At 63.6% G+C, this 57,671-nt stretch carries 48 protein-coding genes, 1 tRNA gene and 3 pseudogenes (2 of these 52 only partly in view); 20 read left to right on the forward strand and 32 right to left on the reverse strand.

Going from position 1 to position 57,671, the window contains the following annotated elements; translation table 11 throughout:
* Both X773_RS61070 and X773_RS61075 read right to left on the reverse strand, forming a co-directional pair.
* On the reverse strand, positions 1-812 hold the beginning of the coding sequence (locus X773_RS61070) for an efflux RND transporter permease subunit (protein WP_023678152.1). It extends 2,275 nt beyond the left edge of the window; 812 of the gene's 3,087 nt are visible here — the first part of the coding sequence; the start codon lies at positions 810-812; its stop codon lies off the left edge, out of view.
* The gene (locus X773_RS61075; protein ID WP_031212073.1) at positions 809-2,086 is read right to left on the reverse strand and encodes an efflux RND transporter periplasmic adaptor subunit; all 1,278 of its coding nucleotides are present in this window, start codon (positions 2,084-2,086) and stop codon (positions 809-811) included. Before X773_RS61075 ends, X773_RS61070 begins: the two co-directional genes overlap by 4 nt.
* A gap of 131 nt (positions 2,087-2,217) precedes the next feature.
* Here X773_RS61075 and X773_RS61080 point away from each other — a divergent pair, with 131 nt between their 5' ends.
* The 6 genes and pseudogenes from X773_RS61080 to X773_RS61105 all read left to right on the forward strand — a co-directional run bounded on the left by X773_RS61080 (position 2,218) and on the right by X773_RS61105 (position 8,985).
* Entirely contained in the window at positions 2,218-2,754 is a 537-nt protein-coding gene (locus X773_RS61080; protein ID WP_023678154.1) for a TetR/AcrR family transcriptional regulator, read from the forward strand.
* A 138-nt stretch (positions 2,755-2,892) separates the two neighbouring features.
* Positions 2,893-4,496, forward strand: a pseudogene (locus tag X773_RS61085) (inorganic phosphate transporter).
* An 86-nt stretch (positions 4,497-4,582) separates the two neighbouring features.
* Complete coding sequence (locus X773_RS61090; RefSeq protein ID WP_023678155.1) at positions 4,583-5,608, forward strand: transporter; 1,026 nt, start codon at positions 4,583-4,585, stop codon at positions 5,606-5,608.
* Positions 5,609-5,774: 166 nt separating this feature from the next.
* On the forward strand, positions 5,775-6,419 hold the full coding sequence (locus X773_RS61095; RefSeq protein ID WP_023678156.1) for a carbonic anhydrase: 645 nt from the start codon (positions 5,775-5,777) through the stop codon (positions 6,417-6,419).
* 13 nt (positions 6,420-6,432) lie between these two features.
* Positions 6,433-6,840, forward strand: coding sequence for a nuclear transport factor 2 family protein (locus X773_RS61100; protein WP_198023581.1), 408 nt, complete (start codon positions 6,433-6,435; stop codon positions 6,838-6,840).
* A 90-nt stretch (positions 6,841-6,930) separates the two neighbouring features.
* Positions 6,931-8,985, forward strand: coding sequence for a M3 family metallopeptidase (locus tag X773_RS61105; protein ID WP_023678158.1), 2,055 nt, complete (start codon positions 6,931-6,933; stop codon positions 8,983-8,985).
* Between the two features lie 379 nt (positions 8,986-9,364).
* Here X773_RS61105 and X773_RS73725 read toward each other — a convergent pair whose 3' ends face one another.
* From X773_RS73725 to X773_RS61125, 4 genes are all read right to left on the reverse strand, one after another.
* Complete coding sequence (locus X773_RS73725) at positions 9,365-10,705, reverse strand: hypothetical protein (protein WP_084641302.1); 1,341 nt, start codon at positions 10,703-10,705, stop codon at positions 9,365-9,367.
* A 224-nt stretch (positions 10,706-10,929) separates the two neighbouring features.
* Positions 10,930-14,142, reverse strand: coding sequence for a BTAD domain-containing putative transcriptional regulator (locus tag X773_RS61115; protein ID WP_084641306.1), 3,213 nt, complete (start codon positions 14,140-14,142; stop codon positions 10,930-10,932).
* A 120-nt stretch (positions 14,143-14,262) separates the two neighbouring features.
* Complete coding sequence (locus tag X773_RS61120) at positions 14,263-14,721, reverse strand: hypothetical protein (RefSeq protein ID WP_023678161.1); 459 nt, start codon at positions 14,719-14,721, stop codon at positions 14,263-14,265.
* 238 nt (positions 14,722-14,959) lie between these two features.
* Positions 14,960-15,035, reverse strand: a tRNA-Ala gene (locus X773_RS61125).
* 164 nt (positions 15,036-15,199) lie between these two features.
* Here X773_RS61125 and X773_RS61130 point away from each other — a divergent pair.
* From X773_RS61130 to X773_RS61140, 3 genes are read left to right on the forward strand one after another with little or no spacing between them, the layout of a single operon-like run.
* Positions 15,200-15,490 carry a YggT family protein gene (locus X773_RS61130; protein ID WP_023678162.1) on the forward strand — a complete coding sequence of 97 codons (291 nt, stop codon included), beginning with the start codon at positions 15,200-15,202 and terminating at the stop codon, positions 15,488-15,490.
* A gap of 13 nt (positions 15,491-15,503) precedes the next feature.
* Entirely contained in the window at positions 15,504-15,824 is a 321-nt protein-coding gene (locus tag X773_RS61135) for a DUF167 family protein (RefSeq protein WP_023678163.1), read from the forward strand.
* Positions 15,821-16,711 (forward strand): haloacid dehalogenase type II, encoded by an 891-nt coding sequence (locus X773_RS61140; RefSeq protein WP_245274747.1) that lies wholly within the window; start codon positions 15,821-15,823, stop codon positions 16,709-16,711. The genes X773_RS61135 and X773_RS61140 overlap by 4 nt, the downstream gene beginning before the upstream one ends.
* 16 nt (positions 16,712-16,727) lie before the next feature.
* Here X773_RS61140 and X773_RS61145 read toward each other — a convergent pair whose 3' ends face one another.
* The 7 genes from X773_RS61145 to X773_RS61175 form a co-directional block, all read right to left on the reverse strand.
* The gene (locus tag X773_RS61145) at positions 16,728-17,696 is read right to left on the reverse strand and encodes an ABC transporter ATP-binding protein (RefSeq protein ID WP_023678165.1); all 969 of its coding nucleotides are present in this window, start codon (positions 17,694-17,696) and stop codon (positions 16,728-16,730) included.
* Positions 17,696-18,706 (reverse strand): ABC transporter ATP-binding protein, encoded by a 1,011-nt coding sequence (locus X773_RS61150; RefSeq protein ID WP_023678166.1) that lies wholly within the window; start codon positions 18,704-18,706, stop codon positions 17,696-17,698. Before X773_RS61150 ends, X773_RS61145 begins: the two co-directional genes overlap by 1 nt.
* Positions 18,703-19,620, reverse strand: coding sequence for a dihydrodipicolinate synthase family protein (locus tag X773_RS61155; protein ID WP_023678167.1), 918 nt, complete (start codon positions 19,618-19,620; stop codon positions 18,703-18,705). The genes X773_RS61150 and X773_RS61155 overlap by 4 nt, the downstream gene beginning before the upstream one ends.
* Positions 19,621-19,638: 18 nt before the next feature.
* Positions 19,639-20,541, reverse strand: a complete 903-nt coding sequence (locus tag X773_RS61160; protein WP_084641329.1) for an ABC transporter permease — start codon at positions 20,539-20,541, stop codon at positions 19,639-19,641.
* Entirely contained in the window at positions 20,541-21,500 is a 960-nt protein-coding gene (locus X773_RS61165) for an ABC transporter permease (protein ID WP_023678169.1), read from the reverse strand. Before X773_RS61165 ends, X773_RS61160 begins: the two co-directional genes overlap by 1 nt.
* A 66-nt stretch (positions 21,501-21,566) precedes the next feature.
* The gene (locus tag X773_RS61170; protein WP_023678170.1) at positions 21,567-23,147 is read right to left on the reverse strand and encodes an ABC transporter substrate-binding protein; all 1,581 of its coding nucleotides are present in this window, start codon (positions 23,145-23,147) and stop codon (positions 21,567-21,569) included.
* Between the two features lie 32 nt (positions 23,148-23,179).
* Positions 23,180-23,893, reverse strand: a complete 714-nt coding sequence (locus tag X773_RS61175; protein ID WP_031212077.1) for a FadR/GntR family transcriptional regulator — start codon at positions 23,891-23,893, stop codon at positions 23,180-23,182.
* Between the two features lie 97 nt (positions 23,894-23,990).
* Between X773_RS61175 and X773_RS61180 the strand changes: the two genes are divergently transcribed.
* From X773_RS61180 to X773_RS61190, 3 genes are read left to right on the forward strand one after another with little or no spacing between them, the layout of a single operon-like run.
* Positions 23,991-24,962: a Gfo/Idh/MocA family oxidoreductase gene (locus X773_RS61180; protein ID WP_031212079.1), complete on the forward strand. Its 972-nt coding sequence runs from the start codon at positions 23,991-23,993 to the stop codon at positions 24,960-24,962.
* Positions 24,959-25,954 carry a Gfo/Idh/MocA family oxidoreductase gene (locus X773_RS61185; protein WP_023678173.1) on the forward strand — a complete coding sequence of 332 codons (996 nt, stop codon included), beginning with the start codon at positions 24,959-24,961 and terminating at the stop codon, positions 25,952-25,954. The genes X773_RS61180 and X773_RS61185 overlap by 4 nt, the downstream gene beginning before the upstream one ends.
* Positions 25,944-26,894 carry a dihydrodipicolinate synthase family protein gene (locus X773_RS61190; RefSeq protein ID WP_280952108.1) on the forward strand — a complete coding sequence of 317 codons (951 nt, stop codon included), beginning with the start codon at positions 25,944-25,946 and terminating at the stop codon, positions 26,892-26,894. Before X773_RS61185 ends, X773_RS61190 begins: the two co-directional genes overlap by 11 nt.
* Positions 26,895-26,928: 34 nt before the next feature.
* Here the strand turns inward: X773_RS61190 and X773_RS61195 are convergent, their stop codons facing one another.
* Both X773_RS61195 and X773_RS74675 read right to left on the reverse strand, forming a co-directional pair.
* Positions 26,929-27,876, reverse strand: a complete 948-nt coding sequence (locus X773_RS61195) for an LLM class flavin-dependent oxidoreductase (RefSeq protein WP_023678175.1) — start codon at positions 27,874-27,876, stop codon at positions 26,929-26,931.
* A 130-nt stretch (positions 27,877-28,006) separates the two neighbouring features.
* On the reverse strand, positions 28,007-28,162 hold the full coding sequence (locus tag X773_RS74675) for a hypothetical protein (RefSeq protein ID WP_023678176.1): 156 nt from the start codon (positions 28,160-28,162) through the stop codon (positions 28,007-28,009).
* Between the two features lie 264 nt (positions 28,163-28,426).
* On the opposite strand from X773_RS74675, the pseudogene X773_RS61200 reads away from it, so the two are divergent.
* Positions 28,427-29,264: pseudogene (locus X773_RS61200) on the forward strand (SDR family NAD(P)-dependent oxidoreductase).
* Between the two features lie 14 nt (positions 29,265-29,278).
* Here X773_RS61200 and X773_RS61205 read toward each other — a convergent pair.
* The 10 genes from X773_RS61205 to X773_RS61255 form a co-directional block, all read right to left on the reverse strand.
* Positions 29,279-30,223, reverse strand: a complete 945-nt coding sequence (locus tag X773_RS61205; RefSeq protein WP_023678177.1) for an ABC transporter permease — start codon at positions 30,221-30,223, stop codon at positions 29,279-29,281.
* Positions 30,220-31,275 carry an ABC transporter permease gene (locus X773_RS61210; protein ID WP_023678178.1) on the reverse strand — a complete coding sequence of 352 codons (1,056 nt, stop codon included), beginning with the start codon at positions 31,273-31,275 and terminating at the stop codon, positions 30,220-30,222. The genes X773_RS61205 and X773_RS61210 overlap by 4 nt, the downstream gene beginning before the upstream one ends.
* Positions 31,275-32,765, reverse strand: coding sequence for an ABC transporter ATP-binding protein (locus X773_RS61215; RefSeq protein ID WP_051406163.1), 1,491 nt, complete (start codon positions 32,763-32,765; stop codon positions 31,275-31,277). The genes X773_RS61210 and X773_RS61215 overlap by 1 nt, the downstream gene beginning before the upstream one ends.
* Before the next feature lie 272 nt (positions 32,766-33,037).
* A complete protein-coding gene (locus X773_RS61220) occupies positions 33,038-34,069 on the reverse strand; it encodes a BMP family protein (RefSeq protein ID WP_023678180.1) in 1,032 nt (343 codons plus the stop codon).
* A 530-nt stretch (positions 34,070-34,599) separates the two neighbouring features.
* Positions 34,600-35,805 (reverse strand): 3-oxoadipyl-CoA thiolase, encoded by a 1,206-nt coding sequence (gene pcaF / locus X773_RS61230; RefSeq protein ID WP_023678182.1) that lies wholly within the window; start codon positions 35,803-35,805, stop codon positions 34,600-34,602.
* A gap of 142 nt (positions 35,806-35,947) precedes the next feature.
* Entirely contained in the window at positions 35,948-36,709 is a 762-nt protein-coding gene (locus X773_RS61235) for a glucose 1-dehydrogenase (RefSeq protein WP_023678183.1), read from the reverse strand.
* Between the two features lie 13 nt (positions 36,710-36,722).
* Complete coding sequence (locus X773_RS61240; protein ID WP_023678184.1) at positions 36,723-37,535, reverse strand: ABC transporter permease; 813 nt, start codon at positions 37,533-37,535, stop codon at positions 36,723-36,725.
* Complete coding sequence (locus tag X773_RS61245; RefSeq protein ID WP_023678185.1) at positions 37,535-38,398, reverse strand: ABC transporter permease; 864 nt, start codon at positions 38,396-38,398, stop codon at positions 37,535-37,537. The genes X773_RS61240 and X773_RS61245 overlap by 1 nt, the downstream gene beginning before the upstream one ends.
* A 77-nt stretch (positions 38,399-38,475) precedes the next feature.
* The gene (locus tag X773_RS61250; RefSeq protein ID WP_023678186.1) at positions 38,476-39,639 is read right to left on the reverse strand and encodes a spermidine/putrescine ABC transporter substrate-binding protein; all 1,164 of its coding nucleotides are present in this window, start codon (positions 39,637-39,639) and stop codon (positions 38,476-38,478) included.
* Positions 39,620-40,750: an ABC transporter ATP-binding protein gene (locus X773_RS61255; protein WP_023678187.1), complete on the reverse strand. Its 1,131-nt coding sequence runs from the start codon at positions 40,748-40,750 to the stop codon at positions 39,620-39,622. The genes X773_RS61250 and X773_RS61255 overlap by 20 nt, the downstream gene beginning before the upstream one ends.
* Positions 40,751-40,864: 114 nt before the next feature.
* On the opposite strand from X773_RS61255, the gene X773_RS61260 reads away from it, so the two are divergent.
* Positions 40,865-41,677 (forward strand): LuxR C-terminal-related transcriptional regulator, encoded by an 813-nt coding sequence (locus tag X773_RS61260; protein WP_023678188.1) that lies wholly within the window; start codon positions 40,865-40,867, stop codon positions 41,675-41,677.
* An 8-nt stretch (positions 41,678-41,685) separates the two neighbouring features.
* Here X773_RS61260 and X773_RS61265 read toward each other — a convergent pair.
* The 5 genes and pseudogenes from X773_RS61265 to X773_RS61285 all read right to left on the reverse strand — a co-directional run bounded on the left by X773_RS61265 (position 41,686) and on the right by X773_RS61285 (position 48,391).
* Positions 41,686-43,762: pseudogene (locus tag X773_RS61265) on the reverse strand (3-hydroxyacyl-CoA dehydrogenase NAD-binding domain-containing protein).
* Positions 43,763-43,883: 121 nt separating this feature from the next.
* A complete protein-coding gene (locus X773_RS61270) occupies positions 43,884-44,831 on the reverse strand; it encodes an ABC transporter permease (protein ID WP_023678189.1) in 948 nt (315 codons plus the stop codon).
* Positions 44,832-44,833: 2 nt separating this feature from the next.
* On the reverse strand, positions 44,834-45,808 hold the full coding sequence (locus X773_RS61275) for an ABC transporter permease (RefSeq protein WP_023678190.1): 975 nt from the start codon (positions 45,806-45,808) through the stop codon (positions 44,834-44,836).
* Position 45,809: 1 nt separating this feature from the next.
* Positions 45,810-47,303, reverse strand: a complete 1,494-nt coding sequence (locus X773_RS61280) for a sugar ABC transporter ATP-binding protein (protein ID WP_023678191.1) — start codon at positions 47,301-47,303, stop codon at positions 45,810-45,812.
* Between the two features lie 74 nt (positions 47,304-47,377).
* Complete coding sequence (locus X773_RS61285) at positions 47,378-48,391, reverse strand: ABC transporter substrate-binding protein (protein ID WP_023678192.1); 1,014 nt, start codon at positions 48,389-48,391, stop codon at positions 47,378-47,380.
* A 218-nt stretch (positions 48,392-48,609) separates the two neighbouring features.
* Between X773_RS61285 and X773_RS61290 the strand changes: the two genes are divergently transcribed.
* The 6 genes from X773_RS61290 to X773_RS61315 all read left to right on the forward strand — a co-directional run bounded on the left by X773_RS61290 (position 48,610) and on the right by X773_RS61315 (position 56,589).
* Entirely contained in the window at positions 48,610-51,021 is a 2,412-nt protein-coding gene (locus X773_RS61290; protein WP_023678193.1) for a glucan 1,4-alpha-glucosidase, read from the forward strand.
* A 100-nt stretch (positions 51,022-51,121) separates the two neighbouring features.
* Entirely contained in the window at positions 51,122-52,138 is a 1,017-nt protein-coding gene (gene gnd / locus X773_RS61295; protein WP_023678194.1) for a phosphogluconate dehydrogenase (NAD(+)-dependent, decarboxylating), read from the forward strand.
* A gap of 22 nt (positions 52,139-52,160) precedes the next feature.
* Entirely contained in the window at positions 52,161-53,537 is a 1,377-nt protein-coding gene (gene zwf, locus X773_RS61300; protein WP_023678195.1) for a glucose-6-phosphate dehydrogenase, read from the forward strand.
* 19 nt (positions 53,538-53,556) lie between these two features.
* The gene (locus tag X773_RS61305) at positions 53,557-54,261 is read left to right on the forward strand and encodes an ROK family protein (RefSeq protein ID WP_023678196.1); all 705 of its coding nucleotides are present in this window, start codon (positions 53,557-53,559) and stop codon (positions 54,259-54,261) included.
* A gap of 164 nt (positions 54,262-54,425) precedes the next feature.
* Positions 54,426-54,890, forward strand: a complete 465-nt coding sequence (locus tag X773_RS61310; RefSeq protein ID WP_023678197.1) for a MucR family transcriptional regulator — start codon at positions 54,426-54,428, stop codon at positions 54,888-54,890.
* 457 nt (positions 54,891-55,347) lie between these two features.
* Positions 55,348-56,589, forward strand: a complete 1,242-nt coding sequence (locus X773_RS61315) for an MFS transporter (protein WP_023678198.1) — start codon at positions 55,348-55,350, stop codon at positions 56,587-56,589.
* Here the strand turns inward: X773_RS61315 and X773_RS61320 are convergent, their stop codons facing one another.
* Both X773_RS61320 and X773_RS61325 read right to left on the reverse strand, forming a co-directional pair.
* Positions 56,590-57,306: a glutamine amidotransferase gene (locus X773_RS61320; RefSeq protein WP_023678199.1), complete on the reverse strand. Its 717-nt coding sequence runs from the start codon at positions 57,304-57,306 to the stop codon at positions 56,590-56,592. It lies immediately after the preceding gene.
* Positions 57,307-57,324: 18 nt separating this feature from the next.
* Positions 57,325-57,671, reverse strand: the 3' portion of a protein-coding gene (locus tag X773_RS61325; RefSeq protein WP_023678200.1) for a TerB family tellurite resistance protein. 133 nt of this gene lie beyond the right edge of the window; only the last 347 of its 480 coding nucleotides appear in the window; its start codon lies off the right edge, out of view — the gene reads right to left on this strand; it ends in the stop codon at positions 57,325-57,327.

The raw sequence follows: 57,671 nt of genomic DNA on the forward strand, positions 1-57,671 counted from the left end.
CTGGTGTCGGTGTTCGCCGCGGCGAGTTCGACGCGGGCCACGTCGCGCAGTCTCACCACATTGCCGTCCTTCGACCGGAGTGGAAGGGCGGCGAAAGCCTCCGGCGTCTGCAGCGTCGAGCGAACGGTGATCGAAGAAACCACATATTCGTTTTCGGTGTCGCCGGGCGCGGAAAGGAAATTCGATTCGTTGATGGCGGCCAGCACTTCCGCCGCCGTCACGCCGCGCGCCGCCAGTTTGATCGGGTCGATCCAGACCCGCATCGAATATTCGGCTGCACCGAAGATCTGCACGTCGGCGACGCCTTCGACCGTCGAGATACGCGGCCGCACGACGCGCTCGATATATTCGGTGAGCTGTTCCGGCGTCATGTTCGGGTTCTGCATCGAGATGTACATCATCGCGAACTGCTGGCCGGTGCCCTTGACGATCACCGGGTCCTTGGTTTCGTCCGGCAGATCGCCGCGAACGCTCTGCACCTTCGACAAGACTTCGTTCAGCGCGACGTCGGGGTCGGAGCCGAGCTTCATCTGCACTGTCACGGTGCTGGATGACGGCCGGCTCGCCGATGTCACATAATCGATGTTTTCGGTCGACGCGACGGCACGCGCGATCGGCGCGGAAATGAACCCCTGGATCAGGTCGGCGCTGGCGCCGGGATAGGCAGTGGTGATGGTGATGGCCGTTTCTTCAACCTCTGGATACTGCCGGATCGAAAGGTTGAAGATGCCTTGGAAACCCAGAAGCAGGATCATGCAGGCAAGCACGGTCGAAAGGACCGGGCGGCGGATGAAGAGGTCGGAAAAGCTCACTGCTGGGCTGCCTGCTGGTTCCCTGGCTTGCTCGGATCGATCGTGTTGTCGACGGCAACGGACATGCCGTTGGAGAGCCGGTTCTGGCCGGCGGTAACGACTTCGTCGCCGGGCGCGATGCCCTCCAGAATCTCGACCAGGCCGGCGTTGCGGCGGCCTGGCTTGACGAACACCTGGGCTAGCACGAGCTGCGGCTTCTGTTCTTCCGCTGCCGGTTTGGCTGGGGTAGCAGCCGACTTTTCGTCGGGTTTTGCCGCGGGTGCTTCGGCTGCGGGCTTGGCAGCATCTGCAGCCGGCTTGTCTTCCGGCTTTGCCTCGGGCGCCGCGCCGTTGGCTTCGGCGGATTTGGCCGGGCGCACCACGAAGACGAAGTCGCCGTACAGGCTGGAAGTCAGCGCCGTCTGCGGCAGCGCCAGCACGTCGTTCTCCTCGGGCAGTTCGACGCGCACCTGGACGAACTGACCGGGCGTCAGCTTGCCTTCGGGATTGCCGACCTCCGCTCTCACCGTCACCAGCCGGCTGGTCGGGTCGATCTTCGGATCGATGCCGCGGATGCTGCCGGTGAACGGCATGTCGCCGCCGCCGACGCCCAACCGCACCGTCTGTCCGATCTTCAGCTGCGGAAGCTGCTGCTCCGGCACGGTGAAATCGACACGCATCGTATCCATGTCCTGCAAGGTCACCACAGCGGTGCCGGGTGTGAGATACTGGCCAAGGTCGATTTTCGGAATACCGACGGTACCCTTGAAAGGGGCCGTCAACTGCTTTTGGTCGAGCACCGCTTGCAGCTTGTTTACCTGCGCTGCGGAGACCGATGCTGCTGCCTGCGCCGTGTCGAGCGTAGCGTCGGTGCCGACCCCGCGCTTCTGCAGCTCAAGAGCGCGCATCAGCGTCGTCTGGTCGGATGTGGCTTGCGCCTTCGATGCCACGAGGTCGGCTCGCTCGACTTCATCGTCGAGCTGCAGCAGCACGGCGTTGGCGGCGACCTTCTGATTGGCATGGAACAGGATGTCCTTGACGATGCCAGCAGTTTCGACCGTCAGGTCGACGCCGCGTACGGCACTGACAGTGCCGATCGCCTCGATGCCGGGCGTCCACGACATCGGTTTGACGATGACCGTCGACACGGTCGCGGCCGGCGGCTTCATGGTGGCGAAGAACTGTTTGATCGCATTGTCGCGAAACAGGTTGAAGCCGACGATGCCGCCGCACACCAGCACGAGCAGAATGAAGGCGATGATGAAGCGCTTGATCACGAACAGTCCCTCGGCCATGGCCCAGCATAACAGTCGGATGACCGGAACACATACCTGTGACTGGTCCCAATTTCAAATGACGGCGATCTTACTGTACCGTCTGGACGGTCTTGTCAATTCCGCCTAAGCTAATGAATGGGGAACGCTTGATGAAGGTCCGCAGAGCAAATTCGCGCGAAAAAATTCTCGCCGCCGCCGCCGCCGTGGCGCGCGAGACAGGCCCTGGCAGCCTGTCGCTGGATGCGGTCGCCAGCCGTGCCGGCGTGTCGAAGGGTGGTCTTCTCTACAATTTCCCGACCAAGGCGAAATTGATGCAGGCGCTGGTGGAGGATTATCTGCGCGCCTTCGAGCAGGCACTGCAGTCCGCCCGCACGGCCGGCATCAACGGCGAAAGCCCGCTTGCAACTTATATCAAGCTGTCGGCCGAGCATGCCGAGGAATCGAAACCGTCGGCGTCCTGGATATTTTCGGCGATTGCCGAGGATCCCGATTTCCTGACGCCGATAAAATCGTTCAGGCGGCAGCTGTTCGAGCGGCTGAAGCAGGAAACGCCGAACCTCAAGGCGCTGCTGGTCTGCTATCTCGCCATCGAAGGGCTTCGCAGCATGAACCTGTTCGATTCGGACATTCTCTCCGCCGAAGAGCGCCGGCTGCTGATATCGACCCTGCTGGAGATCGCGGAATAGTCTACGCCGGCCGGGTTCAATTGCCTCGGTCGCGTCGATCGCCCGTTGCGTCAGCCCAAAGTGCCCGCCGTCACACAGGCTTCATCGTGCCGACATAGCGTCCTCCCATTCTTTGCTGCAACGCAGGAGGAGTGGGGTATGGTCGATATTGTTTCAAGCGAGGCAGGAATTCCAAGGCCGGAGCATCCGCTTGACCGGCCAAACGGCACCGGTAAATGGTTTCTGCCGGCCTTTGCCGTCATCATTCTGGGCGGCCTTGCCTATGTCGGCTACGCGCTCAGCCAGGACCTGACCAGCACCGTCGCGGTGCCGTGGATCCTGCTTGGGCTGGCGCTGCTGATCGCGCTCGGCTTCGAATTCGTCAACGGTTTTCACGACACTGCCAATGCGGTGGCAACGGTGATCTACACGCATTCCATGCCGGCCGAGCTTGCAGTGATGTGGTCCGGCTTCTTCAACTTTCTGGGCGTGCTCACCGCCAGCGGAGCGGTCGCCTTCGGCATCATATCGCTGCTGCCGGTCGAGCTGATCCTTCAGGTCGGATCGAGCTCCGGACTGGCCATGGTCTTCGCGCTGCTGGTTGCGGCGATCATGTGGAATCTCGGAACTTGGTATCTCGGCCTGCCTGCCTCGAGCTCGCACACACTGATCGGCTCGATCATCGGCGTCGGTCTCGCCAACCAGTTCATGGCCCCGGCCGGCTCCGTCACCAGCGGCGTCGACTGGTCGCAGGCGTCCAATGTCGGCCTGTCGCTCCTGATCTCGCCGCTGGTCGGTTTTGGCCTGGCTGCACTGCTGCTTCTGGTGATGAAGCTGCTGGTCAGGAACCGCGAGCTCTACGAGGCGCCCAAGTCGAGCGCGCCGCCGCCGCTGTGGATCCGGGCGTTGCTTATCTTCACCTGCACCGGCGTCAGCTTTGCCCACGGCTCCATGACGGGCAAAAGGGCATGGGCCTCATCATGCTCATCCTGATCGGCGTCGTGCCGACCGCCTTCGCGCTCAACCGCACACCGGACGTGAACTATCTCGAAGCTTACAAATCGGCGGCGACGCAGGTCGAAACGGTACTCGGCAAATACGTCAAGCCCGGCATCGCCGTGACCGATGCGGCAATCGTGGTCGGCGACGCCGTTCGCACCAAGACCTGGAAGGACGAGACCACGCCTGCCCTGCGGAGCTTCATCCACGACACCAGCGCCATGTTGTCGCCCTATCCGTCCGTGGAAAAGCTGCCGACAACTCTGGTCAGCAACGCCCGCAACAACATCTATCTTATCGGTGAAGCGCTGAAGCTGATCGACAGGAAGAAGCTGCTGCCGATGGAGGCAGACGACCTGAAGGCGGTGACAACCTACCATAAGGCGGTCGACAACGCGACGAAGTTCATCCCGCTCTGGGTCAAGGTCGCCATCGCGCTGGCGCTCGGCCTCGGCACCATGGTCGGCTGGAAGCGCATCGTCGTCACCGTCGGCGAGAAGATCGGCAAAAGCCATTTGACCTACGGTCAGGGTGCGTCCGCCGAGCTTGTCGCGATGGCGACGATCGCATCGGCCGACTATCTCGGCCTGCCGGTCTCGACCACCCATGTGCTGTCCTCGGGCGTTGCCGGCACCATGGCGGCGAACGGCTCTGGCCTGCAATGGTCGACGGTGCGCAACATGCTGATGGCCTGGATACTGACCCTTCCGGTCTCGATCTGTCTTGCCTTCGTGTTGTTCGTCATCTTCCGCCAGGTGTTCTGAGCGGGGGCAGGGTTTGACCAGAATGTCGCGGCACCGGCCCCGGCGCGGCCCTGATCGCCTGAACGTGCATTATTTCGGCGGCGGCCATGAATGACGCATCGCATCTGACATTGCTTGCCGCGGACGACCAGCATCATGCTCCCGGGCTGGTCTGGGCCTATCATGCTGCTCCCGGCAAAGCTCCCGAACCACTGGCGCCCCGAGACATAGAGGCCGCGCTCGCCTCAGCGGACGGCTGGGTCTGGCTGCATGTCGACCTTGTCGACCGGCGCGCCCATTCCTGGGTCAGCCATGCCTGCGCGCTGCCGGCGTCGGCTCATGCAATCCTCGAAGGACATGAGGACAGCCTAGTGCTGGCGCATGAGAATGGCGTCGTCCACGGCATTTCGGCCGACTTGCACGGCGAGATCGCCCATCAGTCGACGACCATCGGCAGATTGCATTTTGCGGTCTCCGAGCGGCTGCTGGTCACCGGCCGCCGGCATCCGCTGGCGGCGGTGGAGGAAGTGCACACTGCCCTTGCCGCGGGACTGCGGCCGGCCACGGCATTCGAGCTGTTCGAAATGCTGGTCATGGCTTTTTGCAAGACCACCAGCCTGCGGCTCGCTACAGCGACGAAGCGGCTCGATGCAGTCGAGGATCATCTCGTGACCGAGCGGCTTGCCAACGAAAGACGGCAGCTGAAGGATGTGCGCCGCCTTGCCGTATCCCTGCATCGGCCGATCGCGGCCCTGGCAGCGCTTTTCCAGGGTGAAGACCGTTCCGCCTGGAACCTTTCCGCCGACGCACATGAAGTTCTGCGCCGGCTTGCTGCGCGCCTTGAACGGCTCGACCGCGAGGTCGTCATGATCAACGACCGGGCAGGGCTGCTGCAGGAGGAGCTTGCCGCCGAGCTTGCCGACGAATCGAACCGTAGCCTCAAGGCGCTGGCGGTGATGAGCGCGCTGCTTTTGCCGGGCACGCTGATCGTCGGCATTTTCGGCATGAACACAGGCGGACTGCCATTTGCCGAGAGTCCCAGCGGCTTCTTCCTGGCGATGCTGCTGGCGGCTGGCGCGACCGGCCTGTTCTACTGGCTTCTGCTGCGTGCCGGCGCCAATCTGCGGTTCTGAACCCGATTAATGGCGGCGTTCGTTCACCTGTGTCAAAGTACGGGCTGGCACGTTGAAACCACGCCTCGCCTTCCGAAAATCGGTTCCGATTTTCGGGCCGATGCGCTAGAGCCTTTCGGGATTGAACCGAGCTGCCTTCAACCCGGAAAGGCTCCCACCGCTGCCCATGCCCCATCTTCCCGAGCATCTTCTCACCGGCTACCGCAGTTTCATGAGCGGCCGCTATCTCACCGAAAGCGGCCGTTATCGCTCGCTGGCGCGGGAGGGCCAGGCACCGGAAACGATGATCGTCGCCTGCTGCGATTCGCGGGCCGCGCCCGAAGCGATCTTCGATGCCGGGCCCGGCGAGCTGTTCGTGCTGCGCAATGTCGGCAATCTGGTGCCGCCCTATGCGCCCGACGATCAGTTCCACTCGACATCGGCGGCGCTCGAATTTGCCGTGCAGAGCCTCAAGGTCAAGAACATCGTGGTGATGGGCCACGGCCGCTGCGGCGGCATCCGCGCGGCACTCGACACCACGGCCGCACCCTTGTCGCCGGGCGATTTCATCGGCAGATGGATGAGCCTGATCGCACCTGCGGCCGAGACCGTATCGTCCAGCACCTTCATGACGGCGACCGAGCGCCAGACGGCGCTGGAGCGCATCTCGATCCGTTATTCCATTGCCAATCTGCGCACCTTCCCTTGTGTTTCGATCCTCGAAGGCAAGGGGCGGCTATCGCTGCACGGTGCCTGGTTCGATATTTCGACCGGCGAGCTTTGGGTGATGAACAAGGAAACCGGCGATTTCGAGCGGCCGGAGACGGAGTAGGAGACGAGGCATGATGCGAGCTCGGTTCGCGCTCGCGGCGGCGGCACTGCTATGCTCGGCAAATGTCGCCCGTGCCGACGATAGCGCGATCATAGACCGCTGGTATTCGGCACTGCTCGTCGCCGACCGCACCGAATTGTCGGACCTGCTTGCCGACAACGTCCGCATCAAGCTCGACGACCTCGGCGTCGTGCAAAGCAAGCAGGAATTCATCGCCTCGATCGCCGAGTGGCAGGGCGCCGTCGCCGGGGCCGAAATCCGCCACCGGATCGAGAAGACGGAGGGCGGCGTCACCACTGTCATCGCCTGCTATGATTTTCCCAGCAACGACATGCTGATGCAGGAGACCTTTGCGGTCGCCAACGACCAGATCACCGCCAGTTCGCAAGCCGCGATCGCCGAAAACTGCGACGGCTACTGACGGAACCATGAACGGGACCCGCTGTTGCGCGCAACCGGCCGGCGCCTTACATCGGTGACGATCCATCTTCTCCCGCCACTCAGCGAAAGTTTGCCCATGCCGTCCACCGTCGACCTCGCCGCTCATCCGCTGACCGCATGGCAAGGGCCGCTCGGCCTGCCCGATTTCACGCGCATCGGCGACGGTGATTTTTCTCCGGTCTTCGATGAGGCCCTCAAGGCGCATGAGGCCGAGATCGAGGCGATTGCCGGCAACACCGGGACACCGACGATCGAAAACACGCTTGCCTCGCTCGAGCTTGCCGGCGAGGCGCTCGACCATGTCTCCTCGATCTTCTGGTGCCGCGCCGGCGCCCACACCAATGAAGCGATCCAGGCGCTGGAGCGCGACATCTCGCCAAAGATGTCGCGGCATTACTCGGCGATTTCGATGAATGAGCGACTGTTTGCCCGCATCGACGATCTCTATCAGCGCCGCGAGGCTTTGAAGCTCGATGCCGAAACGCTGCGGGTGCTGGAAAAGACCTGGAAAAATTTCGTCCGCTCCGGCGCCAGGCTCGACGCCGAAGGCAAGAAGCGGCTTGCATCGATCAACGAGGAATTGTCGTCGCTCGGCACCAATTTCGGCCAGAACGTGCTTGCCGACGAGCGCGACTGGGCGTTGTTCCTCGACGACGCAGACCTGGCCGGCCTGCCGGAATTCCTGAAAAGCTCGATGGCGGAAGCCGCCGAGATGCGCGGCCAGAAGGGCCGCTACGCCGTCACTCTGTCGCGTTCGATCTACGAGCCGTTCTCGACCTTCTCAGAGCGCCGCGACCTGCGCGAGACAGCGTTCCGCGCCTTCATCATGCGTGGCCAGAATGGCGGCGCTACCGACAACACCGACGTGGTGCGCGACATGCTGCGCCTGCGCGCCGAAAAGGCGAAGCTGCTCGGTTACGCTTCCTACGCCGCGTTGAAGCTCGACGACACCATGGCCAAGGCGCCGGAGGCGGTGCACGCGCTGCTCGATCCAGTCTGGGAAAAGGCGGTGGAAAAGGCCGCAAGCGACCAGGCCGAATTGCAGCGGCTGGCGGCCGAGGCCGGCAGCAACGAGAAATTCGCCGCCTGGGACTGGCGCTTCTATCAGGAGAAGCTGCGCGCAGAGAAATTCGCCTTCGACGAGGCCGAGCTGAAGCCGTACCTGCAGCTCGACCGCATCATCGACGCCTGTTTCGACGTGGCAACACGATTGTTCGGCATTTCTTTCGAAGAAAAGAAGGGCATTGCCACCTGGCATCCGGACTCACGTGTTTTCGTCGTGAAGAATGCCGACGGCAGCGAGCGCGGCCTGTTCCTCGCCGACTATTTCGCGCGGCCCTCGAAGCGCTCCGGCGCCTGGATGAGCGCGCTGAAATCCGGCTACAAGCTTGGCGATGGCTCCAAGCCGGTCATCTACAACATCATGAATTTCGCCAAGCCGCCGGCCGGCGAGGCAGCCTTGCTGTCGGTCGACGAGGCCAAGACCCTGTTCCACGAATTCGGTCACGCGCTGCACGGCATGCTAACCGACGTTACCTGGCCATCGGTCGCTGGCACCTCGGTCAGCCGCGATTTCGTCGAGCTGCCCTCGCAGCTCTACGAACACTGGCTGACGGTGCCGGCGGTGCTGGAAAAGCATGCGCTGCACGTCAAGACCGGCAAGCCGATGCCAAAGGCGCTGGTCGACAAGATGCTGGCGGCGCGCACCTTCGGCGCCGGCTTCGCCACCGTCGAGTTCACCGCCTCGGCTTTGGTCGACATGGCCTACCACGCCCGGCCGGATGCACCGGACCAGCCGCTTCGTTTCGAAGGCGAAACGCTCGAAAAACTCAACATGCCTGACACCATCGCCATGCGTCACCGCACCCCGCATTTCGGCCATATCTTTGCCGGCGATGGCTATTCGGCCGGCTACTATTCCTACATGTGGTCGGAAGTTCTCGACGCCGACGCGTTCGCCGCCTTCGAGGAAACAGGCGATCCCTTCAACCCGGCGCTGGCCGAGCGGCTGCGCAAGAACATCTACGCCGCCGGCGGCTCGAAGGACCCCGAAGAACTTTACACCGCCTTCCGCGGCAAGATGCCTTCACCGGAAGCAATGATGGCCAAGCGCGGGCTGGTGTGATGCATGCCCGCTCTTGTCACCGTTCTCTTTCCATCCTGATTGATCTCGGCTGTCATGGCGGCGGGTTGCGCACCGCCTGATCCGGTTTCCGCCGGTCCCGCTCGGCCTCGTTGGCTGCGGCCGCGTCGTTGAGGTGACTGCACTTAATGCGGTCTCCATCGTTCCGGCCGAAGGAGCCGCGTTCATGTCGGCGCTACGGGCTGTGCGGGGTAGGCAACGACAGCTTGCCCGCTATGCTGATCGGCCGCTGCCGCATCCGGATCGCGCCTTGCGACGACCGCTACGGAAACTCTCAGTCGCGAAGTGGCAGCCCCGCCAATGGAAGGCGGGGCTGGTAAGTTTGATTGTCTCGGCGAAGGTTTTTGCCGAGCCGACTGGCCTAGGCAGGCACAAAGCCAAAATAGGCTTTGTAGGACGCCCCGTCGCCGGAAATCAGGGGCGTTTCCACTTTGAACCCAATCCCGCTGAAGGTGGTATTGTTCGTACGTGCCGCGAGCAACACCATCTGCTTTGCGGAGATGGTCACTGTCGCGCTCCCGATCCTGTCATCGCCCCAATCGAAGAGATCGCTGATGGCGCCGCCGATCGATGGCATCAAGGTTTCCAGGGCCGGGCCGGCTATGGCGGCAATGATAGGTCCTGCCACCGGAATGAGGCCCAAAGCCAGCGTACCCGCCGTATGGACGCCCATCACGACCTTCTGCACTTCGTCCTTGTACTTGTTCGGATCGCCGAAATCATTTTCCATCAGCACCGTACCGATATTGATGCCGTAGGGCTTGCCTCGATAGACCTCCATCAGGTCGGGTCTCGTATCTCCCGCATCGACGTCGCCATAGACCTGGCTGCGCTTGGTGTCGGCGATCTGCGGCGTTGCCACGCTGACGATGACATAGGGCTCGTCCGCACCACCCGGCCCCTGATCCCAGTCGGTCTCGCCGAAGCAATGGAGGCCGGTATAGTGGACGACGACGTCTCGAAGGTCGATCGCGCCGGTGTCGGGCCACCAGTATATGCCGCCGTTTTCAAACAGATTGGCACGGCCACCGTCGGCAAATTCGGTCTCGTCGGTCGTTGGGTACCCCAGATATGACTGTTCCCAGCCCAAGCTTTCCCACTTCTTTCGAATGTCGCCGTACACCACGTTGGCTCCTGTGTTCGGTGTCCAGTAGATCGAGCCGGCATTGGCAAAATGGTTGTAGCGCCCGACGCCGTCGGGAGTTCCGGTTTCGTCGGTGACCGGATAGCCGAGAACCGAGCGCTCCCAGCCCATTGCTGCCCATTTGCCGCGAATTGCCCCCCAAATCGCTTGAGCACCGGTGTTCGGTGTCCAGTAGATCGAAGCGGTATTGTTGTTGAAGTGATTGTATCGGCCGACGCCGTCGGGAGTTCCGGTTTCGTCGGTGCAGGGAATGCCCCACGCGAGACCGCCAAGCGCAATCCACTTCCTGTAGATTTCGCCATGGATCTCAAAGGCGTTGTGCATGGCATCGTTGTAGCAAATGCATGAGCCGTTCTTGAGATACCAGGCTTTTCCAGTGTCCTTCCTGTCGATCTCGGCGAAGCCGGCGCCTCCAAGGGAGTTGTACTTTTGCTGTATGACAGCTTCGGGCGAGAGGAGCGACCAAGGCCCGATCCTGAGCTGGTCGGAAAGTCTTGTGGCTCCAGCGCGGATGGTGCCGGCACGCACTCTCGAAGTTGCTCTGGCAGTATACGGCATGACCTTTTCCTTCCTGTGAGTGTTGGTATCGGGGGCTTCAGGCCTCCGGCGATCGGTTTTGATCGACGGGCCGAGGTTCCCAGACCGCGACTTACGGACGGCTTACGGAGTTCCGAGCTGCGCCAGAGCAATTCCAGGAAAAGTGTGGAACGGTTTTCCGTCCGGAATTGCGCAAAAATAAAGAGATAGAGCGGTTCGGCGTTTCCGTGAAACGATGAACCGGTCTAGAGAAACGGGCGCACGAGCGAACGCAGCAAAGGCGAGGGCTCGTCATCGCCGGTCGAAGCGAGCGCGCGTTCATAGCGCCGGTAATCCTCGATGGCGCCGGCATGGTCGTTCCTGGAGAGGCTCTCCTGGATGAGCGTGCCATGGAGTTTGGCCGATTCCGGGTAGAAATCGAGCGCACGCCGGCACGCCTGGCGTGCCCGATCTGCGTTGCCTTGGCTCTGCCAGTGTTTGGCGATCCGCACGGCAAGCTCCACCAACCCGTCCCGCACCCGGTCGGCCGCGGCGTTCGACCAGGCGGGCGTCGGGCCATTCGAGAAAAGCGGGCCGACAAAGCTTTCCAGCAGCATCTCCTGCTCCTCGATTGCGCTGTCTCTTTGGCCCGACAGAACGGGTTTCAGCCGGTCTTCCCAATCCTGCAGATCGATCCAGACCTTGTCGGCAGCGAGCCGCAAACGGCCTTCTCTCAGCGTCACGAGTTCGCCTTGCCCGAGCAATTTGCGCAGACGATGCAGCGCCTGCTCCAAGGCCGCTTTGGCCTGGTCGCCGTCGAGGTCGGGCCAGAGCCAATCCTGCAGGGTTTCCACCGAACAGACCTGGTCCCTCGACAGGCAGATAATGCGCAATATGTCGAGCGCGCGGGTAGGTTTGGCACCGGGCGCGACCTCGGCGCCATCGATTTCGAGGCGAAAGCCTCCCATCAAGTGGATCCTGAGCGGCCAAGGCCACTGGGCGGGTCGGCCAGCGGGCGGGACCAGATATCGCGCCCGAACGACGCGGCGGCAGAGATCGATGTCGATCTTTCGCTCCAGCGCATCGGCGACCAGATCGGCCAATAGGTCCGGCAGGTTGAGCAGGATTGCGGAGGGGTTGACCTGGCGCAACGCCTCCATGAATTCAGCCAGACGACTGCCATAGGACGCGCCGCCGTTCCACTTCTGCTCCAGGGCCTGAGCGGCCAGAATGTTGAGTTCGACGCGCTGGCGAGGGCCGCCGCTCAGCCTTTCGACGATCTCCTGGAGTAGCGCAATGGCCTCCGCTGGACGCCGATCGGCCACCAGGACCTGGTATTTGGTAACGTAATGCGGCCAGCGTTCGATCATCGGCTCATTCGCCCGCTCGATCGCATCCATGAAGGCATCGCAGTCGAGATAAGCCTTGACGAAGTCGCCGTTGCGCGTGTGCATCGCCGCGTGGCAGTCGGCGACTACAGCGACCTGGGTTGTGAACCTGCTGTCCGCGATCTCGCCCAGCCGGGAGACGAGCGCATTGAATTCCGAGAACCTGTTGTGAAGCTTCATCAGCAATTGAAGCTGATAGAGGGCGCTGAACTCGACGCCCCGTAAGGCGTGCTGCTCGCCTATCGCCGTTGCGCGTCGCAACGCATCCTCGGCCGAGGCATAGACAAAACCGCGCCGCGAATAGGGGAAGTAACGGCCGCTGGCCGAGCCAAAGGACACCAGCCACATGCCGAGCACCAGCGGCGGGATATCCGGATGTTCGAGATCGGCGGCAACGCTGTCCACGGCATTGGCAAAAATGTCGCGCTGCCCCGACGAGGTCGCGTAGTCGATGAGCGCTTCGCTTGCCAGCAGGCGCAACTCGACCGAATCCTCGATCGGCAGATGTGTCAGGCGCTGCTGGATATCATTCACGAGGCGCTTCGCGTCATGGGCGTCGAATTCGCCAGGTTCGGCGAAATCGACGGCCCGCAGGATGCCGAGCCTGACCATCATGAGTTCCTCCGGATCCAACTCCGGCAATCCCTTGGCAAGAACCTGTGAGGCTCGGCGCGTCCAATCCGCCAGCCCCTCATGCGTACGCCAGCTGGCGGTCTTGACTACGACCGCCCGCGCCACCGTCAGGCATTGGCCGCGCATGTCGGTGTTCTCGAATGCTTGCCAGGCCTTGGAGAAGTGCGGTTCGGCCTTCGCATCGTCCGATGCGAAGGCGACGCCCAGCCAATAATGGACCCACCCGTCCATCTGGTCGGGGGGCAGCCTGTTGCACCATTCGACGAAGCTGGCCCTGCGCCCTTGCGAGAGAACGCCGTTAGCGCACTGCAGAATGAGCTGGCGTGCCAGCGGCCAGGCGCCCGCCTGCAACGCCAGCACGATTGCCGCGTCGGTTTTGTCTGCCTCGTGCAGGACCTTTGCTGCCTGCTCGCGCAGCCTGCAACGGTCCGCTTCCGTCACGCGCCGGTCCAGTAGGCCGGCAAGGTATTCGCGCAACAAGTCATGCAGCTGGAAGGCGGCGCCGCCCGGACCGTCGCGCGTGATCAGCAGCTGGCGATGCTGCAGCCGCACCAGCAGGCGAGCAGCCTGCGGCGAGCCCAGGAACGCATCGGCAAGCTCCGTGCTGATCTCCGGCAGAACGTTGAGCCTGATAAGCAGATCCTGGTCCTCCGGCGCGATGTCGCGCAGGAAATAACGTCCGACAATCTCCCGAAGGCCGGCGCCTCCGGCAAGGCCGGTCTGCGCAAGCGGGTAGTACATTCCGGCGTTGGCCAGCAGGAGAAGGCCCACCGCCCAGCCGCGCGCCTCCGAAATGTCGCCGACCTCGGACGGCGATTGCGAGCGGGCGATGACGAGGTTGCGAGCCTCCGCAGGCGAAAACTCCAGCAGTGTTTGGTTGAGGACCGGCAACTGTCCCGACAGCACGAGGTCGGCGACATCGCCCTCGGGCAGCATCCGCGATGTGCAGATGCAGCGGGCGGTGTTGGGGCGTTCGCGCAACAGGATCGCCAGCGTCCGGCGAAAGCCTGGCGCATCGGCACGATGCAGATCGTCGAGGACCAGGATCGTGCCCGGATCAAGCCGCGAGAAATAGGTGCGGAAGAACAGCCGCGCGAAATCGTCGGAATTGTCGGCATATTCCGGACCAAAGACCGGCATGCCGGCATGCCTGCCGTCGAGCGACAGCGTCAGATAGTGGAAAAGGCGCGCAACGTCCTGGTCCTCGGTGTCGACCCGATACCAGTTGTACGCCGATTCGCCTTGCTTCAGCCCGCCTTGTTCCAGCCCGCCGTGTTCCAGAAAGTCGATCACCGCGGTGGTCTTACCGTATCCACCAGGCGCAGCCAGCCAGCATGCACCGCTGTCGAGGGCCTGCGAAAGCAGCGCCACTACGCGCGGACGGCTGACAATTCCCACTGGCCGGGGTGCCGAGAGCTTTGCTATCTCGCGCGGCGCGTCCCGGAAGGATCTATCCATTGTGAGGACTCTCGCAGCGCAGTCGCCTCGCGAAAACAGCTAATCGGTTCGCCCGCAACAACAAATCGCCGGCCGGCGTTGTGCTCGCCTGACGTGCCGTGCTCGCCGGCAAGGTCGCGGTTATCCCTTGTGCGACATGATATGCGAAACCCCGACACTCACGTCGGCGGTGTGTCTTGCCATCACTGCGTTCAATCGCATTGCAATCGTCGCATAGCCGTTTCGTTCGTGGTCGGTAACTTCCGAGGGCTTGAAGAGCCAAGGAAGGGGTGCAACCTGCGCGTCCTCGAAATTGGCCGGCAGATTCGATGGCAAGGCCTTTTTTCCTAAAGGCAGCTCTAGCCCAAGGTCACTAAATTCGTCCTCGAGGCTGGCGTGCAGATTAGAAAGCACCACATAGATCGCCAGCTTTGATCTAGTCCTTTCTGTGTTGTTTTGATTGTACTCTTGAAGAACCTCATCGAACGATGGCGATACGTCGGTTTCAGCAGCGGTAGCTCGTGTTGCAACAGCACCGGCCAGGGCAGTCGCCGCCACTCCTGTAAGACCTACAAAATCACGTCTTGTCTTGCTGGTCATAGTGAATTCCCCTCGGTTTTGAAGACGGGCCAAGTCTGGCAAGGACGAGGCGCAGTAGCAATAGGCCGCATACGCTACTGGTGTAGAGGGCCTTTACGTCGCCGATGTGAATCCACCCGGCGATAACAGTGCCAGCCGGCAGAGACTCGCGATGCATTCGGTTGCTTCAGCTGAGGATAGCCATGGACTCCAAGCGGGTCTTCGGCATGCAACCAGGCAAGGGATTCTAAAAATCCGCTGGTGGAGCTGAGGAGGATCGAACTCCTGACCTCGTCATTGCGAACGACGCGCTCTCCCAGCTGAGCTACAGCCCCGTCCAGCGGATGGGGCTTTTATCGGCCGCTGCGGTTTCCTGTCAAGGCTGCGCTTGCTGCCGAAATGCCGTTCGGCCGTTCGTTCGGCTTCGCCATGCGGCAGAAGGCTGCTCTTGCCGCTTTCCCCTACAGTGGCTACATGTCGGCAACAATCGGAGACCGGCATGATCGCCCTCATTCAGACCATTGTCATGGCGCTTGACCTTTACTGGTGGATCATCATCGCCTCGGCGATATTTTCCTGGCTCTACGCCTTCAACGTCGTCAACTCCCGCAACCAGTTCGTCGACACCATCAGCAACATGCTCTATCGGCTGACCGAGCCGGCGCTGCGGCCGATCCGCCGCTTCATGCCCGACCTCGGCGGCATCGACATCTCGCCGATCATCCTGCTGCTGATCCTGTTCTTCATCCGGCAGTTCCTGCTCACCACCGTGCTTTCGCTGGTCGTCTGAGTTCAGGCGTCCCATGAGCGCGCCGTTCCGCACGCGCGCCGACGGCATCGACCTGTTCGTCCGGCTGACGCCGAAAGCGGCGATGGACAGGCTGGAGGGCTTCGAAACATCGGTGGATGGGCGAAGCTATCTAAAAGCCCGCGTCCGCGCCGTGCCGGAAAACGGAGCCGCCAATCGAGCGCTGGAAAGGCTGGTAGCTAAGGCGCTTGGCGTGCCGGCATCGGGCGTCTCGATCGCCGCCGGCGGCACAGCTCGGCTGAAGACGCTGCGCGTGCTTGGCGATCCCGCGGCGCTGGCGAAACGCATCGATACGCTGGGCACCCCTGCGCCATGATCTCGGCTCGCTCACTTACCCCGCAAAAAAAGGCCGGGCTGCAAAGCCCGGCCAGATGTGAAGGTCGAAAACCTTCAGAGGGGAACGCGCCGGACGAATGGGAGGAAACATCCGACGCCAATTGCATATGGGTTGGCATCGACGACGTTTCAATGAGGTCGGAGGAAAGCTCAATGACCACTACTCGAGTCCTATTCTTCGATGTTCTGGGAACCGTCGTTGACTGGCGCAGCGGTATCGCAAGGGAGGCCGGCGCCTTCCTCGCGCGAGTTGGTGCAGAGCAGGTCGATCCCGGTGAATTCGCTGATGCGTGGGCGTCGCGCTATGACGCCTCGACCGAGGCGGTGCGGACGGGGCACCGGCCTTTCGTTTCACTTGACGTGATCAACAGGGAGAATCTGGACGCCACCCTCGTCCAGTTCGGGCTGGCCCCATCCGAGCTGCCGACCACCGAACTTGAGGAACTCAACCTCGCCTGGCACCGGCTGGAGCCGTGGCCCGATTCGCTGAAAGGCCTTGCGAGGCTAAAGGAACGCTTCATCATCGTGCCCTTGTCAGGGGCCAATACCCGGCTGTTGCTGGATATGGCCAAGCGCGCCGGCCTGCCTTGGGACACCGTCCTTGGCTCGGATGTGTTCGGCACCTACAAGCCTGCGCCGCAGGCTTATCTCCGCGCAGTGGAGATCCTGGTGGTGCGACCTTCGGAGGCCGTGTTAGTCGCCGCGCATAATGACGACCTGGCTGCGGCACGAAGGTGCGGTATCGGAACCGCCTTTGTTGCTCGGCCAAAAGAGCATGGCCCGGCGCAGACGACCGATCTCTCGCCTCTTGAGAGCTGGGACTTTGTGGCCGACGACCTTGTCCATCTCGCCCAACTTCTCCCGTAGGCACAGGGCAAAAAACCTAAGCGATGTCGTCGCGGATGCAGGCCTTCAGATGGCCCTCGGCCGTCGCCCTCAGCGGCGGCACAGCCCCGACGCAAGCCTCCAGCGCAAACGGGCAACGGGTTCGGAAAACGCAGCCCGACGGCGGGTTTGCCGGGCTTGGAATATCGCCCTTGAGCACTTGTCGGTCTTGCCTGGCCAGCGGATCGAGCGACGGAATGGCTGACAGCAGCGCGCGCGTGTAGGGATGCTGCGGCCGGGCATAAAGCTCGGCCGCCGGCGCAACCTCCATGATGCGCCCGAGATAGAGCACGATGACCGTGTCGCAGATGTACTCGACGACAGCCAGATCGTGCGAAATGAACAGCATAGTCAGGCCGAGCCGGAGCTGCAGGTCGCGCAACAGATTGATGATTTGCGCCTGGATCGAGACGTCGAGTGCCGAGACCGGCTCGTCGGCAACGATGAATTCCGGCTCGAGCGTCAGCGCCCGGGCGATGCCGATGCGCTGGCGCTGGCCGCCCGAAAATTCATGGGCGTAGCGGTCATAGGCGTCGACCGGCAACTCGACCGCGGCAAGTGCCGTCTCGGCCTTCGCCCGCCGCTCGGACTTCTTGCCGATGCCTTGAATGTCCAGGCCTTCGGTGAGGATCTGCCCTATCGTCATGCGCGGCGACAGGCTGGCGAAGGGATCCTGGAAAATATACTGCATCTTGCGGCGCTGGCGGCGCAACTGGGCGGCACCCAGCCTGGTGATGTCGGTGCCGTCATAGTTGATTTGGCCGGATGTCGGCTCGATCAGACGCAGCACCGAGCGGCCGATCGTCGTCTTGCCGGACCCGGATTCGCCGACCAGGCCGACCACCTGGCCACGCCTGATATCGAAGGAAATATCCTCCAACGCCCTTACGACGGGTCCGCGCGAGAACGCTGTCGGCGCAAAATGCTTGGCCAGGTTTTTGACAGCGAGGAAAGGGGCGTCGGCCATCAGAGCTCCTCCCAACGCAGGCAGCGGCTTTGCTGGGTCGGCGTCGCCCCAAACAATGGCGGGACCGCGGCGCCGCAGGCAGCGATAGCCATCGGGCAACGCGGCGCGAAGGAACAGCCCTTGGGCAGCAAGGCGAGCGACGGAACATTTCCGGCAATGGTGGGGAGCGGCGTCCCCGCCGCCTTCAGCGCCGTGGCCTGGCCGAGCCGCGGCACCGAGCGCATCAACCCTGCGGTATAGGGATGACGCGGACGGGTGAACACTTCGCTCACCGGACCTGTTTCGACGATACGCCCCGCATACATCACCGCTACCCGGTCGGCGATTTCGGCGACGACGCCGAGATTGTGGGTGACGAACAGGATGCCCATGCCGCGCTGCGCCTGCAGTTCGGCCAAAAGATCGAGGATCTGGGCCTGTATGGTGACGTCCAGCGCGGTCGTCGGCTCGTCGGCGATCAGCAAGCCTGGATCGCAGGACAGGGCCATGGCTATGGTAGCGCGCTGGCGCATCCCGCCCGAAAGTTCGTGCGGATATTGCCGCGCCCGCCGCTTCGGATCGGGAATGCCGACCTGTACCAGCAGCCGCACCGCGTCTGCTTCTGCCTCGCGGTGCGATTTGCCGAGATGGATGCGGATCGGTTCGGCGATCTGCTCGCCGATCGTGTAGACCGGGTTGAGGCTGGTCATCGGCTCCTGGAACACCATGCCGATCTCGTTGCCGCGTATCTTGCGCAGCGACTCGGCATCGAGGCTGGTCAGCTCGGTGAGCGTGCCGTTCTTGCGCCGCAGCGCGATCGATCCCTCGGCAATATGTCCGACCCTTTTCGGCAACAGGCCGATGATCGACAGGCTGGTGACGGATTTGCCGGATCCGGATTCGCCGACGAGCGCCACCGTCTCGCCGGAGCCGATCGTCAGGTCGACATCCGTTACCGCCGCGATGTCGCGCCCCGCGATGCGGAACACCGCGCGCAGGCCGGAAATCGAAAGGATCGGCGCGACACTCAGCGGAGCAGCCCCACGTCGCGAAGGATCATGTCGACCTTCGCGGTTTCCTCCTCGTTCAGGCTGCGTTGCGGCCGCGCCATGGTGTTCGAGGCGATGATGCCGAGGCTCTTCATCGCCGCCTTGAAGGCGCCGACGCCGGCCGAGCCGGCGCTGGTCCTGCCGAGCGAGATCCAGACGATCTCGAACAGTTTCAACAGCCGCTCCTGCTCCAGGCGGGCTTCGGCATGCTGGCCCGCCTGCGTCAGCTTCCACAGCCTGACATAACCATGCGGGTCGACATTGGCGAGGCCCGGCACGACGCCATGCGCACCCATCGCCAGCACACTGTCGACCAGGATCTCGGAACCGGTCATGCCGAAAAAACTGGAATCGTCGGCCATGTCCTTGAGCACGTAACGCAGATTGCCGTCATCGCCGCTGGAATCCTTGATACCCGCAATGGCGCCTTCCCTGGCGAGACCGACCGTGGTCTTGCGCTCCAGCTTGATGTGAACGCAGACCGGGATATCGTAGGCGATGACCGGAATGTCGATCGCATCCTTGATATAGCGAAAGTGGTCGCCGATCTCCGGCTGGCTGGTGCGGGTATAAAACGGCGCGGTGACGACGATGGCGTCGGCGCCGGCCGATCTGGCGATCCGGGCGTGGTTGATGACGCGGTCGGTAGTCGGGTCGATTACCCCAGCGAAGATCGGAACCCGGCCGTTATTGACCTTGACCGCGTGCTCGAGGATGGCCCTGCGGCCCGCCTCGTCGTGGAAGACCACCTCGCTGGTCGAGCCGAGCACAAACAGCCCGTGAACACCACCGTCGAGCAGGTTCTCGATAGTGCGGGTGAACGACGGGAAGTCGATGCTGAAATCGGCATTGAGCGGGGTGACGACAGGTGGCACGACGCCGGTAAACAGGGGCATTTTGATGAACCTTTGAGGTCAGTTGAGATCGGAGCGAGGGTCGAATGCGTCGCGCAAGCCGTCGCCGATGAAATTGATGGCGAGCACGGTGAGCACCAGTGCGGCGCCCGGGAACATCCATTGCCAGGGGTAATTTTCAAGCACGACGGTGGAGCGGGCGAGATTGAGCATGTTGCCCCAGCTGGCTTCGGGCGGTGCGATGCCGAGGCCGAGGAAGGACAGGCCGGCCTCGAGCAGGATGGCGTTGGCGATCTGCAAGGTGGCGTAGACGACCAGGATATCGATGCAATTGGGCAGGCCGTGCCGGAACAGCAGATGCGGCAGCCCTGCCCCCATGCCGCGGGCGGCAACGACGAAATCGCGCTCGCGCAGTTCGAGCAGCCGGGCGCGCACCATGCGCGACAGCACCGGCCAGGAGAGCAGCGAGATCACCAGTATGGTCGGCGCGATGCCGGTGCCGGCGATCGAAGCCAGCACCAGCAGGAAGATCACCGGCGGCAGCGTCATCGCCAGATCGACCAGGCGCATCACCGTGCCGTCGACGAGGCGCCCGCCAAAGCTGGCGACGGCGCCGACCAGGAAGCCGATGACGGTGGAGATGGCGACCGAGCTGACGGCAACCAGCAATGAGATCCGCCCGCCTTGCAGCAACCGGGCCATGACGTCGCGCCCGACGCCGTCGCTGCCCAGCCAATGAATGGCCGACGGCGCCTTGTTCATTGCTCGGAGGTCGATGGTGTTAGGACCGAACGGCCACCACAAAGGATACGTCGAAACCGCCAGCAGGATCGGGATGACGATCAAAAGCCCGGCACGCGCCGCGCGGTTTTCAAAAAAGCGGTCGAGCGCGCGGCGAAGCGGGCCTTTGGTTTGCGGCACGGCTGTCGGGTCAACTGTAGGATCTGGCGCCGTGATTGCCATCATGCCACCTGAATGCGCGGGTCGACGACGGCATAGACGACGTCGGTCAAGAGGTTGACCAGGATGACGCAAACGCCGATCACCAGGGTAGCGCCCATGATCACCGGGTAATCGCGGGTGCCGACGGCGTTGACCAGAAGCAGTCCCATGCCCGGCCAGTTGAACACGCTTTCCAGGAAGATGGCGCCGCCGATGGCGATGCCGACAGTCGAGCCGATCAAGGTAATGACCGGCAAGAGCGCATTGCGGGTCGCGTGCTTGATGATAACCCAGAACTCGCGCACGCCCTTGGCACGCGCCGTCCGCACGTAATCCTGGTTGAGCACTTCCAGCAGCGAGGCGCGCATGTAACGCATGATCAGCGCGGCATGGCCGACGGACAGCAGGCAGGCGGGCAGGACGAGGTGCGCAAGCACATCCGTCGCCGAGAACGGCGCACCCGCGGTCTGCATGCCGCCGGACGGCGCCCAGCGCAGCAGCACCGAGAAGAAATAGAGACCGAGCAGCGCTGTCAGAAAAGCCGGGCTGGAGATACCGATAAACGACAGCACCGACAGCGCGATGTCGGATGGTTCGTTACGGCGCACCGCGCTGAAAATGCCGGCGGAAATGCCGAGCACGATGGCGATCGCCAGGCCCGTACCCATCAGCAGCGCCGTCGGGCCGATGCGTTCCATGACCAGTGGCAGCACGGCAACGCCGCTGCGCTGGATCGAATAGCCGAAGTCACCGCTCAGCGCCGCGCGCAGCCAGGCGAGATATTGCACGGGAAGCGGCCGATCGAGCCCGAGCCGTTCGCGCAGGCCCTCGAGGTCGGAAGCCGACATGGGGACCGATGGGTTGATATAGGCGTCGATCGGATCGCCCGGCGCCAGCCGCAACAGGATGAAGATGAGGACGCTGAGCGCGACCAGCATCAGCAATCCTGTGGCGCTGCGGCGGGCGATGAAGCTCAACATGGGCTTTCCGTGGCGGTGGCAGGCGGCGCCAAAGTGGTCCCGCCTGCTCGCTTGGTTGCGGGTTTCTTACTGGATGTCCCAGCGCTCGGGGTGAGCTGCGTAGGGGCCGCCGCCCGGCGCCGGCGTCCAGACGAAGTCATGCAGCTTGTTGGAGGCTACGCCATAGCGGTTGGCCACCCACAACGTCGCCCAGGGTAGCTCCTTGTTCATCACCTTGCAGACCCCCTGCCAGGATTGATCGAGCTTGGCCGGATCGGTTTGGCCTAGCGCGGCGTCCAATGCGGTGCTCAGATCGTCGAACTCGATGCGCATGGTGTTGAAGCCTGCCGGCGGGATCTGCGACTTGTTGAGGCCGGGATTGAGGCCGGCCGGGTTGGGGCCGTTCTGCAGGCCGGCATAGACCATCGGAAAGGCGTTCCAGTCCGGCGTGCCTTGCTTGTAGACGATGCCGTTGTAGGTCGGCGTATCGACGACCCGCGGCACCACATTGATACCGACCTCGGCCAGCATCGACTGGACAGCGGCCATCACATTGGCCGCTTGCGGCGAGCCGTAATAGGTCAGCAAGGTGATCGGCTTGTCGCCGTTGATCTTGTCCCAGCCGGCCTCGCTCAGCAGCGCCTTGGCCTTTGCCGGATCGTAGGCATAGGGTTCGAGGCCTGCGGGAACGAGATGCGGCGCGACATAGCCGCAATTGGCTGGCTCGGCGGCACCGCCGTAGAGGCTGTCGATGATGGCGTTGCGATCGATCGCGTACATGATCGCCTGGCGGACACGGATATCCCTAAACAGGTCGACCTTCTGGTTCAGGCCGATATAGTTGACCACGTACGAGGCACCTTCGATCACCTTGAAATTGCTGTCGCTCTTGAACGATGCCGCATCGTCGGGCTCGACATAGGTGAACTGGATTTCGCCGGCACGGAGTGCGGCAACGGCCGCCGCCGGCGACTCGAAATAGCGGTTGATGAGCACGTCTACCTTCGGCTTGCCGCCGCGATAATCGTCATCGGCTGCCAGTTCGACATATTGGTCGGTCACGTAGCGCTTGAACTTGAACGGGCCGGTGCCGACCGGTGTGGTCGACCACCAGGTGCTTGTCGCCAGCGATTCCGGCGGCAGAGCGGCCAGGGCATGCTCCGGCAGGATCATCAGCTGCGAGAGGATGGATAGAAACGAGCCGTTCGGTTTCGATAGCTTCACCACTGCGGTGTGGTCATCCGGGGCATCGACCGAGGCGATGTTGGCGAGGCGGGCGGCAAACAGGCTGCCGGAGGCCTTGTTCTTGGCAAGCTCGAGGGTGAACTTGACGTCCTTCGAGGTGAACGGTTTGCCGTCATGCCAGGTCTCGTTGACCAGGTTGAACGTATAGCTCAGCTGGTCGTCGCTGATCTTGTAGTCCTTGGCGAGGTCGCCTTCGATATCGGCCAGCCCGGCATTGTAGATGACCAGCGGTTCAAAATAGGTGCTGAGCCAGGTGTAGCCGCCGGTCGCCACCAGCGGGTTGAAGTTCTTGGGAAAACCGCCGGGGCCGACGTCGAAGCCGCCCGCAATGGTCTTGGCGCTTTGTGCCTGGACACTGGTCAATGGGGCAATGCTGGCGAGCAGCAGCCCGGCGACTGAGAATGCGATGGTCCTGATACGCATGGTTTCCTCCCTTGGCATAGTCAGGTTGTTCTTCAGCTTGTTCGGTTTTTTGCGATAACCTGCTGGATCCCCCGGTAATGGTCGTCGAGCCGCCGACGCGCCTGGTCGACATCCTTGGCGGCGACAGCCTCGACGATCTCGTGATGGTCGCGCCATGTCGCCAGCGGCGTCGGATTATCGAGATTGGTGAAATTCGAGGCCTTGTTGAACGCCGTCCAGAAGATGTCGATCAGCGCGCTCAGCATGTGATTGTTCTGGCAGCGGAACAGCAGCTGATGGAATTGCTGGTCCTCTTCGGCGAAGCTCTCATGGCGCTCGGCACGTTGCCGCATGCGCTCGGTCAACTGGCGCAGCGCCTCGATGTCCTCGGCACTGATCATCTCGATCGTCTTGGCGATGAGGCCGGTTTCCAGCACGCGACGGATTTCGCGCAGCTCTTCGACATCGCGCAGCGAATCCTGCAAACCGTAGGCCAGGTTATCCAGCAGCGGCTTGAACGAGAATTCCTTGACGAACACGCCGATGCCGCGTCGCGTCTCCAGGATGCCGATCGATTCCAGCGCCTTGATGGCTTCCCGCACGGAGTTGCGGCCGACGCCGAGCCGCTGCGCCAGGAACGTCTCCGGCGGCAGGGGATCGCCTGCCTTGAGCTGGTTGCTTTCGATATAGGCCCTGAGGCTTTCCTGCACGGTGACGTGAAGCAGCGGCGGTCTGCTCAACGGTTCGATCGACTTCAGTTCCGCCATCCCACTGCCTTCATCATCCGCTGAAGCTTGCCCGCCGCTTGTCGTATAGCCACTTGTAGGATATCCTGCAAGCCCATAACAAACCTGCTGCCTCCGAATGAAGATTACCCTCGCCGGCTCGAGCCACTGGCACGCCGAAATACACCTCGACGCCGCACGCTTTTACGGCACGGAGATCACCGGTATCTGGGACGAGGATCCTGGCCAAGCGCAAGCGTTCGCCGCGCATCACGACCTGCCGTTTATCGAAGATTTCAAGGAGATACTCTCCAGCCCGCCGGATGTGATCCTGTTGATGGGGCACCCTTCGATGGTGCCGGCGCGGGCACGTGCGATCATCGCGGCAAGGATACCGCTGATCCTGGAGAAGCCGGCGGCCAGCCATACGAGGGAACTGATGGCGCTGCGCGACCTTGCCAGGCAGCACCAGGCTTTTGTCGCTGTTCCCCTGCCCAACCGTTTCGGGCCGGCCGTTGCCGGCCTTGAACGGCTGCGCCGGCAAGGTCGCGCCGGCCCCGTGGCGCATTGCCAGTTCCGGCTGGTCAACGGCCCGCCGCAACGCTACATCGCCGACGGTGTCGCCTGGGTGCTCGACCCGGCGGTTGGTGGCGGGGGTGCGTTGAGGAATCTCGGCATACACGGCGTCGACGCGGCACTCAGCCTCGCAACCGGCAAGCTCGGCCTGAAAAGCGTTTCGATCGCGAACCGCATCCATCCCGGCCCGGTCGAGGATCACGCACTTCTGGTGCTGGAAGACGAAGCCGGCGCGCTGTTCATCGTCGAGGCCGGTTACACCTTTGCTTCGATGCGCCCCGGCGGTGACTTCGAGTGGCGCATCGTCAGTGCCAATGCCACCCTCATCGATCATGGCGACCATGTTATCTGCGCAACGCTCGACGACGCGGCAATCGTCGACTTGCCGGTCGAACTGCCGGCAACGCGCTATCGTCTGTTCATGCGCGATACGCTTGACCGGCTGGCCAGAAAGGCGCCTCCGCCGGTGTCCATCGAAGATTATGTTGCGGCGATGTCGCTGATCGACGCCGCTTATCAAAAGGCAGGACCATGATTGGAATAGGAATTATCGGCGCCGGCGATTTCGGCGCAGCCCATGCGCGGGCAATCCGCGAGGTTGGAAATATTCGCCTCGTCGCCGCCTCTCGAGGAAATGCCGACGCACTGCAGCAATTCACCGCTGAACATGGCGGCCGCGGCTACGCGGACTGGCGAAGGCTGCTGGACGACAAGGAGGTCGATGCGGTCCTCATTGCCAGCCCGCACCATCTCCATGCCGAAATGGCCATCGGCGCGGCAAAGGCCGGCAAGCATATCCTGCTCGAAAAACCGATGGCGCCGACGGTGGCTGCCTGCGATGCGATCAACGCCGCCGTGGCCAAGGGTGGCATCAAGCTGATGGTCGCCCACCTCATGCATTTCGCCCTGCCCTGCATGGCGGCCAGGCAAATTCTGGAGGAAGGCGAGCTCGGCCGGCCGCTCGCCGGATCGAGCTGGATCATCAAGCTGTGGATGGAGCACAATCGCCGCGACTGGCATCTGCGCAAGGCGACCGGCGGCGGCATGCTGTTGACGGCCGGCATCCACGCGGTCGATCGCCTGGTCTGGCTGATGGATGACGATGTCGTGTCGGTGAGCGGCATGCTCGGCGCCAAGTTCCATGACCAGGAAGCAGACGACAGCGCTCTGCTCGGATTGCGCTTCGCCGGCGGCGGCATCGGCCAGGTGCAGAGCGTCGGCTATCGCACCGGCGCCACCACCTATGCCATGGATCTGGTCTGCGAGCGGGGAACGCTGCGCATCGACATGGACCGCGGCACCATGCTTGGCCGCGAGACGGTCTGGACCGAGCTGCCCGGTTCCTTTGAGCCGAACTGGATGCATAACGCGCTGGTGCGCGAATGGAACGCAATGCGCGATGCCATTGCCGATGACACGCCTGTCCCGGTCGACGGCATCTATGCGCGCAAGATCATCGCTATTATCGAGGCTGCCTTCGCGTCGAACGAAACCCGCCGCGAACACGAGATCGCCGGTGGACGCTGACCTCGACGACCATCTGGCCCGCTTGCCCGCACACGCACCGCGCGGCATCTGGGGCGCGGTGATGCTGGCCATCGACGATCGCGGAGCGATCGACTGGCAGGCGACGGAAGAGACGATCGCCCGACTCTGCGCCTCAGGCGTCGACGGCGTCTATTCCAATGGCACGGCCTGCGAATTCCATTGCCAGACCGAGCCCGAATTCGACCGGCTTTGTGAGTTGGTCGCAACCATAGCCGGCCGCGCGCGCCTTCCTTTCCAGATCGGCATCAGCCAGTCCAATCCGCGCGTTGCGCTGGAGCGACTGACGCGGGTCGCCGGACTTCGCCCGGCGGCGGTGCAGTTCACGCTGCCCGACTGGTGGCCGCCCAGCGACGACGAGGTCATGCGCTTTGCCGGCGGCCTGTGCGACGCCGCGCCTGAAACGCCGCTGGTGCTCTACAATCCGCCGCACGCCAAGCGCCACCTGACGCTCGACGGCATCGCCAGTCTGCGTGCGGCCGTGCCATCGCTGGTCGGCGCCAAGCTGCCGGGCGGCGACGCCGGCTGGTATGCCGACATGCGCCGCAAACTGGACGGATTTTCCGTCTTCGTCCCCGGCCACACGCTGGCAGCAGGCTATGCTGGAGGGGCCCATGGCAGCTATTCCAACGTTGCCTGCCTCAACCCGAAGGGCGCGATGATGTGGTGGCAGATAATCCGCACCGACATGGCCGCCGCTGCCGAGGTCGAGGCCCGCATACAGGCCTTCCTCGCCGCACATGTCCTACCGTTTCGCACCCGTTACAATGTCGGTGATGCAGCACTCGACAAGGCGATGGCGGCGGCCGGCGGCTGGGCGCCGCTCGGCCCACGACTGCTCTGGCCCTACAGCTCCGTTCCCGATCAGGAAATACCGACGCTGGCCAGGGCGGCTCACGCGGCTTTCCCGGAATGGTGGTAGACCCGTCACCAAGGCGCGGGACGACGGAGGCTCTTCAGCAGCCGGCGCGTGCTCCCTGTGTCGCGCGTGACGCAAACGCCCCCGGCTGAGGGACATCGGCCTCGCGCCGTGCCAGCGAATTGCGCAAGAGCGCGATCGCCTCGCGGCCGGCGGTCGCAATCTCGCGTGGCCTGTCGACGCCGACGATCATGAACTCCTTGATCCCCAAAGCGGCGTAGGAAAGCAGCGAAAGCGCGACCTGCGCCGGCGGCCCGGCAAGTTCGAGCGCCTTCTGGCAGGAAGCGGCCGGTTTGTCTTCCGAACGGATTCGGACGGGAAGCGCGAAATGCAGCTTGCCGGCCCGGCCGTGTTCGGCGGCGGCGCCGCGTACGCGCTCCATTGACTGGCGGATTTCTGCAAGCGAGCCCGGCGCCAACTCGAACACATCCGCATGCCTGCCCGCGACCCTGAGCGCAGTGCCCGACTGCCCGCCCATGCGGATGGTCACATCGGCACCATGCGGCCCCTTGCGCGGCACATAGCCGCCTTTGATGCTGTAAAAGGCGCCTTCATGGTCGAACGGCCTGTCGTTCGACCACAACCGCTTCAGCAGCACCAGATATTCGTCGATGCGTTGCCAGACCACCGTATGGCCGGCCGGACGTGCCTCGGCATCGTCGTCGCTCAGCGGCTCGCTGAGCATCCTGAGCGACAGCCGGCCACCGCTTCTCCCGTCGAGGGCAGCGAGCTGCCGCGCCGCCACGGTTGGTTCGATCACGCCTGCCCAATGCGTGAGCACGACCTCCAGGGACGAGGTCCGGTCCAGCGTCTGGGCGGCAAGGTCCATATTGGTCAGCAGCCCGGCCTGGTCGTCGATGACGATCCTCTGGAATCCGGCATCCTCGATCAGTGACAGCTTCGTCGCGGTCTCGACAAAGTCATAGAAAAAGCTGGCGTCGGCAGCGTGGATCTTACCGGGAACATGCGTGAACTCGATTGGCATTGCCATCTCCTCCATCACGTTGGAATCAGGGCGCGCAAAAGCGCACCGGCATTCGGTTCATCAACTCCGGAATTTCTGCAAACGGCAGGCCGCTATCCCGAGGAAGCCTCGATGATCAGAGCCTTGACAATCAGGGGATCAGCCCCAGTACCACTGCCCCGGTGAATACAAACGCAAGGGCAAAGACGAGATAGGCGAAAGCGCCGGCATAGGCCGGCCGCCACACCTGGTCGGAACCCAGCCTTTGGCCTTTGCGGGCAGTCTGAGCGTTCTGGCTATAGGACATATCGACCTCCGTCTCGGCGCTTAATCTATAAAATCAGTAGACTTTGTCGAGTGCTATTTTCGCGCGACCCTTAGAACAATTTTCTCCAAATGATAGACACATTAGTGCTTTTACTGCTTAGCGCTGCCTTTTGCGGCATGCCGGGGTGACGGCAGGAAACGTCAGGTCCATGTGTCTGTGGCTCCTTGGCCATCCAATGGATGAGGGATAGCATCGCTTCAGCGGAAAGCCGCGACGTCACGGCAAGGCAGCAGGGAGCAAACCATGGGCACAAGACTGGCCGGCAAGGTCGCCATCATTTCGGGCGGCGCGACGGGAATGGGCGGTGCGGCCTCGGAGCTTTTCGCGGCCGAGGGCGCCAAGGTGGCGATCGTCGACCGCAACGGCGAAGCGGCGGCGGCCACCGCAGCGGCAATCAGGCAACGCGGCCATGTCGCCGAGCACTGGGTCGCCGACGTATCGGATGAGGCGCAGGTCGAAGCGGCGGTGAAGGGCGCGACGGAAAAATTCGGCCCGGTCACGGTTCTGTTCAACCACGCCGGCACCCTCGTCATCAAACCCTTCCTGGAGACCACGCTGCAGGAATGGGACTGGCTGCATGCCGTCAATGTGCGTTCGATGTTCCTGATGACGCGTGCCGTGCTGCCCGGCATGATCGCCGCCGGCGGCGGTTCCATCGTCTGCACCTCGTCGATCTCGGCGGTGGCGGCGACGCCGATGGAGGTGCTTTACGACACCACCAAGGGCGCCTGCCATATGTTCGCGCGTGCCATCGCCGTCGAGTTCCGCGACCGCAACATCCGCTGCAATGCGGTCTGTCCAGGCTTCATCAGGACACCGCATGGCCTGCGCGAGGTCGCCGATCTCGACAAACTCGGCGTCGATGTCTCCGACGCGGCAATGGCGGCGCAACAAGGGCGGATCGGCGAGCCGGAAGAGGTCGCGAAGGCAGCCCTGTTCCTGGCCAGCGACGAGGCCAGCTTCGTCAACGGCGCCCANGCCGGAAGAGGTCGCGAAGGCAGCCCTGTTCCTGGCCAGCGACGAGGCCAGCTTCGTCAACGGCGCCCATCTGTTCGTCGATAACGGCTTTACCGCGATGTGAAGGGCGAAGCGCCGCTACCGCTCTTCGCGCCGGAACGGCTTGAGCAGCGCCGACGGGGCCACCGCATTGCGCGACATCACCGCCATAGCGACGATGGTGAAGATGAACGGCAGCATCAGGAACGCCTCGTAGGGGATATGGCCAAGCCCGCTCGCCTGCATGCGCAACTGCAAGGCGTCGACGAAGGCAAACAGCAATGCAGCACCTGCCGATCGCCACGGATCCCAGCGGCCGAAAACGACGAGCGCGATTGCCACCCAGCCACGCCCCGAAACCACGCCGAAGGTGAAGGCGTTGAATTGCGCCATCGACAGGAAGGCACCGGCCAACCCCATCAAGGCACCGCCGAGGATCACCGCCTGGAAGCGTGTTGCAATGACGCTGACGCCGGCAGAATCGGCGGCACGCGGGTTTTCGCCGACCATGCGCACCGCTAGGCCCCAAGGCGTGCGGTAGAGCACGAAGGCGGCCAGCGGTATGGCCAGCATCGCCATGTAGACCAGCGAAAACTGGTTGAACACCGCCGGCCCAAGCACCGGTATGTCGGATAGGATCGGGATCGGCAGCGTCTCGAACCCCTTGATGTTCGGTGGCACCGATTGCTGTCCGAAGATCAGCCGGTAGAGGAAATAGGCAAGGCCCGACGAGAACAGCGTCACGCCGATGCCGCAGACATGCTGGCTGAGGCCGAGCGCTACAGTGAACAGCGCGTGCACGGCGCCCATCAGCGCCCCGGTCAGCACCGCCGCGAGCACGCCAAGCCAAAGGCTGCCGCTGAGGCTCGCCGCGGTGAAGCCGGTCATGGCCGACAAAAGCATGATGCCTTCGATGCCGAGATTGAGCACACCGGCGCGCTCGGAGAACATTTCGCCCAGCGTCGCAAAGGCCAGGGGCGTGGCGATGCGGATGATCGCGGCCAGGAAGCCGACCTGGAATATCTGCTCCAGTACCACGCTCATTTGGTGGCTCCGACGCGGCGAATGCGATAGGCGGTGAACAGCAGCGCCGCCAGCATGGCGAGCAGCGCAGTTCCCTGGATGACATCGCTGAGGAAGGCCGGAACGCCGGTCGCCCGCGACATCGCCTCGGCGCCGGTCATCACCGCGGCAAGGAAGATCGCCGCCGGCACGACGCCGAGCGGATTGAGCCTCGCCAGCATGGCGACGACGATGCCGGAATAGCCATAGCCCGGCGAGATGTCGCTCATCACCTGGAAATGCACGCCGCCGACCTCGCCGACGCCCGCAAGGCCGGCCAATGCGCCAGACAGCAGCGCCGTCGAAATCAGCACCCGCTCGACATTGATGCCGCCATAGCGCGCCGCCTCGGGGTTTTCGCCGGTGACCCTGATGCGGAAGCCGAGCGTCGTACGCGCGACCACGAACCAGATGACCGGTGCGGCGACCAGCGCCGCGACGACCCCGAGATGCAGCCGCGTGCCTTCGAGCAGCACCGGAAAATTGGCCGTATCCTCGATCGGCGGCGAGATCGGGTAGCCGCTGAAACTGTCCTTCCATGGCCCCTCGATCAGCGCCATCAGTGCATAGAAAAAGACCGAGTTGAGCAGCAGTGAGCTGACCACGTCATCGACCCTGAATTTTACCCGCAGTGTGGCGGGGATCAGGGCGACGGCCGCGCCAGCGGCAGCGCCCGCCAGCGCCATCAGCAGCATGGCGAGCGGCCCCGGCATCGGGATTGCACCGACGGCACAGCTCGCCACCGCACCAGCCAGCAATTGCCCTTCGGCGCCGATGTTCCAGAATTTGGCGCGGAAGGCGACCGCCACGGCCAGTCCGGTGAAGATCATCGGCGCGGCACGCACCAGCGTTTCGGTGATGGCGTAGCTGTCGCCCAAAGACGCCGAAAACATAACGCCATAAGCCTCGACGACGCCGGCGCCAGCCAGTGCGATGAGGCCGCTGCACAGGATCAGCGTCGCGCCGATTGCGAGCAGCGGCAGCGCCAGATTGAACCAGGCGGGCGTTGAGGTGCGGGCCTCGAGACGGAACATCAGGCATGGCCCTCCGCTCCGGTCATCATCAACCCGAGTCTGGCGATGCTGGCGTCGGCGCTGTCCAGCGTGCCGACGATGCGGCCCTCATACATCACCGCGATACGATCCGAGAGCATCAGCAACTCTTCCAGATCCTCGCCGATGACGATGATGCTGCAGCCCTTGGCGCGCATGTCGAGGAATTTTTCGTGGATGAAGCGCGCGGCGCCGATGTCGAGGCCGCGAGTCGGCTGCGAAACGATCAGCACCTTTGGATCGAAAGCGAGTTCGCGCGCCAGAAGCGCCTTTTGCAGGTTGCCGCCGGAAAGCGCCCCGGCGCGCGTCATTGGCCCGGGGCAACGTATATCGTAGGCCTTGATCTGCGCCTCGGCGAAGGCGCGGATCGCATCCGGCTTGATCAGGCCGTTGCGGCTGAACGCCGCCGTGCCGATGCGCGGCAGCACCATCGAATCGGCAAGCGGCAGATTGGTGACCAGCCCGGTCGTCATGCGGTCTTCCGGGATGCGGCCGAGGCCGAGCGCCTGCACTGTGCTCGGCGAGAACCGCGAAACCGTTTTGCCGGCTATGGTCATCTTCCCGGCATCGGGCGCACGCACGCCGGAGATGACCTCGGCAAGCGCGCGCTGGCCATTGCCGGAGACGCCGGCGATGCCAAGGATCTCGCCGCCACGAACCGACAGCGAAACATCGCGCAGCGCCATGCCGGAATGATGAGATGTCGAGATACCGTCGAGGGTCAGCACGGCCGCACCGGGCATCGACGGTCCTCTGGCCGGCGGCACGATCTCGTGGCCGCACATCAGCCGCGCCATCTCCGAGGAGGTGGTGCTGGCCGGCGCATCGACGCGGCCGGCAACGCGCCCATGCCGGAGCACGACGCAGCGATGCGTCAGCGCTCGCACCTCGTTGAGCTTATGCGAGATGAAGATGATGCCGAGCCCTTGTGCCGCCATCGAGCGCAGCGCCGAAAACAGCCCGTCGACCTCGGTTGGTGCCAACACCGCCGTCGGCTCGTCGAGGATCAGCAGCCTTGCGCCGCGAAACAGCGCCTTGACGATTTCGAGCCGCTGTTGCTCGCCGACCGACAGCGCCGAGACGGGGAGGTCCGGGTCGAGCGTCAGCCCGTGCTGGCGGCCGATCTCGGCGAGCCGCGCCAGCCCGCCGGCGCGGTCGATCCGGCCCGATCTGCCGGGAATGCCGATCAAGAGGTTCTCCAGCACCGAAAGCCGCGGTGCGAGATGAAAATGCTGGTGCACCATGCCGATGCCGGCGGCCAGCGCATCGGCCGAACTGTTGATCGCCACCGACCGGCCCTGCACCAGGATCTCGCCGGCATCGGGCGCATAGGCGCCGAACAGCACATTCATCAGCGTCGTCTTGCCGGCGCCGTTTTCGCCGAGCAGCCCGAGGATTTCACCCGGCGCGACGCTGAGATCGACGGCCTCGTTCGCCTTGACGGCGCCAAAGCTCTTGGAGATGCCGCGCATTTCGATGAGAGGGGCAGGCGTTGACAAGGGTGCTCCCGATCGGAATTGGCTTACGATTCAGCTTTGATCGACGGGAATGCGCTGCACCCCCCTCTGGCCTGCCGGCCATCTCCCCCTCAAGGGGGGAGATCGGATGTCACTTCGGCTTTCGCAAATCGTCAGCGCTGAAGACGAGGTGCTGTCGGCGAAGCTGCTAATCTCCCCCCTTGAGGGGGAGATGGCCGGCTGGCCAGAGGGGGGTGCGACAAGCACCAACCCCAAAAGACAGAGCCCTAATCCGAGACCGGCGTATTCTCATCGACGTCGACGCGGAAATTGCCGTCGAGGATCTCTGCCTTCTTCTTCTCGACCAGTTCCTTGACCTCGGCCGGCAGCGTCTTGTCGAACTTGTGGTAGGGCGCGAGGTAGGAGCCGCCCTTGGCCATGCGCGAGAAATCGCCGTAATCCTGCGCGGTGAAGACGCCGGCCTTGACCAGCTTGATCGCCTGCTCGACGGTCGGATACATGTCCCAGACCGGCCCGGTGATCACCGTGTCGGGGCCGAGGCTCGACTGGTCCGACATGTTGGAGATGGCGAGGATCTTCTTCTCCGCCGCCGCTTCGATGACGCCGAAGCGCTCGGCATAGATGACGTCGACGCCGGCATCGATCTGGGCGACGGCCGCTTCCTTTGCTTTTGGCGGATCGAAGAACGAGCCGATGAAGGCGACCTTCTTCTTGATGTCGGGATTGACCTCCCTGGCGCCGGCAAAGAAAGCGTTGACCAGCCGGTTCACTTCCGGAATGCCCATCGCCGCGACGGCGCCGACCGTGCCTGACTTCGACATCTTTCCGGCGATCATGCCGGACAGATAGGCCGGCTCGTGAATCCAGTTGTCGAAGACGCCGAAATTCGGCTCGGCCGGCCCGGCGCCGGAGCCGAACAGGAAGGCGGTCTTCGGGAACTGCTTGGCGGTCCTGCGCGATTCGCGCTCGGCGGCGAAGGCATCGCCCAGCACCAGCTCATAGCCGCCCTGCGCATATTCGCGCATGACGCGGCTGAAATCGGCCGTCTGCACCTTCTCCGACCATTTGTATTCGATGCCGAGTTCCTTCTCGGCCTTCTGCAGGGCAACGTGGATCTGGTTGTCCCACGGCTCCTCGATCGGCGTGGCGAAGATCGCCGCCACTTTCAGCTTCTTGGTCTTGGCAAAGGCGCTGCCCGGCAGCATCGCCGCCGCCAGGCCGAGCGCGCCCAACTCCAGCACGTTGCGGCGCGAAAGCCCTTCGCGTTTCGATTGGATTCTGCTCTTTTTGTTGTCCATTGCATGCCCCTCTGTTCGACAGCCATGTCGAGCCGGCTGTTCGGAAAATATAAAGACAGGGAACTATGGAACGACGCCGGACCTTTGTCCACATGGTCAAATTTCGGGTAATGTCTCAGTTTGAAATTTGACGCGATTGAACGTGCCGCAATAGCCGAAGGACGTAAGGCTCTATTTCAAGCCTTCGCGCGGTTGAAAGAATGCTTTCCCACGTTTTTTGCGGTTCATGGCCATTTGCGATCAAGCTCGGCGCGTTGTGAAAGGCGTCCGCGAGCATCCGTGCCTTTTCCGGTTTGTCAGTCCCTCGAATTTCGACGAGAACATAATGCAGAATTATGAGGATTGTATCGTTGGTAATGGGTTGAGGATCGCTCAATTCAAACAGCTTTCTTGCAAGGGCCACACTTTCCCGGCCTAGGCGCAACGGTGTCCATCATTTCGCAAGGATCGCCCATTGACCAGAGCGTCTTTCGCATATCGGGCAAACGAGATAGGCGGCGCCAGGGCTCTGCCCCAGGGCGGCCAAAAGATCAAACGCGTTCGAGCGCCACGGCGATGCCCTGGCCGACACCGATGCACATGGTGGCGAGCGCGTATCTGGCGCCGCGTTCACGCAGCTCCAGCGCCGCCGTGCCTGATATGCGCGCACCCGACATGCCGAGCGGATGGCCGAGCGCGATGGCACCGCCATTCGGGTTGACGTGCTCCGCATCCTCGGCAATGCCGAGCTGGCGCAGCACGGCGATGCCTTGCGAGGCGAAGGCCTCGTTGAGCTCGACGACGTCGAACTGTTGCGGCTCCAGGCCGAGCCGGGCACACAGCTTCTGCGTGGCCGGCACCGGACCGATGCCCATGATGCGCGGAGCGACGCCGGCGGTGGCACCGCCCAGAATACGGGCGATCGGCGTCAACCCGTATCTTTTCGCGGCTGCTTCCGAGGCGACGATCAGCGCCGCGGCGCCGTCATTGACGCCCGAAGCATTGCCGGCCGTAACCGTGCCGCCTTGCCGGAACGGCGTCGGCAACTTGGCCAACGCTTCGATCGACGTGCCCCCGCGGGGATGCTCATCTCTGTCGACAACGACCGGATCGCCCTTGCGCTGCGCGATCGTCACCGGCGTGATTTCCTTTGCCAGCCGGCCGCTGGCTTGTGCGGCTACAGCCTTGTCCTGGCTGCGCACGGCAAATGCGTCCTGGTCGGCGCGGGAGACAGCGAACTCTTCCGCCACGTTCTCGCCGGTCTCCGGCATCGAATCGACGCCGTATTGCTTCTTCATCAGCGGATTGATGAAGCGCCAGCCGATCGTGGTGTCGTAAATCTCGGCATTGCGCGAAAAGGCGGTCTCTGCCTTCGGCAGCACGAACGGAGCGCGGCTCATCGATTCGACGCCGCCTGATATCATCAGCTCCGCCTCGCCGGCCTTGATGGCGCGGGCAGCAATCATCACCGCATCCATGCCCGAACCGCAGAGACGGTTGACGGTCGAGCCCGAAACCTCCTTCGGCAGGCCGGCCAACAGCAGCGCCATGCGCGCCACATTGCGGTTGTCCTCGCCGGCCTGGTTGGCGCAGCCATAGACGATGTCGTCGATGGCAGCCCAATCAATGCCTGGATTGCGCTCGATCAGCGCCCTCAGAGGTATCGCGCCGAGATCGTCGGTACGGACCGCCGACAACGAACCGCCGAAGCGTCCGATCGGCGTGCGGATGTAGTCGCAGATATAGGCCTCGGCCATTATGCAGCCTTCCCGTTTGCGCTGATGATTTCTGCTCCCGACCCAGCCATGTTGGCCGCATTCTCCTTGAGACGAAAGCACATCTCGCCGCCGGCCGTTAGTCCAAAGAGAATTTCAGCTGCCGCCCGCCGGGAGCGGCGGATCAGCCGATGCTTTCTCCACCGTCGATCACCAGCGCCTGACCGGTCATGAAGGACGAGCGGTCGGAGACGAGGAACAGGATCGCTTCGGCGATTTCCTCCGCGCTGGCCCAGCGCTGCATGGGAATCTTGGTGCGGACATAGTTCTCGATCGCCGCCCGCCCGCCCATCTGCGCGATGAACGGCTCGTTGAAGGGCGTATCGACCCAGCCGGGGCACAGCGCGTTGATGCGGACATTGTGTTTGGCATAGTCGAGCGACATCTGCCGGGTCATCGCCACCACTGCATGTTTTGACGTTGCGTAGGCGATCATTTCGCGGTCGTAGAACACACCCGAATTCGAGGCGGTATTCAGGATCACCCCGCCGCCTTGCGCGATCATCGACGGCATGACCAGCCTGGCCGCGAGGAACTGCGCCCGCACATTGATCCGCCAGGAGGCATCCATGCCGTCGGCGCCGACTTCGGTCAGCGTGCCGCCGACCTGGATCCCGGCATGATTGTGCAGGATGTCGATCCGCCGATGCCGGCCCAGCGTTCCCGCAATGAGCTGCTCGACCGCCGCATCCTCGCCGACGTCGGTGGCGACGGCCTCGGCCCGACCGCCGGCCGCACGAATGTCGGAAGCGGTTGCTTCCCCCGCCGCCTGGTCCCTGTCGGCGATCACCACGAGCGCGCCTTCCCTGGCCATCATCATGGCGCCGGCACGCCCGATCCCCGACCCGGCACCCGTCACCACGGCGATGCGATCTCTCAGAATCATGTTTTTTTATCTTTCAGTGTGATGGTTTTCGTTGGCGCAGTTGCCATTGGGCAAGCACCACGAGCAAAACGGAGGCGACGAGCACGATCGTCGCGATGGCATTGATCTCCGGCGTGACCCCGCGCCGGATCGAGGCGAAGACATAGATCGGCAATGTCGTCTGTGCGCCGGCGACGAAGAAAGCGACAATGAAATCGTCGAAGGAGAATGTGAAGGCGAGCAGGAAGCCGGCGATCACCGCCGGCATGATCTGCGGCAACACGATGCTGCGGAACGTCGTCAGCGGGGTAGCGTAAAGATCGCTCGAGGCCTCGACCAGATTGCGGTCGAGGCTGCCGAGGCGCGTGCCGACAATCATCGCCACCAGCGCCATCGAAAACAGCCCGTGCGCGGCGATGATCGAGCCATAGCCGAGCGCCAGGCGCGGTGGCTGGTTGTTCGGCCACAGCGAAGCGACAAACGGGTTGACCACCCCGAATAGCTGGACCAGCGCGACCAGCGTCGAGATGCCGATGACGACGCCAGGAACGACGATCGCAGCACCCAAAAGCGCATCGAAGACGGCTCGCGTCCGCGCGCCGACACGCGCCAGGCCAAGCGCGGCCGCCGTGCCGCACAGCGCCGCCAGCAAGGCGCTGGTCGTGGCGATGAACAGGCTGTTCTTCAGCGCTTCGACCAGGAACGGGTTTGCCAGGGCCTTGCCGTACCATTGCACCGAGAAGCCAGTGAACTCGCTGGCGTGGTGGCCGGCGTTAAACGAAAACAGCACCACCAGCGCGATCGGCAGGTAGAGAAAGGCAAAGACCGCAACGACGAAGGCACGCATCAGATCAGGTCCACCCGGCGGGCACCCGAAAGCCGGGTCGAAATGCGGTTCGCGGCAAGCAGCACGACCACTGAAACCGCCACAAGTGTGATGGCGATTGCCGATCCAAATGGCCAGTTGCGCGATTGCAGGAACAGATCGACCAGCGCGTTGCCGATGAAGAAGACCTTGCCGCCGCCGAGTAGCGTCGGGATCAGATATTCGCCGAGCAGCAGGATCATGACCAGCGAGAAGCCGGTCATCACACCTGGCAGCGACAGCCGCAGCGTCACGCCGAGGAATGTCGAGATCGGCGTCGCGCCGAGATCGGCGGAGGCCTCCAGTAGCCGGCGGTCGAGCCGCTCGAGGCTGACATAGATCGGCAGGATCATCAGCGGCAGATAACCATAGACGATACCGAGCAGAACCGCTCCCGGCGTGTTGATCAGCCGCACGTCCTCCAGCCCGACATAGGCCAGCAGAGCTGGGATGCCGCGCCCGCCAAGCACATACATCCAGGCATAGGTTCGCATCAGCAGGCTGGTCCAGAACGGGATGACGACAAGCGCCAGCAGGATCAGCCGCCACCGTTCCGGCGCGCGCAAAGCGAGGTAATAGGCGACCGGATAGGCAACGAGAAGACAGGCCAGTGCGCCCGCCGGCGCCAGCACCATGGTGTTCCAGAAGGCAGTCGCCCGCGCCGGAAGATTGGCATACTGCGCCAAGGTGAAAGCGGCCTGATAGCCGCCTTCCGGCGCCCGCTCGCCGACGCTGAAAACGGCGATCGCCACGAACGGCAAAACTAAAAACACCACCAGCCACGCCGTTGCTGGACCGAGCAGCAGGGCGGTCAGGAGATTGTGACGAAGGACATTGCTGCGCATTGAAAAAGCCGCCCCGGTGCCGGCGGACATCTGCCCGCCGGGTGAGTTGCCTGCATCGAGCCTGTGGCCTGCCCGGTTCAAGCCGACTTGAAGCGTGCCATCAATTCGGCCCGGCCCGGATCGGTTAGCGTTGCAGCCGCACCGAATTCGAGCGGCTTCAGCAGATCCGCCGCCGGATAGAGGATCGGATTGTCCAGCACCTCCTTGGGCAGCAGCGCATTGACCCGCGCATCGGTGGAAGGCGCACCGTTGGCCAGGTGCTCCTTGACCGCGACTTTCGGGTTCATCAAATAGTTGAGCAAGGCATAGCCGGCAGGCTTGTTCGGCGCATCCTTGGGTATTGCGTAGAAGTCGGTCCAGATCTCGCCGCCTTCCTTGCCAAGCACGTAGGCGATTTCGGGGATGTCGCGGTGGAGCTGCGCCCCGTCATTGGTCCAGCACATCGTCATCCAGGCGTCGCCGGCACGCATCGACGGCTGGTAGTCGCTGGAGACCGCGAACAGATGCGGCTTGACCTTCAGCAGCAATTCCTCCGCCTTGGCGAGTTCGTCCGGCTTCAGCGAGTTGAACGAGAAGCCGAAATATTTCAGCGCGTTGCCGATCGTGGTCAGTTGGTAATCATGAACCATGGTCCGGCCGTCACCCTCCGCCATGGCCGTGTCCCAGAATTCCTTCCAGCTCGTCATCGGCTTGGTCAGTTTCTTGGTGTTGACGGCAAATCCGGTGGTGCCCCAATTCTTCGGCACAGCGTAGGTCACCCCGTCGATGGTGCCTTCCCCAGTGAAGCGCGGGTCTTCTTGCGAGCCGTCATAATTGGCAAGCTTGGCCATATCCAGCGCTTCGATGATGCCAAGCTTCTTGTAAGTCGAGATCGTGTAGTTGGTCGGAACGAAAAGGCTCCAGCCCGAGGCGCCGGCCTGCAGCTTGGCCAGCATCTCCTCGTTTGACCCGAACACGTTCACCTCGACGGCAACGCCGGTTTCGGCCTTGAAATTCTCGAACGTCGCCGGGTCGTGATAATTGGGCCAGGTGGCAATCGACATGCGGTCGCCAAGCCCCTCCTGGGCGAAGGCCGGCGACGGCATGATGCCGAGTTCGCGGGCCATTACTGCCGTTGCGATGCCTAGGCCGGTGAGGCCAAGGAACTCGCGGCGGCCGATGGAACCGCGCTTGAGGCGCATCAACTGGTCGATGAATTTTTCAGGGCTTATCGGCAGTCCGTCACGATACGATTTCGACATTTTTGTTTTCCCTCTGGTTGGTCCCGTTATTCTCCGGAAACGCCAGCGGCGTTCCGGCTGTAAAGCCGACGGCGACGGGTTCACCCGGCTTGAAGAGATTTCCACCGCCAACCAGATGGTCGGCCTTGGCGAGCAGTGTCCCGATGCCTTGGACCTCGATTGCATATTCCGCGGTGGAACCGAGAAAGATCCGGTTGCGGACAAGCCCGTTCAGCCGGCCGCTTCCGGGCGCGCCGAGACTTAAGGATTCAGGACGCAGGCTGACCGAGACGGCTTCGCCCTGGGCTAGCGAAGTGCGCTTGCGCGCGGCGATGACGGTGCCGTCGGCAAGCGCTACCTCGACGAGCTTGCCCGAGAGCCCGACGACCTTGCCGCTCAAGAGATTGGTCTTGCCGACGAAATCGGCGACGAAGAGGTCGGCGGGTTCGTCGTAGATTTCGCTCGGCTGCCCAAGCTGGACGATGCGCCCGCCATTCATGACGCAGACGAAATCGCTCATCGACAGTGCCTCTTCCTGATCGTGGGTGACCAGGACGAAGGTGATGCCGATCTCGCGCTGCAGGTTCTGCAGCTCTATCTGCATGTCGGTGCGCAGCTTCTTGTCGAGCGCCGCCAGGGGCTCGTCGAGCAGCAGCACCGCCGGCTTGTTGACCAGCGCCCGCGCCAGGGCGACACGCTGCTGCTGGCCGCCGGAAAGCTCATGGATCTTGCGGCGTCCATAGCCGGCGAGCCGAACCATGGCGAGCGCCTCGCCTGCCTTCAGGCTGATCTCCCGCGACGACAGGCGCGGCCGCGCCTGGCGTAGGCCATAGGCGACGTTGTCCGCCACATCCAGATGCGGAAACAGCGCATATTGCTGGAACACCATGTTGACCGGCCGCCGATAGGGCGGCGTGCCGGCCATGTCGCGGCCACGGATGAATACCACACCTTCGCTTGGCTGTTCGAAACCGCCGATCATGCGCAAACAGGTTGTCTTGCCGCAGCCGGACGGCCCGAGCAACGCGACAAAGGCAGACGGCGGGATGGCAAGATCGATGCCGCTGACCGCGATCACGCTGCCGTAGCGTTTGGTGACCCCGCGAAACTCGATGTCGGGCACTGCGGTCAAAGCTGCGGGCTCCAGCGGCTAGTTGGTCTCGAAACGCTATCAGAGCCAATGGCGGCTAGTATATACCTCCCAGGTGGTATATTTCGTCTATTTTCTCGTCTGGAGGGGTATGAATTGGGCGTTTCACGCAGCGATGAATACAGCCGGCTCGCTGCGCTCATCGCAGCGACGCGGGAGACGAGCGGCGAGCTTTTCGGCAAGGCGATGGTCGCCTGGCTCCGCCAGCATGTCAGTTTCGATCATTGCGTGATCTTCGGCTATCGCGGCGCCTCACGCCCGCCGCTGCTGTTCGAGACATTCTCGCCGGCCGAAAGCCACGTCTTCGTCGCGCTCTATCAGGAAGGGCCTTATCTGCTCGATCCGTTCCACCATGCGGCAGTCGAGCGCAAGGAAGGCTTTTGGCGCATGCGCGAATTGGCGCCGGATCGCTTCTATGCCAGCGAATATTACCGCTCCTATTACAGCCAGACCAGGCTTGCGGAGGAGGTCGGCTTTTTCGTGCCGCTGCCGGGAAAGGACGCGCTGGTGGTCTCGCTAATGCGATTGCGCGCTTCGGGGCCGTTCGGAACCGCCGATGCCAGGTTGCTGCGCGACATGGCGCCTGCGGTGATCAGCCTCGTCAGGCTGCGCTGGCCTACCCTTCCGGCTGACGGACCGGTTGGGACGAAGCAAGACGAGGCGATTGCTCCGGTCAGTGACTTCGAACGTGCTCACATCTGGAAGAGCCTTTCACTCACGCCGCGCGAACAGCATGTCGTCGATCTGGTGCTTCAGGGCCATTCCACGGAATCGATTGCCAGGGCGATGCGCATCGTGCCGGGAACCGTAAAAGTTCATCGCCGCAACATTTACCGCAAGCTCAAGATAAAGTCGCAGGCGGGTCTGTTCGCGCGTTTTGTCGAGATCATGGACGCACGGATTCGGTAGTCCCAAGTTCAGCCGGCAGCGCCGTCCCAGGAACCGGTTTCGGCCATCTGCCTGAGCCGGGGTGCCACTCGAAAGACATCCTTGCCGGTCTGCTGGTGCCAGTGATCCAGCCGCCGGATGATCTTGTCCACGCCTTCGAGGCTCGCCCAGAACATCGGCCCGCCCTTGCCGACCGGGAAGCCGTAGCCGTTGACCCAGACGACGTCGATATCGGAGGCGCGGGCGGCAATCTTTTCCTTGAGGATTTTGGCGCCCTCGTTGATCATCGGATAGAGCGTCCGCTCGATGATCTCCTCGGCGCCGATCGCGCGCGGTGCAATATCGCGCTCGGCAGCCTTGTTGCGGATCAGCGCCTCGACATCGGGATCGGGCAGCGGCGTGCGCGAACCGCCTTCGTAGCGATAGAAGCCGCTGCCGGTCTTCTGGCCGAAATGTCCCTGTTCGCACAACGCATCGGCGATCACGGCCGTCTGGCCACGCGCCTTGCGGTTGCGCCAGCCTATGTCGAGGCCGGCGAGATCGCTCATCTCGAACGGCCCCATCGGCCAGCCGAAATCGGTGAACACCTGGTCGACCTGGCGCGGCATTGCGCCTTCCAGCAGAAGCGTCTCCAGTTCCGCACCGCGCGCCGCCAGCATGCGGTTGCCGACGAAGCCGTGGCAGACGCCGACAACGACCGGCACCTTGCCGATCCGCCGTGCCAGATCGACGATGGTCGCCAGCACGTCGGGCGAAGTCTTGTCGGCGCGGACGATTTCCAAAAGCTTCATGACGTTAGCCGGCGAAAAGAAATGCATGCCGAGGAGATCTTGCGGCCGCGACGTCGAACCGGCGATTTCGTTGACGTCGAGATAGGAGGTGTTGGTGGCGAGGATCGCGCCCGGTTTGGCCACGGCATCGAGCCTGCCGAAGACATCCTTCTTGACCGCCATCTCCTCGAACACGGCCTCGACGATCAGGTCGCAATCGGCAAGATCGGCATAGTCGGTGGAACCCTTGAACAACCCAAGCCGTTGGCGCTTGGCGTCTTCGCTCAGCGAGCCGCGGATGACGGAAACGGCATAATTCTTGTTGATCGTCGCCAGCCCGCGCTGCAAGNTGCAAGGCCTCGTGTGTCGCTTCCAGCAAGGTCACGGGGACGCCGCCGTTGGCGAACGCCATGGCGATGCCGCCGCCCATCGTGCCGGCGCCGATGACGCCGACTCGGGCGATCTTGCGCCTGACGACGTCCTTGCCGGCAATCTTTGCCGCCTCACGTTCAGCGAAGAACAAATGCCGCTGCGCGCGTGATTGGTCCCCGGCGACAAGCTTGACGAACAGGTCGCGCTCCGCCGCCAGCGCTTCGTCGAAGGGCAGCGTCAGGGCGTTGCGGATCGACTGCGCACAGGCGATCGGCGCCTCGAGGCCGCGTGCTTTGCCGGCAAGCACTGCCGCTTCCTTGTCGAACGCCGGCAAGTCGGCCTGGTCGAGGCGATCATTGCGGTCGCGCACCGGCGTGAACGGACCGCCTTTCGCGGCCGTTTCGTTGGCGAAATTCACCGCTTGCGCGGTCAGGTCGCCATCGAAGACGGCATCCACCAGGCCGGCGGCGAGCGCCTCGGCCGCACCGATCGGCGTTCCCGAAACGATCATGCTGAGTGCCTTCAGCGGACCAACCAAGCGCGGCAGGCGAACCGTGCCGCCGCCGCCCGGCAGCAGGCCGAGCTTGACTTCCGGCAGGCCGAGCCTTGCCGTTCGGTCGGCAACACGGAAATGGCAGCCGAGCGCCAGTTCCAGGCCGCCGCCGAGCGCAGTGCCGTGAATGGCCGCGACCGTCGGCTTGGCGATGGTTTCCAGCATGGCGACTAGGGCGCCCAGGTCCGGTTGCCGCGCCGGCTTGCCGAATTCGGTGATGTCGGCGCCGGCGACGAAGGTCCGCCCGGCACATGCTATCACGATTGCTCGGACCGACGGCTCGTCGCGCAGGGAAACGAGCGCCTGCATCAGCGGCTCGCGCACATGGAAGCTCAGCGCGTTGACCGGCGGATTGTCGATGCTCACCACCGCGACGTTGCCGTGCCTTGTAGTGCTGACGAAATCGGACACGCAAACCTCACGCAATGATGTTGGCCAATAGCGCGACGGGATTTACAGCGCTGGCATGCGGATGGGAACCACGTGTTTTGCGGGCCGGATCGATATCCCCTCGCCGCCGGGTGGCCTTGCCTTAGCGCAGCGCCTTCTGCCCACCGGCGGCGGTGATGACGCCGACGATGATCAGCCCTGTCAGCACCAGGCGGACGCCGACGCTGACGCCGAATGTGTTGAGCATGGTCAACAGCAGCACCAGGAACAGCGCCGCGCCCCAGACCCCCGGCACATTGGCCTTGCCGCCCGCCACCGACGTGCCGCCGATGACGACGACCGCGATTGAGGCCAGCAGATATTCATTGCCGATATCGACATTGGCGCCGCGGAAATAGCCGGCGAGCAGTGCGCCGTCGAGGCCGCCGAGCGCGCCCGACAGCGTGTAGGTGAGGAAGCGGGTGCGGCCGACATTGACGCCGGCCAGCCAGGCAGCGCGGATGTTCTGGCCGATCGCCAGCACCGAGCGGCCGTAGATCATGCGCTGCAAAACGATGCCGGCGCCGATGGTGAACAGCACGGTGAGGATCGCCAGCACCGGGATGCCGAAGACCTGCCAGTTGGTGAAATCGGCAAAGCCCGGCGGCGGCTTGATCTGCAGGCCCCGCCCATAGCTGATATCGACCGACTGGATGACGAAGCTGGCCGACAGCGTCGCGATGATCGGCGGAATGCGCAGCGCCCAGATCAGCAGATAGTTGACGGCGCCGATCGCCATGCCGCAGGCAAGCGCTGCCAGCAGGCCGACCGCGATCATCGCATCATTGCCGTCCATGACCTTCATGGCGACGGCGCTGGCAAGGCCGATATTGGCCGGCAGCGACAGGTCGACATTGCCCGGCCCGAGCGTGATGACGAACATCTGCCCGACGCCGACGATGACCGTGAAGACGGCGAGCGACAGCGCCGCCGTGATCATGCCGCCGCCGCCGTAGCCGCCGGTGAAGGCGATGGTCGCCAGCCACACCAGCAGCGCCCCGAAGAACGACCAGATCCAGGGTCTGGCAAGCAGTGTCCGCAGCGATGCCATGCTCACCTCTCCCTGCGGCTGATCAGCACCCGCGCCGCCAGCACGATGATCAGGATGGCGCCATTGGCGGCGACCTGCCAGTCGGGCGGAATGTGCATGAACGTCAAGAGGGGCGATGCCGCCAGCGCCAGCGTCAGCGCGCCGATGACGGCGCCGATCGGCGACACCCGGCCGCCGACGAACTCACCGCCGCCGAGGATGACGCCGGCGATCGAAAGCAGCGTATAGCCATTGCCGATATTGGCATCGGCCGAGGTGGTGATGCCGATCAGCGCCATGCCGGACAAAACGCCGAACAGGCCGGTCAGCGCAAACAGCGCGATCTTGGTGCGCAGCAGCGACCAGCCGGCGCGCTTGAGTGCGGCTGAATTGCCGCCCGATCCACGCAGGATGACGCCGTAGGAGGTGCGCATCAGGCCAAAGTGGACGACGGCTGCGATCAGCAATGCCGCGATGATCGGGAACGGAATGAAGGGTGGCTTGAAGGCCATCAGCGCCAGCAGCCAGTCCGGCGCCTTGCCGCCGGGCTTGGGCAGGATGAGGATGGCCATGCCCTGCCAGACAAAACTCATGCCGAGCGTCACCACGATAGAGGGCAGGTTGCGCAGATGGATCAGCGCGCCGAGCAGCGCGTAGACGCCGATCGACCCGAGCAGGATCACGACGCCGAGCAGCGGCGCGTCCTTCAGCCATGTCGCCGTCACGCAGCCGACGAAGCCGACAAAGGTGCCAATCGACAGATCGAGCTCGTTGCCGGCGATGACGAACATCTGCGCGATCGTCGCCAGAGCGATCGGGATCGCCAGATTGAGCATCAGGCTGAAACCGAAATAGCTGATGGCGCGCGGGTTGAGCCAGGCGATGGCGATGAGCACCAGCGCCAGCGACAGTGCCGGCAGCAGGCTGCGCAGCATGCGCGCCCGCCTGGTGGCGCGAGCCGAAGATTTTAGCCCATTCTCGACGGATACCGCTGTCATCTCAGGCCGCATCGCCGAACGACGACTGGATGATCTTTTCCTCCGTCAGTTCGTCGCGACGAAGGTTGGCGACGATCCGGCCGTTCTTGAACACATAGATGTGGTCGCAATTGTCGAGCTCTTCGGTTTCGGTGGTGTACCAGAGGAAAGTGCGGCCATGGCGAGCCTCCTCGCGCACCAGGTCGTAGACTTCGAGCTTGGTGCCGATGTCGACGCCGCGCATCGGATCGTCCATCAGCACGATCTTGGCGTCGGAGCCGAGCGCCCGCGCGAACAGCGCCTTCTGCTGGTTGCCGCCGGACAGCGAGAAGATGTTGTTGTTCATGTCGGGCGTACGGATGCCGATTTTCCGCTGCCACAACTCCGCGAGCTCGGCTTCGCGCTGCGGCGAGATCAAGAGGCCGTTGCGCAATCGCGCCAGCGAACGGATGCCAATGTTCTCGGCAATCGACCATTGCGGAAAAATCCCGTCCGACTGGCGGTCGCCGGCAACCAGCGCCACCGGCGCGGTGACCTCGATGCCGGTCTTGGCACGGGAAGCCGCAGCAAAGATAGCCAGCAAAAGATCGGTCTGCCCATGCCCGGCAAGTCCGGCAAGGCCGATGATCTCACCGGCACGGGCGACGAGCTCGTTGCCGTCCTGCTGTCGCGCCGGGCGCGCCCGGACCCGCAGCAGGCCGGGCTCCGGCTTGCCGCTCGCAATTTCTGCGGCGGTCTTCTCGCGCGCCTCCGCTCCGCCCATCGCCGTCACCAGGCTGTCGCGGTCGAAGGCGTCGGCCTGCCCGGCGGCGACCACCTTGCCGTCGCGCATCACCACGATGCGGTCGGCATTTCCGAGCACTTCGCCCAACACATGCGAGATCAGGATGCAGCTCTTGCCGGCGGCGATGAAGCGGCGCACGAACGCCAGCAGCTGGCCGGCGGTATGCGCGTCGAGCGAGGATGTCGGCTCGTCGAGGATAACCAGCTCGAGCGGCTCCTGCGTGACCGTGAAGGCGCGCGCCACCTCCACCATCTGCCGGCTGGTGATGGAAAGATCACCGACGATGTCGGATGCCGAGATGCTGTGGCCGGGGAAGATCTCGTCGAGCTTGGCGGCGATCAGATCGGCCGCCTTGCGCCGCCAGCCGAAGCCATGCAGCGACGCGTGGTTGATCCGCGTGTTCTCGGCGACGCTGAGGTTCGGGCAGAGCGACAGCTCCTGGAACACACAGCGTATGCCGAGCTGCTGCGCGCGCGGCACCGAATAACTTGCCTCGACACCGCCGCGGACCGCGATCTGCCCGCTGTCGGGGGCAAGCGTGCCCGCCACCATATGCATGAGCGTCGATTTTCCGGCGCCGTTATGGCCGACGAGACCGACACATTCTCCGGCACGAACGCTGAAATCGACACCGGCGAGCGCCCTGACGGCGCCGAAATGTTTTTCGGCTCCGTCCAGTCTTATGATGTCCAAACTGACGGCGCCGAAAAGCTTTTCGGCGCCGTCCGGCATGATGATGTCTGCATTGGCCTCGGGCATCCCTCAACGATACCCGGTTATCCGTGGCGGCAACAATAGTGCCATGCTCACTTGATGTTGGCCTTGATCGCCGCGACGGCGTCTTCCTGCGTGTATTCGTGGCTGGCGACGCCGCCCTTCGGAATCTTCGGCAGCGCGGCCTCGAAATCGTCCTGGGTGAAGGCAAGATAGGGCACCAGCAGGTCGTGCGGCACGTCGGTGCGGCCGTCGAGCACCTGCTGCGCCACCCAGAAGGCAAGCGTCGATACGCCCGGTGCGATCGATGCCGACCAGGTCTTGTAACCGTCCTTTTCCTTCTGCTCCTTCCACCACTGCAACTCGTCCTGGCGATTGCCCATGATGATGGTCGGGCGTGGCTTGCCGGCGGCGGCGAAAGCCTGCGCCGCGCCGTAGCCGTCACCGCCCTGGTCGACGACCCCGACAACATCCGGCAGCGAAGGCAGGATCGTCGCTACGGCTTTCTGTGCCGTGGTCTGGTCCCAGTCGCCGGTCACCGAGCCGACGATCTTGAACTCGGGATGGGCAGCGACGCCTTCGAGGATGCCGGCATGGATGGCATCGTCGATCGAGGTGCCGGCGAGGCCGCGGATTTCCAGCAGGTTGCCGCCCTTGGGCTGGAACTTGGCCATCTGCTCGACCTCCTGCTTGCCCATGTCCTTGAAGTCGACAACGACGCGGTAGGCGCAGGGTTCGGTGACGATGCCGTCGAAGGAGACGACGACGATGCCGGCGTCGCAGGCCTGCTTGATGGCGCCGTTGAGCGCATCCGGAGACGCCGCGTTGATGACGATCGCGTCATAGCCCTGCAGGATCAGGTTCTGCACCTGGGCTGCTTGCGTCGGCACTTCCTTGTCGGCCGTCGTGAAGACGTCCGCGGCGCCGACCACCTTGTCGGCAACCGCCTTCTTGGTAACGATGGCGTAGCTGTCCAGCATCGCCTGCCGCCAGGAATTGCCGGCGTAATTGTTGGAGAAGGCGATTTTCTTGCCGCTGGTGTCGGCAAGCGCTGTACCTGCGGCGAGCATCGCCGCAAGAGCCCCCAAAACGAATATTTTCCTCATGTCATACTCCTCCCGTGAGTTGCTGTCTTACTGGTGGTTAATGGCTGGCTGGTGGGTATTGGCTGATACGCTCACAATCTTGTTTTTTATCTATTATCAGACAAATGCAGATAGGCGGCAAGCTGTCAACAGCAATCCATGGCCGGCGATCAACTTGCGGTGCAATCATTGAAACCGGTTCGACTCCTGGTCTAGGGATGGCACTGGAGACCGATTGAATGGCGACGAACCTTGCTCCGGGTGCACCCGGCATTCCGGCGCGCTGGACCTCGAGCGCCAAGAGCGGCGTCGGCACCGCGCTCTCGCCGGCCTGCCCGATCTGGTTCACCATCAGCCACGGTATCCTCAACGAGATCTACTACCCGCGCCTCGACAGCGCCTGCACCCGCGATCTGGGGCTGATCGTCACCGGACCCGACGGCTATTTCTCGGAAGAAAAACGCGACGCCGAACACAGTATCGAACCCCTGGCGGACGGGGTGCCTGCCTACCGGCTGGTCAACACCGCAAGCGATGGAACCTACAGGATCGAAAAGCGCATCCTGACGGATCCGGAACGTCCCGTCTTGCTGCAGGAGATTATGTTCACGCCGCTCAAAGGCGCGGCCGCCGACTACCGCGTCTACGCGCTGCTGGCACCGCACCTCGTCAACGCCGGCATGGGCAACACCGCCTGGATCGACGACCATGAAGGACAGCCTGTCCTGTTTGCATCGGGACGCGGCACCTGCCTGGCGCTCGCCTCGTCGCTGCCGTGGAAGGTGTGCTCGGCCGGCTATGTCGGCGTCTCCGACGGCTGGCAGCAGCTTCGTCAAGGCGGCCGGCTCGATCCGGCCTGCCGCAGGGCCGAGGACGGCAATGTCGCGCTGACCGGCGAGATCGCCTTTTCGGCTGCGAACCCAAAAATATTGCTGGCACTGGGCTTCGGCGCGACGCCGCAACAGGCGGCGGAAACTGCTTTCGCCAGCCTGAGGCAAGGTTTTGAGCCCGCGGCCAGATCCTACATCGAAAAATGGCGCAAATGGCAGGCCGGCCTGCTGCCGCTGGACCGGCACGCGGCGTCCGGCCTCAATCCCTACCGCCTCAGCACGGCGGTGCTGGCGACACATCGGTCGTCTGCCGGAGCAGCCGTCGCCAGCCTGTCGATCCCGTGGGGCTTCAACAAGGGCGACGACGACCTCGGCGGCTATCACCTGGTCTGGCCGCGCGATCTGGTCGAAACCGCCGGCGGCTTCCTCGCCGCCGGCGACCCGGCGGAAGCCTTGCGCATCCTTGGCTATCTGCGCGCGATCCAGGAGCCGGACGGCCGTTGGCCGCAGAACGCCTGGCTCGACGGATCGGCCTATTGGCCGGGCATCCAGATGGACGAATGCGCCTTCCCGCTGCTGCTTGCCGACGCACTGCGCCGCGCCGGCCATTTGCCGCCTGCCGCACTCTCCTCCTTCATGCCGATGATCGAGCGCGCTGCCGCCTATGTCGTGCGCAACGGTCCGGTCACCGGCGAGGACCGCTGGGAGGAAGACGCCGGCTACAGCCCGTTCACGCTTGCCGTCGAGATCGCCGCATTGCTAGCGGCTGCGGACATCTTCGATGCCGCCGGCAAAACAGAGCCGGCAAACTATCTGCGCGAAACCGCCGATGTCTGGAACGATCAGATCGAACGCTGGACCTACGTCGCCGGTAGCTCCTCAGGCGATGAAGCCGGCGTCGAGGGCCACTATGTCCGCATTGCGCCGCCCGACAAAGCCGGCGCGGCATCGCCGAAAGACGGCTACGTCCCGATCAAGAACCGCCCGCCGGCGGATACGGACCGGCCGGCCAAGGCGATCGTCAGCCCCGATGCGCTGGCGCTGGTCCGCTTCGGCTTGCGGGCAGCCGACGATCCGCGCATCCTCGACACGGTCAAGGTCATCGACGCGCAATTGCGCTGCGAACTGCCGCAGGGCCCGCTCTGGTACCGCTACAATGGCGATGGCTATGGCGAGCATGCCGACGGCGCGCCCTTCGATGGAACCGGCCGGGGCCGGCCCTGGCCGCTGCTGGTCGGCGAGCGCGCTCATTACGAGCTGGCGGCAGGCCGTAGGGATAGTGCGGCAAGCCTGCTCAGGACGTTCGAGAACTCTGCCGGACCGGGCGGCCTGCTACCGGAGCAGGTCTGGGACGGTCCCGACATGCCGGAGCGCGAATTGCGGCATGGCGGGCCCTCCGGCAGCGCCAAGCCGCTGGTCTGGGCGCATTCCGAGCACATCAAGCTGCTGCGGTCGCTGCGCGACGGCACGGTGTTCGACATGCCGCCGCAAGGCGTCAAGCGCTATATCGAGGGCAGGACGGTGTCGCGCTTCAGGGCATGGCGCTTCAACCACAAGATCCGTACCATCCCGGCAGGCAAGGCGCTGCGCATCGAACTTCTGGCCCGGGCGGTGGTTCATTGGAGCAGCGACAATTGGGCAACCGTCCATGACACCGAGACCACCGCGAATGCTTTCGGCATCCATCTTGCGGAATTGCAGGTTGCCGAGATTGCTCCGGGCAATAGCCCGGGCAATAGCATTGTCTTCACTTTCTTCTGGCCCGATAGCGACCATTGGGAGAATGCTGACTTTTCTGTCGGCATCGGCGATACCGGATAGAGCATGATCCCGCAAAGTGGAGACCGGTTTTCGGACAAGATCATGCTTCAATCACAGCGCCACTAGATCATCGATCCCTCAAGTAAGGCAGGACGAGACCATGCAGATAGGAATGATGGGACTGGGCCGGATGGGCGCCAACATGGTTCGGCGCCTGCTGCGTGATGGCCACGAATGCGTCGTCTACGATATTAACCCGGCGAGCGTCGCCGCGCTTGTGAGCGCCGGCGCGGTCGGAGCCGCCTCGATGGAGGAGTTCGTCGGCAAGCTGGCGAAGCCGCGCAGCGCCTGGCTGATGCTGCCGGCGGCGATCACCGGCAAGATCGTCGACCAGGTGGCTGCCCTGATGGAGCCGGGCGACATCATCATCGACGGCGGCAATTCCTATTATCACGAGGCCGTCGACCACGCCGCGCGCCTCGCCTTGAAAGGCTTGAGCTATGTCGATGTCGGCACCAGCGGCGGCGTCTGGGGCCTCGAGCGCGGCTACTGCCTGATGATCGGCGGCCCCGACAGCGCGGTCCAGCATCTCGATCCGGTCTTCGCAACGCTGGCGCCGGGCGCCGACGCCGCTTCGCCCGCCCCTGCCAAGGATGCCGGAACCGCTCCCTTCGGCTATCTCCACTGCGGACCAAGCGGCGCCGGCCATTTCGTCAAGATGGTCCATAACGGTATCGAATATGGCGTTATGGCCGCCTATGCCGAAGGCATGAACATCCTGAAGTCGGCGAATGCCGGCAAACGGCAGCGCACCGCCGATGCCGAAACCAGCCCGCTGGAAAACCCGCAATATTACCAGTTCGACATCGACATCGCTGAAGTGGCCGAGGTCTGGCGGCACGGCAGCGTCATCGGCTCGTGGCTGCTCGACCTGACGGCCGGCGTACTGAAGGCCGATTCGTCGTTGACGCAGTTCGGCGGGCGGGTCTCGGATTCCGGCGAAGGCCGCTGGACGCTGAAGGCGGCGATCGACACCGGCGTGCCGGCGCCGGTGCTGTCCTCGGCGCTGTTCGACAGGTTCTCCTCGCAAGGCGAATCCGAATTCGCCGACAAGCTTCTGTCCGCCATGCGCTATGCCTTTGGCGGCCATGTCGAAAAACCCAAGGCCGGCTCGTGACGGGCGACAGGGAGGCACGCCCATGAGCCAGGAACGATCGGACACGCTGGTGCTTTTCGGCGCCACCGGCGATCTCGCCCACAAGAAGATCTTCCCCGCCCTTTACGCCATGGTGGCCAAGGGAACGCTGAACGAGCCGGTGATCGGCGTCGCCTTCGACCCCTGGGACCTCGCCAAGCTGCAGGCGCGCGCCCGCGACGGCATCGTCAACGCCTTGGGCAGCATCGACGACAAGATCTTTGCCAGGCTTGCATCGCTGCTGCGCTATGTCAGCGGCGACTATCGGGCGCCTGCGACCTTCGAGAAGCTGAAGACCGCGCTCGGCAGCGCTGAGCGGCCGCTGCACTATCTGGCGGTGCCGCCGGCGATGTTCGAGGTGGTCGTCCAGGGGCTGGAGCAGTCGGGCGCCGCCCAGGGCGCGCGCCTGATGGTGGAAAAGCCGTTTGGCCACGATCTGCAATCGGCGCGCTGGCTGAACCGGGTGCTGCATCTGGTCTTCGACGAGAAGTCGATCTTCCGCATCGACCATTATCTCGGCAAGGAGGCGATCCAGAACCTGCTCTATTTCCGCTTCGCCAATTCCTTCCTCGAGCCGATCTGGAACCGCAATTACGTCGAGAGCGTGCAGATCACCATGGCCGAGGATTTCGGCGTCGAGGGCCGCGGCCGCTTCTATGACGAGGTCGGCTGCATTCGCGACGTCATCGAAAACCATCTGCTCAACATCCTCTTGCTGCTCGCCATGGAACCGCCGGTCGGCCGCTCGGCCGACGATCTCATCGACGAGAAGGTGCAGGTCCTGCGGGCGATCCGGACGCTGACCAGGGACGATGTGGTGCGCGGCCAGTTCGACGGCTATCTCAACGAGCCGGGCGTGGCGCCGAACTCGCCGGTCGAGACCTTCGCGGCGGTGCGCTTTTTCGTCGATACCTGGCGCTGGCAGGATGTGCCGTTCTTCATTCGCGCCGGCAAATCCCTGCCGGTGCACGCCACCGAGGTCATCGTGCGGCTGAAGCGGCCGCCGCTCGACGTCTTCGATCCGATCAAGCCCGGCGACTGCAATCACGTGCGCTTCCGCATCGATCCGCAGGTGGCGATCTCGATCGGCGCCCGGCGCAAGGCACCCGGCGATGACATGGTCGGTGAGCAGGTCGAGCTCACCGCGCTCGACGATTCGAAGGGCGACATGCCGCCTTACGAGCGGTTGATCGGCGACGCCATGAACGGCAACGGCCAGCTGTTCACCCGCCAGGACGCCAGCGAGCTCGCCAGGCGCATCGTCGGCCCGGTGCTCGGCGACACCACGCCGCCCCCTGTCTACGCGCCAAAGACGTGGGGGCCGGCCGAAGCCATGGCTGGATTCGGGCCGCCGAACGGCTGGATCAATCCAGCGAAATGATTTCTGGGAGGCGAAAGCGATGGCCAAGGCGGTGAAGCAACCGGCATCGGAGGAAGAAAAGATCGTGCTTGCGATCGATATCGGCGGCTCGCACGTCAAGATCCGCACCAGCGCCGGCGGCGACGAGCGCAAGACCGCTTCCGGACCGGAGCTTACGCCGCAGCAGATGATCGCGGCGGTGAAGACGCTCGCCGAAGGGCTGCACTACGATGTCGTCTCGATGGGCTATCCGGGCCCGGTGCACCACAACCGGCCGCTGACCGAACCCGCCAATCTCGGCAAGGGCTGGGTCGGCTGCGATTTCGCCGCCGAGTTCGGCAAACCGGTCAAGGTCGTTAACGATGCGCTCATGCAGGCCATCGGCAGTTATGAGGGCGGCCGCATGCTGTTCCTTGGCCTCGGCACCGGCCTGGGGGCCGCGATGATCGTTGATAACGTTGCCCAGCCGATGGAGCTTGCCCATCTTCCCTACAAGAAGCGCGGCAGTTTCGAAGACTATGTCGGCGAACGCGGCCTGCAAAAGCGCGGCAAGAAGAAATGGCGCAAACACGTCTTCGACGTGGTCGACCGGCTTCGCGCCGCCATGCAGCCGGATTACGTGGTCATCGGCGGCGGCAATGTCGACGAACTCACCGACTTGCCCGCCGATTGCAGACGCGGCGACAACACACGCGCCTTCGAGGGCGGATTTCGACTATGGCGCGACAAATCCCTGATTATTTGATATTGCTGATTGTCTGATATTATCGAGCACCGGCTCAGGGTTGTTAATCCCGCGCTGCCGTTAGTATTATTATTCAAAATAATGTGTGACGTGGTGCGGCGTCATTGCATTGCGCAGATTTGCCGACTAGGAATTTCTGCGACCCCCATGGACGGAGAGATAGATTGACCGACGACAACAACAACGCTCGCAAACACATCGACCTGCTCGAGCTGACCGCCCATATCGTCTCCGCATACGTCGAGAAGAACCGCTTGCCGGCTTCCGGCCTCGGCGATCTCATCGCCAGCGTCAGCGCTTCCATAGGCGGCCTCGGGCAACCGGCTGTGCCGGTCGCCGCGCCGCTGACGCCTGCCGTCAATCCCAAGAAATCGGTGACGCCGGACTACATCATCTGTCTCGAGGACGGCAAGAAGTTCAAATCCTTGAAGCGCCATATCGGCGTTCATTTCGGGCTGACGCCCGACGCCTATCGCGCCAAATGGGGCCTGCCGTCGGACTACCCGATGGTCGCCCCCAACTACGCAGCCTCGCGTTCGCAGCTGGCCAAGGCGATCGGCCTCGGCCGCAAAGCCCCCCCGCCCACGCCCGTCAAGGGCCGGGGCAGGAAGGCTAAGGCGACGGCCTAAAGCATCGTTCGAAGCCCTGCAAACGCAAGCCTCGAAGATTGGCGGGACAGCGCCCCCCTCTGTCCTGCCGGACATCTCCCCCTCAAGGGGGGAGATCAGCTGCCTCGCCGATGGCGCTACTCTTTAAACGTACAAATCTTTGAACGTACAAATTGCCTTCGAAGCCGGAGACTGGCGAAGGACGTCGCGACGTCCGATCTCCCCCTTTGAGGGGGAGATGTCCGGCAGGACAGAGGGGGGCGCGAAGGAACTCGACCTGCGCGCCAAATAACCCTCTCCATCTCCGCCGAGCGTGGTTGCCGCCTGCAATTGGTATGGCAGCCTGAAAAAAGCTGGAGCCAGGCCGGATTTTTGCGCGCGCCTCCGGCCGAACTGCGCTAAAGGCTCTTTTGGCCGGACCAGCGCCCATCGTGGAAGTGCCCCGCCGGCCGACATCGCCGCCACGGGGCCTTATTCCATGACCACAGAATCCCAAGTACCATCCGACCAGCGCTATGCCGCCTTTCGCCACCGGCCGTTCCTGAGCTACTGGGCGGCGCGCTTCCTCTCGACATTCTCCACCCAGATCGTGTCGGTCGCCGTCGGCTGGCAGATCTACGATCTCACCCGCGACCCGTTCGACCTCGGCCTTGTCGGCATCGTTCAGTTCCTGCCTTCGCTGCTGCTGGTGCTGGTCACCGGCGACGTTGCCGATCGTTTCGGGCGCCGGCTGATCATGGCGCTGGCGGTGCTGGTCGAGGCGGGCTGCGCCTTGGCCCTGCTGCTGCTGACGCTACGCGGCCTCTCCGGGCCGATGCCGGTCTTCATCGTGCTCGCCATGTTCGGCATCGCGCGCGCCTTCTTCGGGCCGGCCTCCTCATCGCTGTTCGCCAATCTGGTGCCGCCCGAGGATTTCGCCAACGCCATCGCCTGGAACTCGTCCGCCTGGCAGACGGCAACCATCGTCGGGCCGGTCGCCGGCGGCCTGCTCTACGGGCTTTCAGCCGAAGCCGCGTACACCACCGCCGCCGTGCTGATGCTGGTTGCCGCCGTGCTGATCTTCACCATCCCTAAGCCTGCCCAGCGCAGCCGGACCGACAGGCCGACGGTACAGACCCTGTTCGCCGGCTTCGGCTATATCTGGAGCGAAAAGATCGTGCTCGGCGCGATTTCGCTCGATCTGTTTGCGGTGCTCCTGTCCGGCGCCTCGGCGCTGCTGCCGGTCTACGCGCGCGATATCCTCGAACTCGGCCCATGGGGGCTCGGCCTGTTGCGCTCGGCGCCCGGCGTCGGCGCCATCTGCGTCGCCATCTGGCTGGCCGGACACCCGATCCGCAACCATGCCGGCCTTGTCATGCTCGGCTTCGTCGCGCTGTTCGGCGCGTTCACGGTTCTGTTCGGCCTCTCGACCATCACCTGGCTGTCGATTGCGGCCCTTGCGCTGCTCGGCGCCACCGACATGTTCAGCGTCTATATCCGCGAGACGCTGATCCAGCTGTGGACGCCGGACGACGTTCGCGGCCGCGTCAACGCTGTCAACCAGGTGTTTGTCGGCGCTTCCAATGAGCTCGGCGAATTCCGCGCCGGTACCATGGCGGCGTTGATCGGCACGGTTCCGGCCGTGGTGGTCGGGGGTGTCGGGGCGATCGCTGTTGCCGGCCTATGGGCGGTGCTGTTCCCGCAGCTGCGCAAGGTGCGTCATCTCAGGGGGCGAAACTGATTACCGCAGCGCCGGCTTGCCGAAAATCATCGGCAGGAACTCGCCGAGCCAGCGCTTGAGGTGGATGTCCCAGATCAGCCGGCCGCCGAGATGGTCGCGGCCGGGCTGCGCGCCGGGCAGTTCGAAGCGGTGCGCGCCGCGCACCACCCAGCGCTGCATCATCGCCCGGGTCAATTCGCCATGGAACTGAATGCCCCAGGCATTGTCGCCATAGCGGAAGGCCTGGTTGGGATAGGTTTCGGCCGTCGCCAAAAGCGTCGCGTCCTTCGGCAGCGAAAACCCTTCGCGATGGAACTGATAGACCATCTCCGGCCAATGCATCAGCCTGCTGCCCGCTTCGGTCGCCTTCAGCGGATACCAGCCGATTTCGACGAGGCCCTCGCCATGGCCCTCGACCCTGCCGCCAAGATGCTTGACCAGCATTTGCGCGCCGAGGCAGATGCCAAGCAGCGGCCGGTTCTCGTTGAGCGGAATTTTGAGCCAGTCGGTCTCGCGGCGGACGAACTCGTCGCCGTCATTGGCGCTCATCGGCCCGCCGAACACCACGGCGCCGGCATGGCCATCCAGCGTCTGCGGCAAGGCCTCGCCGAGCGGCGGTCGGCGGATGTCGAGGTCGAAGCCTTCCTCGATAAGCATATGGCCGACCCGTCCGGGGCTCGAATGCTCCTGATGCAGCACGATCAGGATCTTTGGTCTCGGACTTGGCTTGGGCGGCATTGGAAGGCGGGATCCTGTCTATTCGTCGCTTGAGGTTCCGGCGGCACCAGGAGCCGCGGCGGCCGCCTTGAGGCGCGCCTCGACACGGTCGCGACGTTCGACGCCGATCAGCTCGGCGACCCGCCACACGGTATTGTCCTCGAGCTCGTGCAGCTCGCCATCGGCATAGACGATCTCCCACATCAGGCCGATGAAGGCCTTTCGCGCCTCGGCGTCGAGATGGCGCTTGAGCACGCTGGTGAAAGCGTAGAGGTCGATCGCCTCATTGTCGGCCCGCTCGCCGGCAGCCGCCAATGCGTCGAGTTCGTCGCCGCTGATCGAGTAGCTTTCAGCCAGCACCTTCTTGAACCGTTCCCATTCGGTAT

It is taken from the genome of Mesorhizobium sp. LSJC280B00, from assembly GCF_000502835.1.
Lineage (GTDB): Bacteria > Pseudomonadota > Alphaproteobacteria > Rhizobiales > Rhizobiaceae > Mesorhizobium.

What these genes read in the sequence shown, in the direction of transcription:
- X773_RS61250 (WP_023678186.1), bottom strand. Translation starts at nt 39,639, where the DNA reads ATGTCGAAATCGTATCGTGACGGACTGCCGATAAGCCCTGAAAAATTC.
- X773_RS61315 (WP_023678198.1), top strand. Translation starts at nt 55,348, where the DNA reads ATGACCACAGAATCCCAAGTACCATCCGACCAGCGCTATGCCGCCTTT.
- X773_RS61270 (WP_023678189.1), bottom strand. Translation starts at nt 44,831, where the DNA reads ATGGCATCGCTGCGGACACTGCTTGCCAGACCCTGGATCTGGTCGTTC.
- X773_RS61185 (WP_023678173.1), top strand. Translation starts at nt 24,959, where the DNA reads ATGATTGGAATAGGAATTATCGGCGCCGGCGATTTCGGCGCAGCCCAT.
- X773_RS61145 (WP_023678165.1), bottom strand. Translation starts at nt 17,696, where the DNA reads ATGGCCGACGCCCCTTTCCTCGCTGTCAAAAACCTGGCCAAGCATTTT.
- X773_RS61100 (WP_198023581.1), top strand. Translation starts at nt 6,433, where the DNA reads ATGCGAGCTCGGTTCGCGCTCGCGGCGGCGGCACTGCTATGCTCGGCA.
- X773_RS61140 (WP_245274747.1), top strand. Translation starts at nt 15,821, where the DNA reads ATGATCTCGGCTCGCTCACTTACCCCGCAAAAAAAGGCCGGGCTGCAA.
- X773_RS61080 (WP_023678154.1), top strand. Translation starts at nt 2,218, where the DNA reads ATGAAGGTCCGCAGAGCAAATTCGCGCGAAAAAATTCTCGCCGCCGCC.
- X773_RS61090 (WP_023678155.1), top strand. Translation starts at nt 4,583, where the DNA reads ATGAATGACGCATCGCATCTGACATTGCTTGCCGCGGACGACCAGCAT.
- X773_RS61240 (WP_023678184.1), bottom strand. Translation starts at nt 37,535, where the DNA reads ATGCGTGCCTTCGTCGTTGCGGTCTTTGCCTTTCTCTACCTGCCGATC.
- X773_RS61195 (WP_023678175.1), bottom strand. Translation starts at nt 27,876, where the DNA reads ATGCCAATCGAGTTCACGCATGTTCCCGGTAAGATCCACGCTGCCGAC.
- X773_RS61095 (WP_023678156.1), top strand. Translation starts at nt 5,775, where the DNA reads ATGCCCCATCTTCCCGAGCATCTTCTCACCGGCTACCGCAGTTTCATG.
- X773_RS61120 (WP_023678161.1), bottom strand. Translation starts at nt 14,721, where the DNA reads ATGACCAGCAAGACAAGACGTGATTTTGTAGGTCTTACAGGAGTGGCG.
- X773_RS61320 (WP_023678199.1), bottom strand. Translation starts at nt 57,306, where the DNA reads ATGCCGCCCAAGCCAAGTCCGAGACCAAAGATCCTGATCGTGCTGCAT.
- X773_RS61235 (WP_023678183.1), bottom strand. Translation starts at nt 36,709, where the DNA reads ATGATTCTGAGAGATCGCATCGCCGTGGTGACGGGTGCCGGGTCGGGG.
- X773_RS61210 (WP_023678178.1), bottom strand. Translation starts at nt 31,275, where the DNA reads ATGTTCCGTCTCGAGGCCCGCACCTCAACGCCCGCCTGGTTCAATCTG.
- X773_RS61285 (WP_023678192.1), bottom strand. Translation starts at nt 48,391, where the DNA reads ATGAGGAAAATATTCGTTTTGGGGGCTCTTGCGGCGATGCTCGCCGCA.
- gnd (WP_023678194.1), top strand. Translation starts at nt 51,122, where the DNA reads ATGCAGATAGGAATGATGGGACTGGGCCGGATGGGCGCCAACATGGTT.
- X773_RS61280 (WP_023678191.1), bottom strand. Translation starts at nt 47,303, where the DNA reads ATGCCGGACGGCGCCGAAAAGCTTTTCGGCGCCGTCAGTTTGGACATC.
- X773_RS61180 (WP_031212079.1), top strand. Translation starts at nt 23,991, where the DNA reads ATGAAGATTACCCTCGCCGGCTCGAGCCACTGGCACGCCGAAATACAC.
- X773_RS61305 (WP_023678196.1), top strand. Translation starts at nt 53,557, where the DNA reads ATGGCCAAGGCGGTGAAGCAACCGGCATCGGAGGAAGAAAAGATCGTG.
- X773_RS61245 (WP_023678185.1), bottom strand. Translation starts at nt 38,398, where the DNA reads ATGCGCAGCAATGTCCTTCGTCACAATCTCCTGACCGCCCTGCTGCTC.
- X773_RS61155 (WP_023678167.1), bottom strand. Translation starts at nt 19,620, where the DNA reads ATGCCCCTGTTTACCGGCGTCGTGCCACCTGTCGTCACCCCGCTCAAT.
- X773_RS61215 (WP_051406163.1), bottom strand. Translation starts at nt 32,765, where the DNA reads ATGCGCGGCATCTCCAAGAGCTTTGGCGCCGTCAAGGCGAACGAGGCC.
- X773_RS61135 (WP_023678163.1), top strand. Translation starts at nt 15,504, where the DNA reads ATGAGCGCGCCGTTCCGCACGCGCGCCGACGGCATCGACCTGTTCGTC.
- X773_RS61170 (WP_023678170.1), bottom strand. Translation starts at nt 23,147, where the DNA reads ATGCGTATCAGGACCATCGCATTCTCAGTCGCCGGGCTGCTGCTCGCC.
- zwf (WP_023678195.1), top strand. Translation starts at nt 52,161, where the DNA reads ATGAGCCAGGAACGATCGGACACGCTGGTGCTTTTCGGCGCCACCGGC.
- pcaF (WP_023678182.1), bottom strand. Translation starts at nt 35,805, where the DNA reads ATGGCCGAGGCCTATATCTGCGACTACATCCGCACGCCGATCGGACGC.
- X773_RS61220 (WP_023678180.1), bottom strand. Translation starts at nt 34,069, where the DNA reads ATGGACAACAAAAAGAGCAGAATCCAATCGAAACGCGAAGGGCTTTCG.
- X773_RS61290 (WP_023678193.1), top strand. Translation starts at nt 48,610, where the DNA reads ATGGCGACGAACCTTGCTCCGGGTGCACCCGGCATTCCGGCGCGCTGG.
- X773_RS61175 (WP_031212077.1), bottom strand. Translation starts at nt 23,893, where the DNA reads ATGGCGGAACTGAAGTCGATCGAACCGTTGAGCAGACCGCCGCTGCTT.
- X773_RS61165 (WP_023678169.1), bottom strand. Translation starts at nt 21,500, where the DNA reads ATGTTGAGCTTCATCGCCCGCCGCAGCGCCACAGGATTGCTGATGCTG.
- X773_RS74675 (WP_023678176.1), bottom strand. Translation starts at nt 28,162, where the DNA reads ATGTCCTATAGCCAGAACGCTCAGACTGCCCGCAAAGGCCAAAGGCTG.
- X773_RS61075 (WP_031212073.1), bottom strand. Translation starts at nt 2,086, where the DNA reads ATGGCCGAGGGACTGTTCGTGATCAAGCGCTTCATCATCGCCTTCATT.
- X773_RS73725 (WP_084641302.1), bottom strand. Translation starts at nt 10,705, where the DNA reads ATGCCGTATACTGCCAGAGCAACTTCGAGAGTGCGTGCCGGCACCATC.
- X773_RS61275 (WP_023678190.1), bottom strand. Translation starts at nt 45,808, where the DNA reads ATGACAGCGGTATCCGTCGAGAATGGGCTAAAATCTTCGGCTCGCGCC.
- X773_RS61130 (WP_023678162.1), top strand. Translation starts at nt 15,200, where the DNA reads ATGATCGCCCTCATTCAGACCATTGTCATGGCGCTTGACCTTTACTGG.
- X773_RS61160 (WP_084641329.1), bottom strand. Translation starts at nt 20,541, where the DNA reads ATGGCAATCACGGCGCCAGATCCTACAGTTGACCCGACAGCCGTGCCG.
- X773_RS61115 (WP_084641306.1), bottom strand. Translation starts at nt 14,142, where the DNA reads ATGGATAGATCCTTCCGGGACGCGCCGCGCGAGATAGCAAAGCTCTCG.
- X773_RS61205 (WP_023678177.1), bottom strand. Translation starts at nt 30,223, where the DNA reads ATGAGCGTGGTACTGGAGCAGATATTCCAGGTCGGCTTCCTGGCCGCG.